The following is a 57,671-nucleotide window of genomic DNA, read 5'->3' as shown; positions in this document are numbered from 1 at the left end:
GCCTTGGTCTTGGCGCGGGAGGGGGCAGCTTTGGCAGGGGCAGCCGACGCGGGCGCCGGTCCGGTGGTGGTCAGCTCACCGGAGGTCTTCGCGGGCTTCGGCTCCTTGGGTGCCTTCGGGGTCCGGGAGCGCGCCACGCCGGAGACGACGTACAGCACCACCGAGACACCGAACAGCGCGACGCCGGCCCAGACGGTCGGCGAGAAGATCAGGTGCGTGACCCAGCTCACCGCCGACCGGACGACGTCCCAGACCAGCTCGAGCAGTCCGGTCAGGTAGAGGGAGACCGGCAGCAGCGACCAGGCGACTCCGCGCACGCCGGCCGCGGCACCGCGCCGCCGCCAGGCAGCCCAGGAGCCGATCAGGCCGAGCAGCGTGAGGCCCACGCAGAACGGCAGCAGCGTCAAATCGTTGAAGTCAGGCACATACCCAGGCTCGCACAGTCAGCCCGCGATCCAAGGGGGGAACAGCCCTGACGCCACCCTGAAACCCGGCTCCGGGGACAATGGGCCGGTGCAACCAGGAGAGCGGCGTTTGGCATTCACCGGGTTCGACGACGATGACGGTACGGCGGACGCCGGGCTGGCGGCTGCCCTGGCGGCCGGGGACCAGGGAGCGATGCTGGCCGCGCTGACGCGAGCGCGGTTGCTGGTGCCGGTCGTCGCGATGCTCGGCGAGGTCGAGTACGACGAGAACGGGCTGGCGCACGACAAGACGTCGGACATGGCGGTCGCGCTGTTGCAGGGTCAGGACGGCCGAAACGCCCTGCTGGCGTTCACCGGTACCGAAAGCCTCGCCCGCTGGAGCGCCGACGCCCGCCCGATGCCGTCGCTCACCCAGTTGGTGGCCACCGCCGCGATCCAGGAGGGGGCCGCCGCGATCGTCCTCGACATCGCGGGCCCCGCCCCCGGCGTCATCGAGGAGGACGACGTACGCCGCCTGGCCGCCGGCCTCCAGGTGGTGCGCCTGGAAGACGGCGGCTACGGCTGGATCGAACCCGCCCCCACCGACGCCTGACCCGCCCACCCTCATTTCGCTGGCTAGGCACTCGCGTTGGGGGTTCCGCACCCTGGTTATGGGTACCGAACCCCCCATTTGCCTGGCTGGCCAGGCAAATGGGGTTCAGCTGGCGAGGGCGTCCATTGGCTTGGGGCGCATGGCGATTCGGCCGGTGATGGCGGTGGTGGGGAGGACGAGCAGGAGGACCACGCCGACCCAGGCGAGCAGGATCCAGGCCGGTCCGGAGGGGAGTGGCCAGCCGCGGCTCGCCACCGCGATCGGCAGCACGGTGAACGCCGCCGCGACCAGCCCGATCACGAGCCCGAGCGCCGCGATCACCAGGCCTTCCAGCGTGAGCATCCGCGACACCTGCTTCCGGGTCGCCCCGGTCAGCCGCTGCAGCCCGAACTCCCGCCGCCGATCCAGTACGGCGACCGCGATCGTGTTGACCGAGGCAATCGCGGTGTACGCGACCGCGATCCCGGCCAGCAGGTAGGCGATATACGCATCCACTCCGAGGCCTGCGTCGTACCCCTCACTGAGCAGTTCGCGCCCACCGACTGACGCCCCCGGCCACTTGGAGAGGTCGACGTGCTTCTCCGACGTCTTGAGCAGCAGCAGATTCGGCAGGCCGGTCGTGGTGTGCGCGGCCAGCAAGGCGGCCGGGAGCAGCAGCGGCTCGTAGCCGGACGGGCCCTCGACCAGTGCGACCACCTTCACCTTGACCAGCGAGTTGTCACCCAGTCGCACACCGAGCTCCGAACCCACGTCCACCTTGAGCTTCTTCGCCGTACCGGGTGGCAGCGCGATCGTCGAACCCTGCAGCTGATCCAGCGAGCCCTTCGTCACCTTGCCCTCGTACACAGGCCCACTCAGCCCGAGCAGCGGCCAGGCGTCGCTGGTGTGTGAGGAGTCGTACGGCGCCTCGATCCACCCCTTGCTGCGCACCAGCTCAGACACCGCCGTCACCCCCGGCATCGAGCGAACGCTCTCCGTCAAGCCGGCCGGGATTCCTCCACTGGTGCTGGTGATCACGACGTCCGCGGCCAGGTCGCCGATCGCCGCCTCGAGCGCGCCCTTCTGCTGGGTGCTCTGCGAGTAGATGTTGCCGAGGGCAATCGCCGTGGCGATGGTGATCGGGATCAGGATCGCCGCGAACTGCACCGCCCGCACCCGCAGGTTGATCACCGCGAGCACCCCGCTCGTCCCACGCTTCTCGACCAACGCGGTCAGCCGCGGGATCAACGCCCGCTGGATCACGAGCGGCGCCAGGATCGCGACCGCGATCGACCCGGTCAACCCGGCCGGCCCACCGATCGCCGCTGCGTTGGTCGGGCTCATGAAGAGTGTCGAGAGCGCGATCGCCACGGTCACTCCGGCGAAGATCAGCCCGATCAGAATCCGCACGCGGCCCAGGGCAACAGCCGGTACGGCGGCTTCCGCGAGCGCCTGGATCGGCTGGATCCGCGCGGCCCGATCGGCGGCGATCCCCACGGTCACCCGCAGTACGACGTACGTCAGCAGCGCGGCTCCGGCGAACGGCAACGGTCCCTGGTCGAACCGCAGTTGGGCCGGCACGATCCCACCGCTGGTCAGCAACCCGAAGATCCAGTTCCCGGCGAAACGTCCACACAGCAAGCCGAGCACGAGTCCGAGAACCCCGACCACCATCGTCTCGGCGATCACCATCTTCGCCACCTGCCGTGGCGTCGCTCCACTGGCCCGCAGCAAGGCGAGCTCCCGCCGCCGCTGCCGTACCGACAACCCGATGGTCGCCGACACCACCAGCGCCATCACCACAGCCACCATCCCACCGAAGACGCCGGACATGATGATCAACGGGAGGCTCGTCGCGATCCCGCGGTACTCAGCCACCCCACGCTCGTCACCGCTGTACGCCTTCACACCCGCCGGCAGCTCAAGCCCCCGCACCGCAGGCCACACCCCGATCGCATCAGGTGCAGGCGACAGGTGCTGAGCCTCCGAGTCCGTGAAGAAGATCGACGGTACGTCGACAGTCCGCGCCGGCACCGCGATCCCGGCCACCGTGTACTGCCGGGGCTCACCGCGAACAGTCACCGTCACGTGGTCACCAGGCCTGGCGCTCCCCGCCAGCCGCGTGTCCAACACAACCTGACCAGGCCCGGGCGCATGACCCGACCTGAGCGCGTAGGGGGTGAGAGGAGCCGACGCCCACCCGTGTCCGATCAGCACCTCACCACCCGAGCCGCTGGCCGGCCCATTCCCCTGACGCGTGCCCGCACCTGATCCGCCGGCCGGCGCGCCACTCGCGGCCGGTCCACCACCTGGCGTGATCACGGCGGGGAAGGAGCGGTCGGCGATCACCTTCGTCACTCCCGGCGTACTGGCGAGCTTTGCTACCAGCGACGCGTCGACGCGATGGCGCTCGGGGAAGGCGGCCGAGCCGGAGCCGTTCGGCGGGTGATAGGCGGGATCACCGGTGACGACGAGGGGTGCTGCGGCCAGGCGTTGCGGCGGGGCGTTCAGGCGCAGGCCTGTCTCCAGCATGCCACCGGCGGCGGCGAGCAGGGCGCTACCGAGGAAGACGGCAACGAAGATCGCCAGGAACGCGGCGGTCCGGTGGCGCAAGGTGGTGAGCGCAAGGCGAAACATGATCGGTTCTCCGATGGGTCAGGGCGTTGCGGGGGAGAGGCTGAGATGGGCTAGTTCGGCGGCTACCGACTCGGCGGTGGGGCGCTGTGACTCGGAGACGATGTGGCCGTCGACCAGGAAGACCACGCGATCGGCGTACGACGCAGCGACCGGGTCATGAGTGACCATGACGATGGTCTGGCCGAGTGCTCGCGCCTGGTCCCGCAGAAGCGCCAGGACCTCCAGCGCGGTCACGGTGTCCAGCGCACCGGTCGGCTCGTCAGCGAAAGTGATGGCTGCACGCCCAGCCAGCGCGCGGGCGATGGCCACCCGCTGCTGCTGACCACCCGACAGCTCACTCGGACGGTGGCTGACCCGCTCGGCCAGACCGACGCGGGAGATCACCGAGCTCACCCACGCCTCGTCCGGGGACTTCCCAGCCAGAGTGAGCGGCAGTACGACGTTCTGGCGCACGGTCAGCGCGGGCATCAGGTTGAAGGACTGGAAGACGAAGGCGACGTGCTCACGCCGCAGCTCGGTCAGCCGGGTCTCATCGAGCCCCGCCAGCGGCCGTCCGGCCAGGTGGACCGAACCGGAGGACGGTGAGTCCAGACCGGCCGCGCAGTGCAGCAGGGTGCTCTTGCCGGACCCGGACGGCCCCATCACCGCGGTGAAGGAGCCCTCCGCGAATCCGTAGGTGACACCGCCCAGCGCAGTCACCGCGCCGGGGCCGGTGCCGTAGACCTTGCGGACGTCCGTGAGCTGAACCGGCGCGTTCACCGGCTGACCCGGTGGTACGACTCGTGCGTCCACCACAGGATGCCGACGACCATGCCGAGTCCGAGGTCGGACCAGAGCCACCAGGGTCCGTCGAAGTGGCCGAACACGGCCAGGGCCGCCCAGACCACGAACTGCACGACGCAGGCGACCAGCCAGATGCCGGTGAAGGCCCGCAGCGCCACAGTCAGCGCTCGCGGCGGAGTCGCATCCGCCACTCCGGCCAGGACCTGTCGGAGGTCACCGCGGGTCTGGGCGTACAGCAGCAGCGACTGCCGGTCACTGGCCTCGGGCGGGGTCAGGGCGCCACGCCGTACGGCGTTGTCCAATTTGGTGGTGGCCGAGCGGCGGTCGGCCTCGGTGAGGGCGATCTGGTCGGGGAGCAACAGCGGATCGAGAACGGTGTTCATCAGGGGTACCCACGCTTTCCAGGAGGAGGAGTTCGTCTGTGAAACAGCGTATGGATTGAACAGTTCTCGGCCCCAGGGGGCGAGGTTGCCTCTCGGAGGTGGAGCTAGCTCCCCTCTGCCGGTAGCGGAAGTGCGCGAAGATGGGGGCATGAGTGCAGAGCTGCCACCCGGTCTGGCGCTGGCCTGGGGCGTCCAGCCCGTGCAGCGGCGCGGGCCGAAACCGGGGCTGTCGATCGACCAGATCGTCGCGACCGGGATCGAGTTCGGCGACACGGCCGGGTTCGAGGCGGTCTCGCTGCAGAAGATCGCGGCGCAGCTCGGCGTCACCACGAACGCGATGTACCGCTACGTGCGCTCCAAGGACGAGCTGATCGTGCTCGTCCACGACAAGGCGCTCGGCGGCCCGCCGGAGCTACCCGCCGGCTGGCGCAACGCCGCCACCGCCTGGGTGTACGCGCTCGTTGCCCGGTACGCCGACCGCCCGTGGCTGCTCGACGTACCGATCCGTGGCGCGCCCATCACGCCGAACGTGATGCGCTGGGCCGAGGTGATGCTGCAGGCGTTCGCCGAGACGAAGCTGAGTCAGCATGACGCGCTGGGCTGCCTGATGCTGCTCGACGGCTTCGCCCGTAACTACGCCAACCTGGCTCGCCAGCTCGGCGCGAGTGACGACGTACCGGTGCAAGCTGAGCAGGTCGGCGCCTTCCTGGTCCCCAGACTCATCGAAGGCAACTACCCGATGCTGGTCGCCCTCTATACCAACCAGGAGTACGAAGACGGACTCGACGACGACCTGGAGTTCGGCCTGGCCCGCACCCTCGACGGCATCGAGGCCCTGGTCAAGGCAGAGTGATCCGGACCGGTCCCTCAGCCCGTGCGGCGACCCACTGGAGGTGGAAGTCGCTGCCGGGGGCAACTTCCGTACGGCGCTCCGGTGCAGTGCGCAGGTTGACCGGAGCGGTCAGCGTGGTGACAGCGGGCTCAGCCGGTACGCCGTTGGTCCGCACTGACGCGATGACGTCAGCCAGCGCCTGCGCGGCCGGCTTGCGCTCGTGGTCGACAGTGAACAAGCCCAGGTCGTACTCGCGGTCCGGGAAGTCCAGCAGCCGCCGGTCGATGTCATGCGACGACCACCACGTCACGCCGTACAGGGCCGGGTTCGGCAGTACGTGCTCAACCGTCCGCCGGGTGAACTCGGCCTGGAGGTCGACGGGGATATCAGGACCCGGTACGCCGACCTCCTGCAACCACACCGGCCGGGACGGATCCAGCGACGTCGCAGCCGCGAGCTCGACCAGGTAGTCGGCATGGCTGAGCGTCGCCGGACCCATCGGCCCGTCCACTCGCGAGACCCCGTTGAACACCCAGGAGTGGACCGTACTGAGATCGCCGAGATCCACCGCGTCGGTCGGCAGGAACGGATGATCAGACTTGTACCAGGCGTCGTCGAACACCGAATGCAGCGCCAGTACGTCGGGCGCGGCCTTCCGCACGGTGTCGAGCAGCTCGGAGGCCCACGCGGTCGACGCCCCGGGCGTGGTCGGGCTGTCCGGCCAGAGGTTGTTCACCTCGTTCCCGAGCGTGATCGCGAACAGGTTCGGCTTCTCGGCGACCGCCCGCGCCACGGTGTCGACGTACGCCGTCAGGCCGTCCCGGACCGTGGTGTCCTCGAACAGGCTGGCCTTGTGCCAGGTGAGCACCCACGACGGCAGGAAGTCGAAGCTGGACAGATGACCCTGGATGAGGTCGACCGCGACCGACAGTCCGTGTTCCGCGGCGGCATCCACCGTGTCCAGCAGATCCTCGATCGCCCGCTCGCGCAGAATGGCCCGGTTCGGCTGGATCCACGGCCAGACCGGGAAGACCCGGACATGGTCGAGACCCAACCCGGCCAGATCCGCGAAGTCCCGTCGGACGGCGGCACCGTCGTAGTCGAGCCAGCTGTAGAACCAGCCGCTCGAAGGAACGTAGTTCGCGCCGAAGCGGGGATCCGAGGCCATGCCGACGATGCTAAAACGGTTTAGGGACCCCGAGCAACATCAGGCCGGGGGAGCGGTGGACTCGCGGACGGTGAGGACGGGGTCGGCGGTGCGTCGGTTGATCATCGTGTCGGGGTCGGCGATGACCGAGAGCAGCACCTCGGCGGCCTGGCGGCCGAAGTCGAAGGTGTCACGGGACATCGCGGTCAGGGCCGGGTGCATCAGCTGGGTCAGGATCGAGTCGTCGAAGGCCACGATCGACAGGTCGCCGGGGACCGAGACGCCCATCTCCATCGCGACCCCGAGCCCGGCGACCGCCATCACGTCGCTGTCGTAGACGATCGCGGTCGGGCGATCCGCCTGGGCGAGCAGCCGGCGGGTGGTCGCGGCGCCCTCGGCATCGCTGAAGTCGGTGGTCAGCGACGGCGCGTCGATCAGCCCGAGCCGCGGGGCGGCATCACGCACCGCTCGGATTCGTCGCTGCGTGTGCTGGAAGACCGGCGTACCGGCGACGTGGGCGATGCGGCGGTGGCCGAGCGCGGCCAGGTACTCGACGATGGTCAGCATCGCGTCCCGGTCGTCGGCCCAGACGGAGGCGAGCGCGCCCTTGCCGCCGCGGCCGCCGATCACCACGGCCGGCAGCTCGAGCGCCTTCAAGGCGTCGATCCGGGGGTCGCGCACGGTCAGGTCGACCAGGATCACGCCGTCCACGCGGTGTTCGGAGGACCAGCGTTTGTACACCTCGACCTCGGCCTCGGTGTCCTCGACGATCAGCAACTGCAGCGAGATCGATTCCGCGGACAGCCCCGACTGCACCCCGGACAGCAGGTGCGCGAAGAACGGCTCGACGCCGAGCGTGCGCGCCGGGCGGGCGATCACCATCCCGACCGAGTCGACCCGCGACGCCCCCAGCGCCCGCGCGGCACTGTGCGGCCGCCACGCCATCTGCTCGGCGATCCGCAGGATCCGCTCCCGGGTCGCCTCGCTGACGCCGGGCCGCCCGTTCAGCGCGAACGACACCGCACCCTTGGACACGCCCGCTCGCTGCGCGATGTCTGCAATCGTCGGTCTGGCCACGGTCACCTCCTCACTCTTGACAGCGGATTCTACGATGTGAATAGTTCGGGAGCTATACCGGTTTATCAAACCCTGGAGAATCCCCATGCGTAGACGCCGCTCGGCGCTGGTGGCGCTGGTCGCCGCCTCGGCACTCACCCTGGCCGGCTGCGGCCTCGGCTCGTCCGGCGATTCCGGCGACGGCGGCGCCAAGCCGACCGTCGGCGCGGATGCCCAGGTGACCGGCGCGGTCTCCCTGCAGACCTGGGCCCTGAAGCCGAAGTTCACCTCGTACGTCGAAGGGGTGATCAAGGCCTTCGAGGCGAAGTACCCGGGCACCAAGGTGACCTGGCTGGACCAGCCTGGTGACGGTTACGACAAGAAGGTGCTCAGCCAGGCCTCGGCCGGCGACCTGCCCGACGTGGTCAACCTGCCGCCGGACTTCGCGCTGCCGCTGGCCAAGCAGAGCCTGCTGCTCGACGTCGCCGCGGCCGACCCGAAGATCAAGGACGAGTACGTCGAGGGCGGTGTCCAGGCGTACCAGTACCAGGGCCTGAACGGCACGTTCGGCTACCCGTGGTACCTGAACACCGACATCGACTACTGGAACGCGGACAAGTTCGCCGCGGCCGGTCTGGACGTGAAGAACCCGCCGAAGACCTTCGACGAGCTGCTCGCGGCCGCCAAGGTGATGCACGACAAGACCGGTGGCAAGGAATACCTGATGAGCCGGCTGCCCGGCATCGGTGACCTGACCAACGCGGGCGTCAAGATCATCTCCGACGACGGCAAGAAGTTCACCTTCAACACCCCCGAGGCCGCCGCGCTGCTGGACAAGTACCGCGACGCCTACAAGGCCGGCTACCTGCCGCGCGACATCCTGACCCAGGAGTACCTGGGCAACTCCAAGCTCTTCACCCAGGGCAAGGTCGCCTGGACCACCGGTGGCGGCAACGCGATCCAGGACTTCACCAAGGACAACCCGTCGCTGAAGGGCAAGATCGTCCCGTCGCCCGCGCTCGACACCCCGCCGCTGTACGTGCAGGGGCTGTCGGTCTCGGCCAAGACCAAGAACCAGGCGGCCGCGATCGCGCTGGCCCGCTTCGTCACCAACGCCGAGAACCAGGCCGCGTTCGCGAAGATCGTGAACATCTTCCCGTCCACCAAGGCCTCGGCCTCCGACCCGTACTTCTCCAAGAGCGACGGCACGCCGGAGTCCGACGCGAAGGTGCTCGCCTTCGAGTCGCTGGCCAAGGCGAAGTCGCTGACGCCGGCGATCATCAGCGGTGCCACCAACGACTTCATCGGCCAGCAGATCTCACTCGCGATCTCCGGCAAGATCTCCTCGCAGCAGGCCCTCGACGCCGCCGTCGCCAAGGCCAACCAGCTGCTCACCCAGTAATGCGTTATCAGCGATGGTTCACCCCGTGGGTGCTGGTGATTCCAGCACTCACGTGGTTGCTGGTCTTCAACCTCTGGCCCTCGATCAACACGGTGATCCTGTCGTTCACCAACGCCAAGCCGCTCGGCGGTGGCACGTTCGTCGGCCTGAAGAACTTCGAGACCCTGCTGCACGACGAGCAGCTGCGCTGGGCGTTGCTGAACAGCGTCATCTACATGGTGGTCTGCCTGCCGTTCCTGACCATCTTCCCGCTGCTGCTCGCCGTACTGGTGGAGAAGAAGCTGCCCGGGATCACCTTCTTCCGGACGGCGTTCTACACGCCGGTCGTCGCGTCGGCGGTCGTCGTCGCGCTGATCTGGCAGTGGATCCTCGACGATCGCGGTCTGGTCAACGGCCTGGCCGAGAAGCTCGGCGTGATCTCCGGGCCGCTGCCGTTCCTGTCCGACCAGTGGCTGTTGTTGCTCAGTGCCATCAGTCTGACGATCTGGAAGGGGCTCGGGTACTACATGATCATCTACCTGGCCGCCCTCGGGAACGTCGGCCGGGAGCTGCACGAGGCCGCGGCGGTCGACGGCGCCAGCCCGATCCGGCGGTTCATCCACATCACGATCCCCGGCGTCCGCGGCACGATGATCCTGATCTCGATCCTGATCTCGGTCTCGGCACTGCGGGTCTTCTCGGAGCTGTTCATCCTGAGCGGTGGCAAGGGCGGCCCCGGCGGTCGCGACAACTCCGTCGTGATGCTGATCCAGCAGTACAGCCAGGGTTTCGAGGGCAACCTCGGCTACGCCTCGGCCCTGTCGATCGTGCTGTTCTTCGTCACCGTCGTCCCGATGCTGGTCCTGGCCCGTCTCAACCGCCAAGGAGCCGAGGCATGAGCACAGTGACCGACCCGGCGCGGCCGATCGCGCTTCCTGACCAGCCCGGTACGCCGAGCAAGCGCGGGCGGAGCGGGGCTTTCGGGTTCAACACCGTGTCGCCGCGGGAGAAGGTGACCAGGTACATCCTGCTCGTCGTCGTGCTGCTGATCACGATCGGGCCGTTCCTCTGGCAGCTGTCGACCTCGCTCAAGGGTTCCGGCGAGGACATCTACACCCGGATCCCACGGCTGCTGCCGTCCCAACCCACGTTCGATCACTACAAGGCCGTGGCCGACACGATCCCGGTCTGGGACTACGCGCGGAACTCGCTCGTGGTCGCCGTACTGGTGGTCGGCGGCAACATCATCGGCGCGTCCCTGGCCGGGTTCGCGATCTCGCGGTTGCAGTTCAAGGGCCGCAAGCTGGTGCTCGGTCTGTTCCTGGCGACCTTGGTGCTGCCGGGTGAGGTCACGATCATTTCGCAGTACGTGACGGTCCGGGAGTTCGGCCTGGCGAACACGCTCTTCGGTGTCGCCCTGCCCGGCATGATCGGCGCGCTGAACGTCCTGCTGATGTACAACGCGTTCCGGTCCCTGCCGATCGAGGTCGACCAGGCCGCGATCGTCGACGGCGCCAACGCCTGGCAGCGGTTCGTCTTCATCGGACTGCCGTCAGTGCGCGGCACCATCAGCGTCGTCGCGATCTTCGCGTTCATCGGCGCCTGGGACGACTTCCTCTGGCCGCTGATCGTCCTCACCGACCCCGACAAGTACACCCTGACCGTCGGTCTGCAGTACCTGTCCGGCACCTTCAGCAACAACCCGCGCCTGATCGCAGCCGGCACCATGATCGCGTTCATCCCGATCGTGATCGTCTTCGCCGTCTGCCAGCGCTTCTTCTTCAAGGGCGTCGAAGAAGGTGCCGTCAAGGGCTGACCCCGCCGGCGGCGCCTAGCTCGTTGAGCTGGCGCCGCCGAGGGTCGGGTAGAGCTCGCAGGACTTCGCAGCGGCGCCGGAGACCGGTACCTCGACCGCGGTGGAGCCGCCGCCCTTGACGTTGTAGTAGTCCTCCCCGCCCGCGACGATCCTGCCCTTCGCGTCCCGGCAGACCGCCGCCACGTAGGCGTCCTTGACGTCCTGGGTGTAGCGGCTGGCGATCTTCGCGGTCACCGAGGAGTTGACGTCGCCCGGCCGGTAGCGGATGCCGGAGGCAACGAACGCCGATGACGGGTGCTCGTCCTTCTGCTTGTCCAGGATGGTCACCTCGGCGGTGACCTTGGCGACCGTGCCCGACTTGATCTCGATCGGCACGGTGGTCGCGACGGTCGCGTTGGCCCGCGCGATCGGTGCGGAGGTCTCTTGCTGGCCGAGGACTTCGCCGGCCGCGTCGTACGCGGCGAAGCTGACCTGTAGCGACGAGATCTGGTCGGTGCCGTTGTGGATGACCGCGACCGCGGTCACGAATTCACCGGACTTTCCGAACCCGACCTCCTTCACCGCGACCCCATCCGTCGGCTTGGCCGACGCGGTCGCCGTGGGGGTCGCCGTCGGGCTCGATGGCTGCGAGCTGGGCTCAACTGTCGCTGTTCCCTGCCCGGCCTGGACATCTCCGCCCGGAGCGTCGTTGCCGCCTCCGCAAGCCGTCAGCAACAGCCCAGCAGTGACCACTGCCACAACGAATCTTCCCGTCATTTTCTACCCTCTCGTACCGCCCGACTGGTTGTTCGTTGCCGACCTTAGATGTGCAAGAGGGCAACGCCGGGCGTTTCACCTAGCCGTACCGCGTAGCGACGAACTGGCTGAGGCGGTCGGCTATGGCGGCCAGGGCGGCTCGTGCTGGGTGGCGGGAGTCCCAGGCGGTGATGAGGCGGACGGACAGGTCGCCGTCGGTGGTGCGGATCGGTAGGGGGCGCAGGTCGAATTGGGGGTCGTCGGAGACGACGGCGACCCCGCGGCCGGCGGCTGCGAGTGCTTGGGCGACTGTGCCGTCGGCGGCCTCCACGGCGGCGCCGTACGAGAGGCCGTCTCGGCGAAGGGCGGCCTCCAGGGAGATGCGTGAGGTGAAGGCCGGCGGCGGGAGGATCAGCGGTACGTCGGTCAGTTCGGTCAGCTGGATGCGTTTGCGGTGGGCCCATCGGTGGTTGCTGGGCACGCAGGCCCACACCGGGAGCACAGCGAGCGTCTTCGTCTCGTACGGCGCTCTGGCCGGTGTACTGGTCATGGCCAAGTCGGCACCGCGTCCCAGCACCTCGGCGGCGGTCTGACCGTCGGCCTGGAACACCTCGGGCGTTGGGTCGTCGGCGTCCAGAGTCGCGATGAACGGTGCGACCACATCCCGCAGCGTCGTCAGGGGAGCGCCGATGGTGATCCGGTCGAGCCGGCCTTGCGCCTGGTAGGTAGCAGCGACCCGCAGAGCGTCCGCCCGCTCCAGCACCTCGACAGCCAGCGGGAGCAGCGCTTGGCCGGCTCGGGTGGGCGTCAGGCGGCCGCCAGTGCGGTGGAAGAGCTCGACGCCCAGCTCCTGTTCGAGTTGGCGAAGCTGCCGGGACAGTCCGGGCTGGGTGATGTGCAAACGGTCGGCTGCTGCGGTGACCGTGCCGGCGTCGACGGTCTGCACGAAGTACCGCAGCGTACGCAGCTCCATCTAGAACTCCCAGGCATGCAGATCGTGCAGGACAAGTATTGGACAGCATAGAGTCGCCGCCGAAGACTGGAAGGATGACGATCGAACAGCGACGCATTCTGAAGACAGCGATTCCCGGGCCGATCTCGGCCGGGCTGATGGCGCGCAAACAGTCGGCGGTGGCGGCCGGGGTCGGCACCACGCTGCCGGTCTTCGCGGTGGCCGCGGACGGCGGGGTCGTGATCGATGCCGACGGCAACCAGTTGATCGATCTCGGGTCCGGGATCGCGGTCACCACGGTCGGCGGCCGGGCGCCGCGAGTCGTCGAGGCGGTCAAGAACCAGGTCGACGCGTTCACTCATACCTGCTTCATGATCACGCCGTACGAGGGCTATGTCGCCGTCGCCGAGGCGCTCAACCGGCTGACCCCGGGCGACCACGAGAAGCGCACCGCGCTGTTCAACTCCGGTGCCGAGGCCGTCGAGAACGCGGTCAAGATCGCCCGCGCCTACACCGGTCGCCAGGCCGTCGTCGTCTTCGATCACGCCTACCACGGCCGGACCAACCTGACGCTGGCGATGACCGCCAAGAACCAGCCGTACAAGCGCGGCTTCGGCCCGTTCGCGGCCGAGGTCTACCGCGCGCCCGTCTCGTACCCGTACCGCGACGGCGGGCTGGACGGCGCGACCGCCGCGGCCCGGGCGCTCGACATCATCGAGAAGCAGGTCGGCGGGACCGAGGTCGCGGCCGTGGTGATCGAGCCGATCCAGGGTGAGGGCGGCTTCGTCGAGCCGGCGCCCGGGTTCCTCCCGGCGCTGGCTGAGTGGTGCCGGGCCAACGGCGCGGTCTTCGTGGCCGATGAGGTGCAGAGCGGGTTCGCGCGGACCGGCGACTTCTTCGCCAGCAACCACGAGGGCGTCGTACCGGATCTGGTCGCGACCGCGAAGGGGATCGCGGGCGGTCTGCCGTTGTCGGCGGTGACCGGCCGGGCCGAGATCATGGACGCGCCCCAGGTCGGCGGTCTGGGTGGCACGTACGGCGGCAACCCGCTGGCGTGTGCGGCCGCGCTGGCGGCGATCGAGACGATCGAGGCCGACGGACTCGTCGAGCGCGCGCGGCAGATCGAGCAGGTGATCAAGCCGCGGCTCGAGCTGGCCCAGAAGGAGGACGACCGGATCGGCGACCTCCGCGGCCGGGGCGCGATGATCGCGGTCGAGCTGGTTCAGGCCGGTACGACGGAACCGGCCCCGGAGCTGGCGAAAGCGGTCGCGACTGCTTGCCATCAGCAAGGAATCATCGTGCTGACGTGCGGTACCTACGGCAACGTGCTGCGCTTCCTGCCGCCGTTGACGATCAGCGACGAGCTGCTGGTCGAGGCCCTCGAGATCGTCGTCGCGTCGCTGCGGGAGATCTCATGATCAAGGTTCTCAACCCGGCCGACCTGACTGTCGTCGGCGAGGTCCCCGACGGTACGCCGGCTGACGCGACCGCTGCTGTCGACGCGGCCGCGAACGCCTTCCCTGCTTGGCGTCAGACGGCACCGCGGCGCCGTTCTGAGATCTTGCACAAGACCTTCGAGCTGATGCTGCGTGACCGTTCCCGGCTGGCCGAACTCATCAGTCTGGAGAACGGCAAATCCGAGGCGGACGCCCTGGCTGAGGTCGGCTACGCCGCGGAGTTCTTTCGCTGGTACGCCGAGGAGGCGGTCCGCCCAGGTGGTGACTACGGCTCCGCTCCGGCCGGTGGCGTCCGGACGATCGTCACCGCCAAACCGATCGGTGTCGCAGCACTCGTGACGCCGTGGAACTTCCCCGCCGCCATGGCCACCCGCAAGATCGCTCCCGCGTTGGCAGCAGGCTGTACGGCGGTGCTCAAGCCCGCGGCGGAGACCCCGCTGACCGCGCTCGCGATCGCCGACCTGCTGACGGAAGCGGGCGTTCCGGCGGGTGTGCTCAACGTCGTCACGACCACCGATGCGGCCGGTGTGGTGTCCAACTGGCTGGCTGATGCCCGGGTGCGAGTGATCTCGTTCACCGGGTCGACGGCGGTCGGCAAGACGCTGCTGCGGCAGGCGGCCGACCGGGTCGTCGTGACCGCGATGGAGCTCGGCGGCAACGCGCCGTTCGTGGTCACCGAGGACGCCGACCTCGAACAGGCGGTCGCGGGCGCGATGATCGCGAAGTTCCGCAACGGCGGCCAGGCCTGTACGGCGGCCAACCGGTTCTACGTGCACACCGCGGTCGCCGATCGGTTCACCGAACTGTTCGGGCGGGAGGTTGAGAAGCTTGCTGTCGGCCCCTATTTGCAGGGTGCGCAGATCGGTCCGCTGATCTCGGCCGCCGCGGTCCGGCGGGTCACCTCGGTCGTCGACGAAGCCGTCGCGGCCGGTGCCCGCGTGACGCACCAGGCCGCCGTACCGGCTGCTGCTGGTCACTTCTATCCGCCGACGGTCCTGCGGGACGTGCCCGACGACTCGACGTTGTTCACCGAGGAGATCTTCGGGCCGGTGGCCTCCATCGCCACCTGGTCCGACGACGACGAACTCGTTGCCAGGGTCAACGAATCGGAGTACGGACTGGCCGGCTACGTGTACGCCGGTGAGCTCGGCCGGGCGATCCGGATCAGCGAAGCGCTTGATGTCGGGATGGTCGGCGTGAACCGCGGTCTGGTCAGCGATCCGTCCGCGCCGTTCGGCGGCGTCAAGCAGAGCGGGCTGGGCCGCGAAGGCGCTCGCGACGGCCTCCGTGAGTACCAGGAGACGCAGTACCTGAGCATCGATTGGCCGTAAATAGGTTGGCGCTACCCATATTCCACAGCCGGTGGGGGCGTACGTACGGGGCTCGGGAATATGGGTGGTCGCGACCCATGTGGGGGCCGGCCAGAAGCGGTTGACTTCTGGCTATCGGGAAGGCCGACCGGCCTACCGCCCCAAGGAGCCGGAGACGGTTCCTGACCGAAGGAGAAAATCATGGCTGAGGTTCTCGACCTGCAGATCCTGTCCGAGGAGAACACCACCAGCCCGGTGCTGCACACCGACGGCTCGGGCGTCAGCTACAACTGCTGACCTTCGCGATCCAGGGGGCCTGTGCCGAGTCGGCCCAGGCCCCCCTTCGTCTGTCTACCGAAGGGGAGCAGTGCCGATGATCGACTCGTTCCGGGCCTACACGATCAGTGACCCGCAGTACTACGACCGCGTCGAGCGGTCTTCCGAACCGGGCGCATTCCTGGAGCTCCTGCGCGAGCGGGTCGGCGAGAAGGCCGCAGTGCTCGACGGCGTCGGCATCTGGGCCCGCTGCCTGGACCGGCCGCTCACCGAGCTGCCGGAGTACGGCTGGAAGCTGCACCTCTCAGCACGGCCGGACGACCTGGCCACACTCATGCACGCAGTGATCGACGAGTACCTGGTCGACTCGTTCAGCTTCAAGGTCATCCGCTCCCCGGAGCTCGGACTGGCGCAAGTGGCGCGCTGGTGGTCGCGCGGTGGCGCCGGCAAGGCGGTGACGATCTACCCGCTGTCCGAGGAGCACGCCCGCGAGCTGGCCGACCGCCTGAGCGTACGGCTCGGCGACCTCCAAGGCTCACACATTCTGACCGACCGCCGGTACCCGGGCAGCGACGTGGTGCAGTACCGCTACGGCACCTTCCGCAAGCCCCCGGGCGTCGACGACGACGGCTACCCGATCAGCGTGGTCACCGGCCCGGACGGTAAGCCGTGGAACGACTCACGCACCCCCACGTTCACCCTGCCGTCCTGGGTCGCCGACGACCCGTTCGCCGTACCGGCTGAGGCAGAAGACGCTGACCCGACCGGTCTGCTCAAGCGCTACAAGATCAAGTCGGTACTGCGGCACTCACCGGCTGGCGGGGTCTACCTGGCGACCGGTCCGGACGGGGCGGAGTACGTGCTCAAGGAGGCGCGTCCGCACACCGCCTTCGCGCCAGACGGATCAGACGCGCCGGACCGGTTGTGGCGGGAGTACGACTACCTCAAGCAACTGGCCGGCACCGGTATCGCGCCTGACGGCGTAGAGCTGGTGACGGTGTGGGAGCACACCTTCCTGGTGCAGTCCAAGGTGCCCGGAATCACCATGCAGGTCTGGCTGTCCCGCAATCACCCGTTTGCTGTTGGCAAGCCGGACCCGACCTACCCGGCACGTGCACAGGCGATTCTGGAGCAGATCCGGACCGCACTGGCCACCTGTCTGGAGCGCGGCATCGTCTACTCCGACGTGTCGCTCACGAACATCATGATCGACGATGACGACGTCGTACGGCTGGTCGACTTCGAGGCCTGCCGCCCGGTCGGATCGGACCCTGCGCAGTACCCACGCACCAGTGGGTTCGCCCCCGAGCCGGGAACCGCCGCCTGGGGGAGTGACGCGGCGTACGTCGCGTACGGCGTCGACGCGATCGAAGCTGCCACGGTGATGCCCCGCAACGCCCTGCTCGCCTTCCGCCCTGAGGTGTTCAGCCGGGCCCTTGCGGTCACCGCCCGTCAGCTCGACGTACCGCTCAACGGCCTCCAAGACCGCCTCGACCTCCCCGTAGCGTCCGAAAACACGCTGACCACGCCCTCCGCTTCTTCGGACGTTGGCGTTTTGGCGGAGGTGGTTCGGGGGTTGCGGAACGCGGCGACTCCGGAGCGGCGGGACAGGTTGTTCCCGGGGCACCCGGAGCAGTTCCAGAGCAACACGCTCTCGCTCGCGTACGGCGCGGCCGGCGTACTGCGCGCACTGCACCTGCTGGATGAATCAGTGGACGCAGCGTGCACGGACTGGCTGTTGGCGCGGCTCGACGAGAACCGCCCGCTACCGATGGGCCTGTACGTCGGTCGCGCGGGGATCGGACTCGCACTGCTGGAGCTGGGTCTCGACGACCGCGGTCTGCTCGCCGGTGCGACAACCGAGGCGCTGAGCGGTGACAAGCGAGGCGGTCTGGCGACGGGGCTCGCAGGTGTCGGTGTGGCGCAACTGTACGCGCACCGGCTCACGGGGGATCAGCGTCACCTCGACCACGCCCGGGCGATCGCGGACCGGCTGATTGACCGTGCATCTGATGACGGCACCGGCTTGTGGTGGCAGCAGGCGGATCCGCATCCGCTCGGACTCCTCCATGGTTCGGCGGGTGTGGCGACGTACCTGACTGAACTGGGAGTCGCTACGGACGACTCGTTCCTGGTGAAGATGGGACGGCGTGCGCTGGGCTTCGACCTCGCACAGGGACGGCCGCGGTTCAACGGTGGCATCGGCTTCGGCGCCTACACCGGCAGCTCACCCTTCGAGCCGTACGTCGTTCGTGGGGGCTCGGGCGTCGGTCTCGCCGTGGCGCATCACCTGCGACTGACGGGAGACGAGACGCTGGTCGATCCGCTCTGGTCGATCGTGCGGGGTGTGGGGATGCCGTTCACGGTGAACCCCGGGTACTTCGCCGGCATGAGCGGGCTGATCGAGTTCCTGCTCGAGGCCAAGGCGGCGTTGCCGGATGATGCGGCCGCTCTGGACGTGACGATCGGCCGACTGGTCGAGCAGATCACCGCACTGCGCTGTGAGGACGAGTCGGGGACCGGCTTCCCTGGTGACGGCCTGATGCGGCAGAGCTGCGACGTTGCCTCCGGTAGTGCCGGTGTCGCGATGACGCTGCACCGGTTGCAGAACGGCGGGGACACCCTCGACGTACGGTTTGCACGGCCGGCGGGGGTGTTGAGCCATGCCGGGTGATCGTCTGGCCGTCGTGTGCACCGGTGCGAGTGCTGCACTGGACCTGCCCTCACACCTGGCGCACTGGCGTCGTGAGGTGAGCGGACCGCTGTCGGTGATGCTCACGCACTCGTCACTGACGTTCGTGCAGCCGTCGGCGGTCGCGCTGATCGCCGACGAGGTGATCGAGCCGCACGGACCTGTGGTCAACCCGGTCGCTTTCGCCAACCGGGCAAGGCTTTTCGTGGTGGCTCCGTGCTCTGCGAACTTCCTGGTCTCAGCTGCACTCGGACTGGCGTCGTCGCCCGCACTGACCGCGATGCTGGCCACTCCGGCGCCACGCATCATGTTCCCCCATATGAACCCGCGGATGTGGCAGGCGCGCACCACGCAGCAGGCAGTCCGCTCACTCCGCGAGCAGGACGTCGTCGTGGTGTCGCCGGAAGACACCGAAGTACTGACGCTGTGGAGTGGTGAATTCGAGCCCAGCAAGGCGATGCCGGCTCCGGTGCGAACCGCCGCAGTCATCGCTGCGCAGTGGCGGAATCTGGTCGCGGCATGACTTCGCGGACCGAGTTGCTGCGTGACAACCGGGACTTCAGCCGGTTCTGGTGGGGACAGGCGCTGACTGCGCTGGGTGCGCGCGTCAGTGACGTGTGCATCCCGCTGTTGGTGCTCGACCTGACCGGGTCGGCCTTGTGGGCCGGTGCGTTGCTCACGGTCCGGCTGATCGTGCTGAACGTGGCCCGGCTCCCAGCCGGTGCCTTGGCCGACCGCTGGGACCGGCGGCGAGTGATGATCCTGGTCGACCTCATCCGCGCTGTCCTGTGGGCGGTGCTGGCGGTAGCGGTCTTTGTCGGCGTCGGTTCGGTCTGGCCGCTCGTGATCGTCGGAGTGGTCGACGGACTGGTCAGCTCGATCTACAACCCGTCGCTGGCCGCCGCACTAAGGCATCTGGTCCGGCCGGACGACATCACCAAAGCCGTGTCCCTCAACGAATCTCGCTCGTACGCCGCCAGTCTGCTGGGCCCCGCGGTCGGGGGCGGACTGTACGCCGTCGCGCACTGGATCCCCTTTGCGATCAACGCGGTCACGTTCGTGCTGTGCACCTATCTGGTGTTCAAGATCTCCGCTGGTCTCGGCGGTCGCCATGCGTCCCAGGAACGGCTCACCACGGACATGTGGTCCGGTCTGCGGTACGTGTTCACCCAGCCCTTCCTGCGGACGCTCACGATCTGGTCCGCCGTACTGAACTTCGCCACCGCCGCAGCGTTCTTCGGCATGGTGCCGATGCTGGTCAGCCTCAAGACGCCGGCCCAGGTGATCGGTGCGATGTCCGCAGTCGTTGCTGCGGGCGCTCTGCTCGGATCACTCATCGCACCGAAGCTCGTGGCGACAGGTGCGTTCCGGGCCGTGGTGGTTGGCGGTCTGGTGGTGGCCGGGGCCGTCACGGCAGTGGCCGTCGTACCGTCGATGCCTGTCGTGGTTGGCGCTTTGGCGCTGCTGGGCGCGACCGCACCGGTGCTGATCATCGCGATGACCGCCCAGGTCTACGACGTCATCGACGACTCGATGATGGCGCGGGCTCAGAGCACCATGACGCTCGTCGGCTCACTGTTCTACCCGGTCAGCACCCTCGTCATGGGCTGGCTCATGCAGTACCACGGCCCAGGACCGGCGTACGGCGTGATGGCCGCACTGCTGGCAGGTGCCGTCCTGTTCACTCTGGCCCGGCCGGTCCGGGTCCAACTGTCACCTCAACCGGTGGCATCCCGTCCGCTCGTGGTGTGAGGAGACCTGTCATGCGTACTGAAGCCCTGTCCAGCCTGATTCCGGATGCGGTCGACTTCCTGGACCACCCGCCGACCGAGGCGGTCGCCTGGCGCGGTACCTCGACGCTGGACTTCGGCCTCGACGCAGTGGGTGAACTGATCGACCACGGCTCGCTGCAGCGCCAGATGGTGAGCATGGTCAAGGACGGTCAGCGGGTCGCACCCGCGGCGTACACGTGGGCCGGCCAGCCGATCCAGCCCGGCTTCGCGGACGTGGTGCGGACGACGAAGGTATCGGCGTATATCGGCGCTGGTGCGACCACAGTGCTGGAGTCACTGCACCGCACGTGGAAGCCGATCGGCGATCTGTGCCGTCGGCTCAGCCACGAGACCGGACTGCCGATCAGCGCGAACGCGTACCTCACGCCGTCCGGTAGCCAGGGTTTCGCGCACCACTACGACACCCACTCCGTGCTGATCGTGCAGACGGCCGGCAGCAAGACCTGGCAGCTGCATGCGCCGGTCTACAACGACCCACTGGAGCACCAGCCTTGGGACGGCTCCAAGGTGACCGAGGCCGAGTGGGACCGCCTCCGCACCGGTACGCCGTACCTGGAGGTCACTCTGCAGCCCGGTGACAGCCTGTGGATTCCGCGCGGCTGGATCCACAACGGGTTTGCCACTGACGACCACTCGCTGCACGTCAGCTTCTCGTTTCCCACGCTGACGCCGTACTGGCTTGCTGGTGAACTCATCCGGGCGCTCGGCTCGGAGCGTGCCTTCCGGGCGGAGCTCCCTTGGGGCTTCGGCCGCTCTGCCGAGCTGCGCGCCGAGGCACTGGCGACGACCACCAAGCTGCTGGCCGAGTACTTCAGCGCGCTGTCCGAGCAGCCGGCCGACAACTCCGAGCTGGCTGACACCTACCGGCGGTTCTCACTGGAGTCCGCCCGGCACCCGATGGACAACTTCCTGCCTGCGCCGACTCTGGATACGCAGGTCCGTACGGTCGCCGAATCGGCCGCCGGCGTGGACTGGACGGCCGCCGGCCGGCTCCGGGTCCACCTCGGCGACTCCATGGTCGAGTTCGAGGACGCCCCCGCCCGAGTAGTCGCCGATCTCCTCGCCGCCGACTCCTCAAACCCCTGGACGGGACAGTCCCTCGAACTCGCTGAGACCGAAGCGCTGGAGCTCGTCAGTCTCCTGCTGCGCACCGGTCTCGCCATCCGCGTCTGAGTCAGCAGACAGCTCGCGTCAGCGGGCAGCGGAGGGGTAAACGGCCCCGGTGTACTTCTCGCCGGGGCCGGCCCCGGGCTCGTCGGGGATGCTGGAGGCTTCCTTGAAGGCGAGCTGCAGGGACCGGAGACCGTCGCGGAGCGGAGCGGCGTGGTGGTGACCCAGGGACGGAGCGGCGGCGTCGAGCAGGCCGGCCAGGGCGTCGATCAGCGAGCGGGCCTCGTCGAGGTCCTTGTGCTCGGGCAGGTCCTCGGCCAGGCCGAGGTTGACGGCGGCGGCGCTCAGCAGGTGCAGGGCGGCCGTCGAGATAATCTCCACGCTGGGGACCTCCGCGATGTCGCGGGAGGCGGTTGCAGGCTGCGGAGTGGAGATGTCGTCGGTCATGGTGTTACTGTTACACGGCGACCGATCCGGTCCGTTGGTGCCCCCTGGGTGGAATACCCGAGGAGCGCCGATGGTTGGATCCTAAGCGGAGGGCCACCTCCCACCCAGTCGATGCACAGTCGGCGGGTCCCGGTCACGCCGAGACTCCGGTCTCGGCGATCGTACGGCGTACCAGCAGTAGTTGTGGTTGGTGAGTTGTTGATCAGGGAATTGGGCCTTCGTGTGTTAGTCGCACGGAGGCCTTCGTCGTTTCTCGAGGAGACCTCGAGCGGCGAAGAGGTGGTACCGGAATCAGAACAACCCAGGAGGACCCATCACCATTGAACTGCGCGTCAACGAGCGCATCCGCGTTCCCGAGGTGCGACTGGTCGGACCGAACGGTGAGCAGGTAGGCATCGTCCGGATCGAAGACGCACTGCGGTTGGCACAGGAAGCCGATCTCGACCTGGTCGAGGTTGCGGCCACGGCACGCCCGCCGGTCTGCAAGCTGATGGATTTCGGCAAGTACAAGTACGAGACCGCGCAGAAGGCGCGCGAGTCCCGCCGGAACCAGACCAACACCGTCATCAAAGAGATGAAGCTGCGGCCGAAGATCGACCCGCACGACTACGAGACCAAGAAGGGTCACGTCGTCCGGTTCCTGCGTGCCGGTGACAAGGTGAAGATCACCATCATGTTCCGTGGTCGCGAGCAGTCGCGCCCGGAGCTCGGCTTCCGGCTCCTGCAGCGGCTGGCCGAGGACGTCAGCGAGCTCGGCTTCGTGGAGTCGAACGCCCGCCAGGACGGCCGGAACATGATCATGGTGCTCGGACCGCACAAGAAGAAGTCCGAGGCGCGCGTGGACGTGGACGCCGAGAAGGCCAAGAAGGTCGCCGAGCGTGAGGCCGAGGTCGAGGCCGAGCGGATCGAGCGCGCCGAGCAGGTCGCGGCGCACGAGGCCGAGATCGCCGCCGGCGCCACGAAGAAGCCGAAGGGTCCGGCAGACAACCTCGACCCGGAGTGACGGATCGCTCCGGCCGCGGTGCGCTGCCGGAGCACCACTCACCGAGTTCGAGTCAACGAAAGAACAATTCAGGAGTTCATTAGCCATGCCGAAGATGAAGACCCACTCGGGGATGAAGAAGCGCGTCCGCGTCACGGGCTCGGGCAAGCTGCGCCGCGAGCAGACCGGTGTCCGCCACCTCGCCGAGGCGAAGTCGTCGAAGCGCAAGCGCCGGCTGAGCGGCACGGTCGAGGTCGCGCCGTCGTTCGCCAAGAAGGCCAAGAAGCTGCTCGGCATCTGAGGCTCCCGCCTCGCGGGGCCTCGTGGCCCTTCCCCCCGAACATCCGCCGTACCGGCCAGCACGGTCGCGGCGCAGAACCAAGGAGTAACACCTCATGGCACGCGTGAAGCGGGCAGTCAACGCCCACAAGAAGCGCCGGGTCGTACTCGAGCAGGCCAGCGGTTACCGCGGCCAGCGCTCGCGGCTGTACCGCAAGGCCAAGGAGCAGGTCACCCACTCGCTCGTCTACGCCTACCGTGACCGCAAGGCGCGCAAGGGCGACTTCCGCAAGCTGTGGATCCAGCGCATCAACGCTGCGGTCCGCGCCGAGGACCTGACGTACAACCGTTTCATCCAGGGTCTGCGCCTGGCCGAGGTCGAGGTGGACCGCAAGATCCTCGCCGACCTCGCCGTGCACGACCCGGCCGCGTTCTCCGCGCTGGTGCAGGTGGCCAAGGCCGCCCTGCCGGCCGACGTCAACGCGCCGGCCGTCTCGGCCTGAGCATCACCGTCTCCAGCCGTAGCACTCGAGTGGCGAGCCCTGGTCTGCTGACCGCGCAATCCGTGCGGATCAAGCAGGCCCGGCGGCTCGCCACTCGCGCGTTCCGTCGCAAGACCGGCCGCTTCCTGGCCGAAGGCCCGCAGGCGGTCCGCGAAGCCCTCGAGCATCGCGAGCTCGTCCTCGAGGTGTACGCCGAACCCACCGTCGCCACCCGCCATCGCGATCTCCGCGACCTGGCCGCCGCGGCCGACGTGCCCTGGTACGACGTCGACCGGGCCGGCGTCGAAGCACTGAGCGAAACCGTCACCTCCCAAGGTGTCGTCGCGGTCTGCTCACTCGTCGACGTCTCGCTGGAGCAGGCGGTCCTCCCGACCGCCCGCCTGGTGGCTGCGGGCTTCCAAGTCAGGGACCCCGGCAACGTCGGCACCCTCATCCGTACGGCGGACGCCGCCGGCGCGGATGCCGTCGTACTGTCGACAGAGTCCGTCGACCCGCACAACCCGAAGGCCGTCCGGGCCAGCGTCGGCAGCATCTTCCACCTGCCGATCACCGTCGACGCCGACCTCCCCGCCGCCGCCACCGCCTGGCGCGCCCAAGGCCTCCAGGTCCTCGCCGCCGACGGCTACGGCACCACCGACCTCGACACCTGCATCGATGACGGAACCCTCGCCAAGCCCACCGTCTGGCTGTTCGGCAACGAGGCCCACGGCCTCCCCGACGGCTTCGACGCCTTCGTCGACCACTCCGTCAAGGTCCCCATCTACGGCCGCGCCGAGTCCCTCAACCTCGCCACCGCCGCCGCCGTCTGCCTCTACGCCTCAGCCCGCGCCCAGCGTCGCTGACCGCATAGTTCGGCTGCTGTCCACTGAGCTGGCCAAGGCCCCCTGGTTCGGCCTCACCCGCTAGCCAAGCCCGGCGCCGGTGGATGCCGGCGCCGGACTCCGCAGGTCAGGCGATCACGGTGCAGGTGTTGCCGACATCGCTCCACTGGCCGCCGTTGTTCTTCCAGGCGATGCCCTGGACGCAGCTGCCGCGGGGGAGTACGCGATTGAAGTACACCCGCTGGGTCTGGATCGGGTTGGTGTCCGCGCCGTTGACACCGGCCGTCTGGAAGTGCCCGGGGAACGCGCCGCAGATGTTGCGTGACTCGGCCCAGTACACGTACTTGCTGCCGTCGCCCTGCGTCACGTACTCCACGAACACCGAGATACAACGGTTGCTGCTCGAGTTGCTGGCCCAGGCCTGGGTGGCGGCAACCCCGGCCCCGGTGACTCCCAGTGCGAGTGCGGCGGCGATGCTACCCCAGCGTTTGATCGTCATGGTCGCTCCTTCGCGTCGGATGACAGTCCGCACAGGATGCCGACCACAACAGGTCACCACTGGTGACTTTCTGTCGTCATTGAAGAGGTTGACGAAGTGATTACTCCGTGTGATGGGGGGTGCGGGTGGCGATGCCTTCCAGGACGATCTCGAGGCCGTAGGTGAAGGAGTCGTGGAACATGGCGTCGATGTCGCCGGTGGCGCGGCGGCGGGCGGACTCCTGCATGGTCGGATCGGCGATGGCCTCGGTGTAGTCGAGGACCTGGGTGGCGAGCTGGTCGACCGACTGGCTGGCGCGGCGGGCCATCTCGCGGGTGGCGACCTCTCCTCCGGCGTTGCCGAAGACGAACGACATCACGGTGCCGAGGGCGAAGTCGGCGTTGCGGCCGGTGATGCCGGCCGCGCCGATCAGAGCCAGGCCGCGGGTACCCATCCGCATCGCGTTCGGGCCCATGCTCGGCCGGGTGTACATCACCTCGGACAGCCAGGGGTGCCGCAGCAGCGTCGCGCGCAGGCTGTGCGCGTAGAGCAGGAGACCGGAGCGCCAGCCGGCCAACCCGGGGTCGGGGATGTCGATCTCGCCCCAGACCTGGTCGATGAGCAGGTCGATCAGGTCGTCCTTGGTCGGGACGTGCCAGTAGAGACTGGTCGCGCCGGCGTCGAGCTTGGCCGCCAGCTTGCGCATGCTCAGACCGGCGAGCCCTTCGGCGTCGAGGGTCTCCATCGCCGTCCGGACGATCTGCTCCCGGGTGAGCGTCTCGCGTGCCGGGCCGGCCTTCTGCTGCCGCGTCCAGATCGATTCCTTCACGAGGAACATTCTACTGGAACACTGTGCGAGTTGTGTCGTACAGTGTGCGAGTGACTAGTACACCGTTCGAGTCAACCGCCGCAGAGACCGCCGGGCATCCCCGCCGCTGGTGGATCCTGCTGATCCTGTGCCTGAGCCTGATGGTGCTTGTCGTCGACAACACCGTGCTCAACCTGGCCATCCCGTCGCTGATGCGCGATCTGGGGGCCACGCCCGCCGACATCCAATGGGTGATCGACGCCTACATCCTGGCCTTCGCCGGCCTCCTGCTGACCGCGGGCAGTCTGTCCGACCGCTTCGGTCGCCGGAAGATGCTGCTGCTCGGCCTGGTCCTGTTCGGTGCCGCGTCGCTGCTGGCCACGCTCGCCGAGACGCCGTGGCAGCTGATCCTCTGCCGCGGGCTGATGGGCGTCGGCGGCTCGCTGCTGATGCCGAGCACGCTGTCGCTGCTCTTCACGGTCTTCCCACCGGAGGAGCAGCGCAAGGCGATGGCCGGCTGGTCCATGGTCGCGATGGTCGGCGTGATCGCCGGCCCGACCGTCGGTGGCGTCCTGCTGAACCACTTCTGGTGGGGCTCGATCTTCCTGCTCAACGTCCCGATCGCCGTCGTGGCGATCATCGGCGCGCTCGCCCTGATCCCGGAATCCCGCGGCCCGGCCAGAACCGTCGACCCGATCGGCGCCGTACTGACCGTCATCGGAATGGGGTCGGTGGTCTGGGCGATCATCGCCATCCCCACCAACGGATTCGGTTCGCCCGAGGTGCTCGGCGGGCTGGCGGTCGGTGTGGTCGCGCTGACGGCCTTCGCCTGGTGGGAAAGGCGTAGCGCGCACCCGATGGTTCCGCTCGCGCTGTTCAAGGACCGCCGGTTCAGCGGGACCAGCTTCTCGATCGTGCTGCTGTCCTTCACCGCAGGCGGTCTGATGCTCGCGCTCACGCAGTACCTGCAGTTCGTCCTCGGCTACAGCCCACTGAAGGCCGGCCTGGCCCTCATCCCGTACGCCGTCGCTGCGACCGTCTTCAACGTCCTCGGCGCGACATTGGGCAAGAAGCTCACCGACCGCACTCTGATCGCCATCGGCCTCGCCGTTATCGCCGGTGCGTTCGCGATCCTGTCCCAGGTCTCCGGTACGACGGGCTACGGCCTACTGATCGCGGGTCTAATGGTGATGGGCATCGGCGGAGGCCTCGCCGGCCCAGCGGCGTACACACTCCTGATGCAAGCCGTCCCAGCCGAGCACCGCGGCGTCGGCTCCGCGATGAACGACACCGTCCAGCAAACCGGCGGCGCCCTGTCGGTCGCCGTACTGGGCAGTGTCCTGGCCGCCGCCTACTCCGCCAACCTCCCGGACGCGATCCCCGACGCCGCCCGCGACTCCATCGCCAACACCCTCGCCCTAGGCCCGGAGTTCGCCGCAGCGGCCCGTACGGCGTTCACCGACGCCATGACCATCGCCATGACCGTAGGCCTCATCGGCGCCCTAGCCGGCGCAGTAGTCGCCCTCGCCGTCCTCCCCGGCCGAACCGCCGCGACGCCCGAACCCGCCCTCACCCCCTCCGAGTCCACTCCCGACTCCTGATCCCAGCCCGCTCCGCCGCCCGACCACTTGAACGGATCTCCCCTCAAGTTGTCCCTTCTCCCCTCGAAATTCGGGCAGAGAACCAGCACATTGAGCGGATATCCGTTCAAATGCGCGTCGGTACGGCGGGGTGGGTACGGCGGGTGGGTGCGACGGTGATGGGACGGGTCGTGGGGGACGGGGCGACGGGTTGTGGACAGCCGATTCACGGTCTGGGGGTCGGGGTTCCTAGACTGCAATCCGCAGAAAGTTCCGAACCGAGAGCGAGCCATGTCCGGTCCCAACACGCAGTACGACCCGGTCGAAGTGACGCCGTTGCATGCCGAGGCGCTGGAGCGGAGCCGTGACGAGGCGCTGACGGCGTTCAGCGAGGCGGCCGATCTCGCTGCCCTGCAGGAGGCGAAGGCAGCGCATCTGGGCGAGAAGTCGCCGATCGCGCTGGCGAACCGGGAGATCGGCGCGTTGCCGCCGCAGGGGCGCAAGGAGGCGGGGCAGCGGATCGGGTCGGCGCGCAAGGCGATCACCGAGGCGTTCGCGGCGCGGCTCGCGGTGCTGGAGGCTGAGCACGAGGAGCGGATGCTCGCCACCGAGCGGGTCGACGTGACACTGCCCTGGCACACGCCGGAACTGGGTGCGCGGCACCCGTTGTCGCTGATCTCCGAGCAGGTCGCGGATGTGTTCACCGCGCTCGGGTGGGATGTCGCCGAGGGGCCGGAGATCGAGGCCGAGTGGCTGAACTTCGACGCGCTGAACTTCCAGCCCGATCACCCGGCGCGGCAGATGCAGGACACCTTCTTCGTCGAGCCGGCCGGCTCCGGCAAGGTCCTGCGCACGCACACGTCGCCGGTGCAGGCGCGCTCGATGCTGACCCGCAAGCCCCCGATCTACGTGATCTGCCCGGGCCGGGTGTTCCGCACGGACGAACTGGACGCGACCCACACGCCGGTCTTCTACCAGGTCGAGGGCCTGGTCGTGGACGAGGGCATCACGCTCGCGCACCTCAAGGGCACGCTCGACCACTTCGTCGTGTCGATGTTCGGTGCGGGGCTCGAGGCCCGGCTGCGGCCGAACTTCTTCCCGTTCACCGAGCCGTCGGCCGAGGTCGACCTGAAGTGCTTCGTCTGCCGCGGCGCTTCTGTCGGCAACCCGGACCGGCCCTGCCGCACCTGTGGCAGCGAGGGCTGGATCGAGTGGGGCGGCTGTGGCGTGGTCAACCCGCGCGTCCTGCGGGCCTGTGGCATCGACACCGACCGGTACTCCGGTTTCGCGTTCGGGATGGGTCTGGAGCGGACGCTGATGTTCCGCAACGGCGTCGAGGACATGCGGGACATGGTCGAGGGTGATGTGCGGTTCAGCCGCCAGTTCGGGATGGAGATCTGATGCGGGTCCCACTGTCGTGGCTTCGTGAGTACGTCGAGCTTCCGGCCGGGGTGACCGGGCGGCAGCTCGGGGAGCAGCTGGTCCGGGCCGGTCTCGAGGTGGAGACCGTCGAGGAGTCCGACCTGACCGGCCCGCTGGTGGTCGGCAAGGTGCTGACGTACGAGAACGAGCCGCAGAAGAACGGCAAGACCATCCGCTGGTGCTCGCTCGACATCGGCAAGGACGAGCCGCAGTGGGTCGTCTGCGGTGCGCACAACTTCGAGGTCGGCGACCTGGTCGTGGTCGTGCTCCCGGGTGCGGTGCTGCCGGGCGGGTTCGCGATCTCCGCGCGCAAGACCTACGGGCACGTCTCGAACGGCATGATCTGTTCCAGCACGGAGCTCGGCCTGGGCGACGACGGTACCGACGGCATCGTCGTACTGGAGCCTGGTGAGGGCACGCCTGGTGACGATGCGATCGAGCTGCTGTCGCTGACCGATGACGTCCTCGACATCGCCGTCACCCCGGACCGTGGGTACTGCCTGTCCATCCGTGGTGTCGCCCGCGAGGCGGCCACGGCGTACGGGCTTCCCCTGAAGGACCCGGCGGCTGTGGAGCTGACCGGTTCCGGCGACGGTGGTTACCCGGTCCGCGTCGACGACAACCAGGCCTGTACGGCGTTTGTGACCCGCACCGTGACCGGGATCGACGCGAAGGCGTTGTCCCCGCGCTGGCTGCAGAAGCGGCTGCTCGCGGCCGGGATGCGCCCGATCTCGATCGGTGTCGACGTCACGAACTACGTGATGCTCGAGCTCGGTCAGCCGATCCACGGGTACGACAAGAACCGGCTGAGCGGCGAGATCGTGGTCCGGCGGGCGACCTCCGGCGAGAAGCTGGTCACGCTCGACGACCAGACCCGTGAGCTGGACGCCGAGGACCTGCTGATCACCGACGACTCCGGCCCGATCGGTATCGCCGGCGTGATGGGTGGCGCGTCCACCGAGATCTCCGACGCCACCACCGACGTGGTGATCGAGGCCGCGCACTTCGACCCGATCGTGATCGCGCGCTCGTCGCGCCGGCACAAGCTGTCGTCGGAGGCGTCGCGCCGGTTCGAGCGCGAGGTCGACCCGCAGCTGCCGCGGTACGCCGCCCAGCGGGTCGCCGATCTGCTGGCCGAGCTGGCCGGCGGCACGATCCTCCCCGACGAGACCGTCGTCGACACGCACCCGCTGCCGCAGCCGGTCGTCATCCGTGGCGATCACCCGGCCCGCGTCTCGGGTGCCCCGATCGCCGTCGAGGACGGGCTGGACTTCCTGCGCGCCGTCGGTTGTGAGACCGAGCTGGCCGCCGAAGGCGCGACGCCCACGCCTCTCGCGGTGGGGGTCAACGCCAGCTCCCTCGACTACGGGATCGCGGGCGAAGACATCGACAACGCGACCTGCATGCGGTTCGACGGCGACAGCCTGTGGACCGTCACACCGCCGTCGTGGCGGCCGGACCTGCGGGACCCCAACGACTTCGCCGAAGAGGTCATCCGGCTGTTCGGGTTCGACAACGTGCCGTCGGTGCTGCCGTCGGCACCGGGTGGTCAGGGTCTGACGGTGTCGCAGCGACGCCGCCGCCGGGTCGCGACCGCGCTCGTCGGCGCCGGCCTGACCGAGGTCGTCTCGTACCCGTTCACCGGTGACGCCGACTTCGACGCGATGGGCCTGCCGGCCGGCGACTCCCGCCGTACGACGGTGAAGCTGGTCAATCCGATCTCCGACGAAGAGCCGTCGATGCAGACGACTCTGCTCGCGACCCTGCTCCGGGTGGCCGAGCGCAACGTCGGCCGCGGTCAGACCGACCTGGCGATCTTCCAGACCGGCCTGGTCTTCAAGCCCAAGGCCGAGACGAAGGCCGCGCCGCTGCTGTCGGTCGAGGCTCGACCGAGCGACGCCGAGGTCCAGTCCCTGTACGACGCCCTGCCCGAGCAGCCGCTGCATGTCGGTGTGGTGCTGACCGGCGCGCTGACCCCGACGGGTTGGTGGGGCAAGGGCCGTCCGGCCGGCTGGGCCGACGCCGTACAGATCGCTCGGCTGATCGCGTCCGCGGTCGGTGTCGAGCCGACGGTGAAGAACGTCGAGCTCGCGCCCTGGCACCCGGGTCGCTGCGCGGAGTTCTCCGTCGACGGCACGGTGGTCGGTCACGCCGGCGAGCTGCACCCGAAGGTGTGTCAGGCGTTCGGCCTGCCGACCCGGTCGAGTGCGGTCGAGCTGGACCTGGAGGCGTTGATCGCGGCCGGTCCGGAGTCCGTGACCGCGGTGCCGTTCTCGTCGTACCCGGTGGCCAAGGAGGACGTGGCACTGATCGTCGCGGCCGACGTGGCCGCGGCCGACGTACAGGCCGCGCTGAGCGAGGGCGCGGGCGAGCTGCTGGAGTCCGTGCGGCTGTTCGACCTGTACACCGGTGAGCAGATCGGCGAAGGCAAGAAGTCGCTCGCGTTCGCGCTGCGCTTCCGTGCCGCGGACCGGACGCTGAAGGACACCGAGGTGGCCGAGGCTCGCCAGGCCGCGGTGCAGGTCGCTGTCGAACGCTTCGGCGCAGTCCAGCGAGTGGGCTGACCTGCGATGAGCGGGGGGCACCCGCGGGTGGCGGTGGCAGCTCCGAACGCTGCTGCCGCCGAGGCCGGCGTCCGCGTTGCTGCTGAGGGTGGCAACGCGGTGGACGCCGCGATCGCCGCCACGCTCGTCACGATGGTGAACGAGATCGGCGTCGTCTCGCCGGCCTCGGGTGGTTTCGTCACCCTGCAGGTCGCCGGGTCCGAGGCGGTCACGATCGACGGCTGGGTGGAGATGCCCGGCCGCGGTCTGCCGCCGGAGTCGTTCGGTCGCGGCGTCTGGGACATCACGACCGACTACGGCGGCGGTACGACGACCACCGTGGGGCACGGTTCCGTCGCCACCCCAGGTGGTCTCAAGGCGCTCGACCTGGCGCACCGGCGGTCCGGCAAGGCGCCCTGGCACGAGGTGGTGCAGCCCGCGATCGAGGTGGCCCGCGACGGCTTCCCGCTCAGCCGCACCTCCGGGTACTACCTGGGGTTCACCCACGAGATCATCTTCGGCTGGCACCAGCCGAGCCACCGGGTCGTGCATGACGACGACGGCTCGGTGATCAAGGCCGGCAGCACGGTGATCATCCCGGAGCTGGCGGAGGCGTTGCAGCTGATCGCTCGCGATGGCGCCGAGACGCTCTACACCGGTGAGCTCGCGCAGCTGCTGATCCGCGACATGGCCGAGAACGAAGGCATCCTCAACGCCGACGACCTGGCCGCCTACGAGGCGATCATTCGCCCGGCGCTGATGGTTCGGCAGAACGGCTGGCGGCTCGCCACCAACCCGCCGCCGGCAGTCGGGGGAGTCGCGGTCGCCGCGATGCTCGCGCTGCTGGACGGCGTACCGGCCAACGGCAGCTGGAACCCGGCCGAGCTCGAGCGACTGGTCGACGTACAGCATGCGGTGCTTGGGCGGCGGCTTGCGGAGCTGGATGCGGAAGACGTTCGGCAGCTCGAAGGGCAGAAGGTGCTGGAGCTGGCGTCGGCCGGCGACCTGCGTGCGCTGACCTCGCCCAGTACGGCGACAGTGTCGGTGGTGGACGACGAGGGCGACGCCTGCGCGATCACGGTCTCGTCTGGCTACGGCTCCGGCGTACTGACTCCGGGGACTGGCATCTGGCTGAACAACGCGCTCGGCGAGCAGGAGCTGCTGCACGGCGGTCCGCACAGCCTCGAGCCCGGGACGCGTCTGACGTCGAACATGGCGCCGAGCGTGGCGCGCCGGGACAGCGACGGCGCAGTGCTGGCCATCAGCTCGCCTGGTTCGGACCGGATCCCGACTGCGCTGGCGCAGGTCTACGCGCTCTACACGCACGGCGGGCTGCCGCTGGCGGAGGCGGTCGAGCACCCGCGGCTGCACGTGCGGGTCCGCGACGACATCGTGGTCGACTACGAGGACGATCTGCCGCTGGCGGGCGCGACCAACCTCCCGTCCCGGCCGATGCCGCCGCACTCGATGTACTTCGGCGGGGTCGCGGCCGCGTTCTGGGACCCGGCGGAAGGCCTCATCGCAGTCGGCGACCCACGCCGTACCGGTGCAGTAGCCATCTCGCCGCACTAACAGAAGGCGCTCACGCTCGTTACACAGACGTGGACATCGACCCCGAGCTCTCCGTCGTGGTGCCGATGTACGACGAAGAGGCCGTGCTGCCGATGTTCTTCGCACGGATGCATCCGCTGCTGGACAGCATCGGCCTGCCGTACGAGCTGCTCGTCGTCGACGACGGCAGCCGGGACAACACGGCCGCGCTGCTCCTCGAGGCGGCCAAGGACTGGCCGCAGCTCCGCGTCATCCGGCTGCTGCGCAACAGCGGTCACCAGGCCGCGCAGTCGGCCGGCTTCCGCAGCGCCCGCGGTCAGTACGTCGTCACGATCGACGCCGACCTGCAGGACCCGCCGGAGACGATCGCCGAGTTCCTGCACGTGATGCGTGAGCGCGACCTCGACGTCGTGTACGGCGTTCGCTGCGACCGCTCGAGTGATTCCTGGCCGAAGCGAACCACGGCACGGCTGTACTACCGGCTGATGTGCCGCCTGGTCGGCAAGCAGATCCCGTTCGACGCGGGTGACTTCCGGATGGTGTCGCGCCGAGTGGTGGACGCGGTGAACGCGCTCCCCGAAGACGGCCGGGTGTTCCGCCTGGTCATCCCGTGGCTGGGCTTCCCGAGTGCCGAGGTGACCTACGTTCGCTCCGAGCGCGCGGCCGGGTCGACGAAGTACAACCTGACCAAGATGACGCGGCTGGCGTTCGACAGCGTGACCGCGTTCTCGGCCGCGCCGCTGCGGCTGGCGACCTGGCTCGGCCTGCTCGGTGGCGTCATGTCCGCGCTGTTCGTGGTCGGTGCGCTGGTGATCAAGCTGACCGGTCGCGGCGTCCCCGGCTGGACGTCAACCGTGCTCGCGATCAGCGTGATCGGTGCGATCCAGTTGCTGTGCCTCGGGCTGCTCGGGGAGTACGTGGCTCGGCTGTTCCAGTCGAGTCAGCGCCGGCCGCAGTTCCTGGTCGGCTACGACAGTCTCGAAGACCAGAAGCGTGCGGAACCGGTCCACCACCGGTGAAACGGGCGCTGCCCTGGCTTGTCCCGTTCCTGACCGTCGTCATCGGTCTGCACACGCTGGACGTTCTCCGGTACGCCGCTTACTTCGCGCTGGCGATCGCTTTGCCAGGAACCCTGCTGATGCGGGCGGTCTGGCGCAGCCTCGGCAACTGGGCTGAGGATCTCGGCCTCGGCTCGATCGTCGGTGCCGCGTGGATGCTCGTCGGGTGGGCGCTGTTCACTGCGGTTGGCTGGCAGCGCTGGCTGATCGTCTGGCCGCTGCTGACGCTCGCTGTGTTCGCGCTGCCTCGGCTGCGCTCTTGCTGGCGCATTGCTCAGCTTTCGCTCTTGCCACTGCGTTGGACGTGGGGGCTGGCGATTGCCTCGGCTCTGATGCTGGCAGCCACCATACGCGGCGTCATGGGGTATCACGTGCTGCCGCCGGACGGTACGTCGTACTACCAGGACCTGCTGTACCACCTGTCGATGGTGAGTGAGCTGACCCGCGCTGTGCCGCCGGAACTGCCACAGGCCGTGGGGGAGCGGCTGGAGTACCACTGGTTCGCGAACGCGGACATGGCGTCGGCTGTCGACATCACTCGGCTCAGCCCGATCCTGGTGCTGTTTCGGCTGTGGGTGTTGCCATGGCTCGTGGTTGCGCTGCTGGTGTGTGCCACGCTCGCACGGATCGTCAGCCGGACGTGGTGGACCGGAGTGCTCGCGGCCGCGGCTCTGACCGCGCCGCAGCTCTACCTGCTCGTGGACACCAGCCTGAACCTCAACCCGCCGGTCAGCTTCCTCAGCCCGTCGCAGACCTTCGGCATGATCGCCTGTGTCGCAGTGGGGATCTTCCTGATCGAACTGCTCTTCCGCGACGGCCCTCGCTCGCTGTGGGTGCTCGTCGTCGCGTTGGCGGTGGTCGGTGGTGGTTCGAAGCCGACCGTGATCCCGGTGCTCGTCGGTGCGGTCGGACTGGCAGCTCTCTACAAGCGCCTGCAGCTAAGGCTGATCGTGGCCGGCGTGCTGCTGGTTGCCGTCGGCGCACTCACGCTGCTGACGGTTGCTGGGAGCACCAGTGGTTCGCACATCCAGTTCTTAGCGATCCTGAAGACCAACCCCGGCTACGAACACCTCACCGGCGACCACACTCCTGCTGGTGTTGGTGGACTGGTTGTCCCGTCGTTGGTGCACGGCGCGGTCCTTGGCACGGTGGCCATGGTCCTGAGCATGCTGCTCATCCAGGCCGCGTCGCTCGCTGGCTTCTTGGTTGTACGGCGTGATCCGGTTGCATGGTTCCTGATCGGCGCCATGGTGGTCGGTTGGCTCGGCTACCTCTTCCTCGATCATCCGGGTGTGAGCGAGGCCTACTTCCTCTACACCGCTACTCCGTTCAGCCTGGCTGCGGCCGGTTGGGTGGCAGCCACTGCGCGCAGACGCCTGGCCGTCGTCGTACTGGTTCTGGTGTTCGTTTCGCCGATCGAGGGCTTCGTGCAGAACGCCATCGTCGGTGACACCGAGGCCGGGCCGGTCTTCCGGTCCGCGGCGCAGTGGGTCTATCCGGATGAGCAAGAGACGCTCGCCTGGTTGGCCGCGAACAGTGCGCCGACAGATGTCGTTGCCACCAACACCTGGTGCCGGCCGGTAGATGCGAAGGCACCCGGCTGCGACGCCCGTGGCTACCTGGTGAGCGGGCTGGCCGGCCGTCGTACGGTGATCGAGGGCTGGGCCTACACGAACGAGGCCATGGCCGCGCAAGGCGTTGACGGTCGTCGCTACACCGAACAGCCGTCACCCTGGCCCGACCGCGTCGCCCTCGTCACGCAGACCTTCGCGCACCCCACACCGGCGCTGCTGAAACGACTCCACGACCAGTACGACGTCCGCTGGCTGTACGTCGATGCCCGCGCCGGCACCGTCTCCCCGAAACTCGCCGAACTGGCGCCATTGCGACACAGCAACGGCAAGGTCGCGATCTACGACCTCGGAGGGTAGCGAACCCGTAACATGGAGTCCGCGTGGGCCGTTAGGTCTGCGCAGGCCCGCCCGCCCCGGCGCCGATGCATGCGGAAACGTGATTGCTCGGGAGGGCACCATGCGGGCGACACGACCGGCGGCGGTGGGTTTGCTGACGGCGGTGCTGCTGGCGACGACAGGTGTGGAGACGTCCGCCTATCAGGTGCCGGTGGAGCCGTTCAGCCAAGGTGATTCGGCTACTGCGACGATGCCGGGCTCCGGACTGCGGCAGACGATCACTGTGACCGGCAAGACCGAGCTGCTCGACGAGAGCACCGCAGGGATCCGGGGGACCGGCCCGACGACGTACAGCCCGCCGATCGCGCGGACCACGCCAGCGCAGGACCTGCTCGTCAACACCGGCGACTGCGCGGCGATCGGGAGTTGTGGTGACCGCGGGACGGTGACGATCGCCTTCAGCCGGCCGGTGCGCAACCCGGTGCTCCACCTGGCCGGCCTGGGTGGTGCGGTTACCGAGACCGTCAACGGCAAGCCGACAGCGCAGGCCGAGCTGCACTCCGTGCTCCGACTGACCACCGCGGGCGTCAGTCTGAGCAAGGCGGGTCAGGGCAACAACCTGACGGTCACCAGCGACACCATCACCGCGACGAACCACGACGCCGGTCCGAACTGCATCAACAACAAGACCGGGACCGGTCCAGACGCCGGTGCGACTGCGGCCTGCGGTTCGGTGCGCGTGAACGGCGTCGTGACCACCATCCGCTTCGGTGTGACGGCGTACTTCACCAAGCACACCACGCTGCCCGCCTTCAACACCACCTCCTCGGGTGACGCGTTCTCGGTGCTGGCCTCGGCAGGTGAGGACTTCGGTGACGCACCGGCGACGTACGGCGCGGCCTGGTCGGTGCTGAGCGACGTACGGCTCGGCAAGGACGCGACTGAGGACAACAGCACTGTTGCGAACGCGACGACCGGTCCGACAACACCTGATGCGGCTGACGACGGCGTGATGTTCCCACCGCTGCGGACGAACGCCACGTCGTACAGCATCGACGCCAAGCTGACCGGCGCGTCCAAGCCGGGCAAGGTGTGCGCGTGGATCGATCTGGATCGTGACGGTGCGTTCGACGCCACTGAGCGAGCATGCGGTGACTTCGCTGTCGGGCAGGCGAGTGTGAAGCTCACCTGGCCCAAGGTCAGCAAGCTGTCGGCTGGGACTACCTATGCGCGTCTCCGGATCGGGTACGACGATGTGAAGCCGACTGGTGCTTCCGACGCCGGTGAGGTCGAGGACTACGCGCTGCAGATCACCCCGCCGCCTCCTCCGGTCCTGCACGACGACACTGCGACCACCGCGTTCAACACCAATGCGACCGTCAAGGTGCTCAGCAACGACCAGCCCGGTGACCCGGCCGCACCGCTTGAGCCGAGCTCGCTCTGTCTGTTGGGCGACGACAAGTGCGGCGTACTGCTCAGCGTGGTCGGACAGGCCAAGTACGTCGCCAAGTCCGACGGCACCGTCGCAGTTGAGCCAGTGCCCGGTTTCGTCGGGGTCGGCAAGCCAGTCAGCTACCGCGTGGCTGACAGCAACGGCATCACCGCCACAGCCAAGCTCACACTCACCGTTGCCCTTCCGGACGCACCAGTCGCGACACCCGACACCGCGAAGACCCCGCAGAACGTCAGCATCGCGCTCCGGCCGCTGGCCAACGACAAGGCGGCCGATGGGGTGACGCTGGTACCGGGGTCGGTCGTGCTGCGTGACCCGGCCGACGCTGCGTTCAAGAAGACCGTGGTGATCCCGGGCGAGGGTCAGTACACCGCGAAACCGACCGGTGCGGTCGACTTCGTACCGGTCCGGCAATTCACCGGGGTCGGCACGTCTCTCGGGTACCGCGTCACCGATACGACCGCTCAGACCGCTGAATCGACTCTGACGGTCACAGTGACCGCGGTGCAGCCGGTGGCCAACGGGGACTCGGTGTCCACCGCGTTCGACACCGACACCGTCGTACCGGTGCTGGACAACGACCTGCCTGGTTCGCCGGATGCACCTCTCGACCCAGAGACCCTGAAGCTGGTCGATCCGGTCAAGCACACGCTCGTCGACACGGTGAAGATCGCCAACCAGGGCACGTACCTGGTGGCCGGCGGCAAGGTCGCGTTCCAGCCGGTGCACGGCTTCCACGGAGTCGGTACGGCGCTCACCTACCAGGTGCTCGACAAGAACGGCACTGCAGCGCGAGCCGAGTTCACGGTGGCAGTCGACGCACCCGGGCCGCCCGTGGCGAACCCCGACACGATCACTTCACTCCAGGGGAGTTCAGTGATCGTCGCAGTCCTCGACAACGACAAGCCCGGCCCCACAGGCGCCGTACTGCGGCCGGAGACGCTCCGGCTCGTCCCACCGACCCGCGGTGAGCCGGTGACCACACTGGTCGTGCCCGGTCAGGGCAAGTACACGGCGCGGCCGGACGGCAAGGTGCTGTTCGAACCGGTCCCCTCTTTCAGCGGTACGGCGACCCCGGTCAGCTACCAGGTTGCCGATGCCAACGGTGCGATCGGCCGAGCGGATCTGACCATGCGCGTGACCAAGGTCCAGCCTGACGCATCGGATGACACCGCAGCAACGCCGTACGACACGATCGCTACGGTCCGGGTCCTGTCGAACGACGCCGCTGGTGACCCGGCGGTCCCGCTGGTACCCAGCAGCGTGCGGGTGCTCGACCCGAAGACGCAGGAGCCGAAGACCACAGTGGTCGTCGACGGTGAGGCGACGTACACGGTGACGCCGACCGGCGAGATCACGGTCGACCCGCTGCCGTCGTACGTGGGAGTGACCGCACCACTCAGCTACCGCGTCGCAGACGTCAACGGTACGACGGCCACCGCGCAGCTGACCGTGACTGTGGCCAAGCCGCCTCTGCCGACAGCGAAGCCGGACACTGCGACGAGCAAGCAGAACGTTCCGTTCGTCGTGAACCCGCTCGCGAATGACACGGCGGGGCAGGGGACCGGGCTCGATCCGCTCAGTCTCGCGGTGCTCGATCCGGCGGACGGGTCGATGAAGAAACTCGTCAAGGTGCCGGGGCAGGCGTCGTACCAGGTGAATCCGGACGGCACGATCACGGTTGATCCGTTGCCCGGGTTCACCGGTGCGGCGACCGCGCTGACCTATCGGGTGCTGGACTGGTTCGACCAGGTGACGCGCTCGACGATCGCGGTGACGGTCACGCCGATCACCCCGGTCGCGGCCGATGACATCGCGCGGACGCCGTTCGGCAAACCGATCACGGTCAAGGTGCTCGCGAACGACAAGCCGGGTGATCCGAGTGCGCCGCTGCTGCCGACGAGTCTGCTGCTCACCGATCCGGCCGATGGGTTGCTCAAGGCAACGGTCAGCATCGGGAACGAGGGCGTGTACACGGCGGCCGGGGGAGCGGTCCGGTTCGATCCGGGCGCGACGTTCCGCGGGCCGGGGACGCCGTTGATCTATCAGGTCGGCGACAACAACGGCACGCTGACGACGGCCAAGCTGACGATCACGGTCGGCCTCCCGCCGGTTGCCGTGGCGGACCGCGCCTCGACGCTGCAGGACGTCACGGTCACCGTCAACGTGCTGTCCAACGACAGCCCCGGCACTGATGCGAAGCTCGACCCGTCAACCGTTGAGCTGCTGGGTCCGGACTCCCGGGTGAAGGGTCTCTCCGATTACGGGAAGACCGTCACCGTTGCCAAGCAGGGCACCTACACCGTGCAGCCGACCGGGTTCGTGGTCTTCGATCCGCTACCGACCTTCCATGGTCCGGCCACCGCGATCACCTATCGCGTCGCCGACTCCAACGGCACGTTCGGTACGTCGACGCTGACGATGACGGTCACTCCGATCTGGCCGGTCGCGCTGGACGATTCCGCGATCACTCCGTTCAACCAGCCGATCACGGTCGACGTACTGGCCAACGACAAGCCAGGTGATCTTTCCGCGCCGCTGGTTCCGGCTTCGGTGTTGTTGAAGACAGCGGACGGGTTCGGGAAGACGTTCACGCAGGCGGGCGAAGGCACGTATGCGGTGACGGCCGACGGGTCGATCACGTTCACGCCGGTGAAGAACTTCCAGGGGGTGACCACGCCGGCGACGTACCGGATCGCTGACGACAACGGGACCACCGTCGAGGGTCTGCTGTTCCTGACGGTCGGCAAGGGGCCGGAGGCGGTCGCGGATGTGGCGACGACGAAGCAGAACGTCACGCTTGCCGTGGAGCCGCTCGACAACGACAAGCCGGGGACCGGCGCCGAGCTCGAGAAGGGCTCGGTCGAGGTGTACTCGGTGACGACGCGCAGTTGGGTGCGCATCGCGGCCCTGCCTGGTCAGGGCATCGTGACGGTCAACCAGACGACCGGACGGGTCGTGGTGGATCCGGTCCCGGCGTTCCGCGGGGTGCTGTCGATCGCGTATCGGGTCAAGGACTCGAGCGGGAACCTCGCGACCTCGACGATGACCATCACGGTGACCCCGGTGGTGCCGGTCGTGGCCGATGACGAGGCCACGACGCCGTACGACTTTGTGCTGACCGTGCCCGTCCTGGCGAACGACAAGCCAGGCGACCCGTCGGCGCCGCTGGGCGCGGTGCAGCTGATCGATCCGGCCTCTGGTGAGGTGGTTGCGGGGTTGGAGGTTGAGGGGCAGGGGCTGTTCACCGTGCAGCCGTCGGGTGGAGTGCGGTTCGCTCCGTCTGGTGGCTTTGTCGGTACGACGGTGCCGGTCGGCTACCAGGTGGCCGATAGCAACGGCACTCTCGGTACGGCGACACTGTCCGTCTCGGTCCAGGCCCGTCCGGTGGCGAACCCGGATCAGGCCCGCACGAAGCAGCACCTTCCAGTGGTGATCGATCCGATCGCGAACGACGTACCGGGGCCGGGCGCGACCCTCGACCCGGACACGCTGCTGCTCATCGGTCCGGACGCAGCACTGGTCAAACAGGTCACCGTGGTCGGGCAGGGCGAGTACGTCGTTGCTGACGGCAAGGTGACCTTCACTCCGGAGCCGCGCTTCACCGGGAGCACGCGGCCGGTCGCGTACGAGGTGAAGGACAGCAACCAGAACCGGGCCCGCGCCACGCTTGCTGTGACCGTCACGCCGGTCCTGCCGGTGGTGCATGACGACAGCGCCCGGACAGCCTTCGGTACGGCGGTCCGCGTCGACGTGCTGAGCAACGACCGGCCCGGTGACTCGTCAGCGCCGCTGAACCCGGCGAGCGTCGTACTGCGTGATCCGGGCGATGGGAAGGACAAGAAGACCGTCACCGTGACAGACGAGGGCGTGTTCGCTGTCGGCGCGGACGGGGTGATCACGTTCACCTCGGTCAAGGACTTCATCGGCTCAACCAGGTCACTGGCCTACCGCGTCACCGACGCGAACGGTACGACGGGTAGTGCGCTGCTGGACGTCACCGTCGACGCACCCCGCCCAGCCCAAGCCACTGCGGACAGCGCAACCGGCTCACCTGGGGGAGCGGTCGCCGTCAACCCATCCCTGAACGACAGCGGCACCGCAACGCCCATCTGCCTCCGCGTAGACGCAGCCACCTGCACCCGTACGGCGACCACCCCCGCCGGCACGTGGACCGTCACCCCCAACGGCACCATCCGCCTCACCCCAGCCCACGGCTTCACCGGCACCGCCAAACTCACCTACGAACGCCCAGCCGCCGCCGGCGCACCCCCGGTAGCAGCCCCCGTCCGCTTCACCATCGCCGCCGCCACAACCCCCACCACCCGATCCGTCGACACCACCCAACTCCCCGAAACCGGCGGCCCCCCACCCATCGTCCTAACCCTCGGCTCCCTCCTCACCGCCCTAGGCGCCACCCTCGTAGCCCTAGCCCGCTCCCGCCGCTAACCACCCGAGCCGGCCACCCGCGCCCCGCCGCTAACCACCTGAGCCCGCGCCCCGCGCTCCCGCCGCTAACCACCTGAGCCGGCGAACCGCGCCCCGCCGCTAACCAACTGAGCCGGCGACCCGCGCTCCCGCCGCTAACCACCTGAGCCGGCGAACCGCGCTCCCGCCGCTAACCAACTGAGCCGGCGACCCGCGCTCCCGCCGCTAACCACCTGAGCCGGCGAACCGCGCTCCCGCCGCTAACCACCTGAGCCGGCGAACCGCGCTCCCGCCGCTAATCACCTGAGCCGGCGAACGCCGCCGGCCAGCCGCCCCGGCGAACCGCATTCCCGCGGCCGGCCAGACGTACCGACGAACGGGTAGTACTCGCCCGACCGACCACCCGCCCCGCCTGCCAATCCGCCCCAACGCCGAATCCCGACACCCACTACCCGTCCTCAGGTACACACCCCACCCAACCCGCCGTCCCGACCCGGGCATCACCCCAAAGGCGGCCTGACTCCCCAAACCGGTTTGGGGAGCGCGTGTCGGTCCCCGCAGCGATGTGGGGAGGATCCACCCCCCGAATGGGTCCGGGATCCGCCCCAGTCCTGGTCGCCGCCGGGGGGCATCCTCCCCAAACCGGTTTGGGGAGTGCGTGGCGGTCCCCGCAGCGATGTGGGGCGGATTCACCCCCCGAATGGGTCCGGGATCCGCCCCAGTCCTGCTCGCCGCGGGCGCGCATCCTCCCCAAACCGGTTTGGGGAGTGCGCCTTCGTGGGGGAGGGGATCAGCGGAGGTCTGCTGCGTTGAGCGGCAGTGGATTACCGCAAACCGGCGCCGATCGCGGTCGGTGCTGTTGACGTCTGGAAGACGACCTCACAGGTCGCGGACGAGCATGACCTCGTCGCGGTAGTCGTCCGGGGTGATGCGGATGGCGCGGGGGTGGCGGCCGACGATGCGGTAGCCGAGGGGTTCGTAGAAGCGCTCCAGGCCTTGGCCGTCACGAATGGTGAGTTGGAGCTGCTCCAGGCCCAGGTCAGTGGCTGAGCCGCGGAGTCCCTCCATGAGGATGCGGCCAGCACCTGTGCCCTGGTGACTCGGGTGGACGATCACACGCATGACGGTGCGCCAGTGGTGATGCAGCGCGCCGCTGTTGTCCACGAGCAGCCCCATGCCGACGTACCGGGCACCGTCGTGCAGTACGCCGAGCAGGTCGGTACCGGCGGCGACCCGGCCGAGCGCTGTGTCGAGCGTCTGCGCGACCAGCTCCACCGGAGCGGGTGGAGTGAACCCGACCGCACCACCCGCATCGGTCGCCGCGACCCACGTGTCCAGCAGATCAGCCCGCAACCCCGGATCGAGCGTTTCGTCCGGCTCCACCACCACGTACTTCACGACACCTCCAAGTGCGACACGGTTGCACTTAGTCTAAGGCGTGCCGCGCCGGGACCGTGGTGAGCTTGTCGGGGTTGCGGATCAGGTAGAGCTCGGTGATCAGGTCGCCGGAGGTCTGGATGAACGCGACCGTGTCCGGTTCGTCGCCGAAGTACGCGACGAACGCGATCTCGCCGTTCAGTGCGGCAGGCAACACCTCGAAGCCCGGGTTGGAGCTCATCACCCCGAACAGCCAGCGAGCGATCTTCTCCGGACCGTGGATCGGCCGCAGCGCCGCTGTCTTCTTCCCGCCGCCATCACTGATCAGCACGGCGTCCGGTGCCAGCAGCGCGACCACCTGAGCGAAGTCGCCGGTACCCGCCGCCTCCATGAACTGCACGGTCAGCTCGGTGTGCCGCGCCCTGTCGACCTGGTGCCGCGGCTGCCGCGCGTGCACGTGCTCACGCGCGCGATGCGCGAGCTGCCGAACCGCCGCCTCGGACCGGCCCAGCGTTTCGGCAATCTCGTCGTACGGCAGGTCGAAGACCTCGCGCAGTACGAACGTGGCGCGCTCAAGCGGCGAGAGCGTCTCCAGTACGACGAGCATCGCCATACTGACCGAATCCGCCAGCTCCACCGCAGCGGCCGGGTCGTCGGTCGTCAGCGGCACGATCGGCTCCGGCAACCACGGCCCGACGTACTGCTCCCGCCGCGCCTTCTGCTGCCGCAACCGGTTCAGTGCGAGCCGCGTGGTGATCCGGATCAGGTACGCGCGCACATCACGCACCTCCTCGTGCTCCACCCCGGCCCACCGGATCCACGCCTCCTGCACGACGTCCTCCGCGTCGCTGACGCTCCCCACCACCCGGTACGCCGCCCCCACCAGCACCGCCCGGTGTTCATCGAACTCCCGCGCCAGCCGCTCGTCAGTCATTCCACCCACCTCGCACAGTCCGTCGTACCCACTCCGACACGACAGCTCCGCGAATTGTGACATCGGGTCAGAAGAAGATCTTCTGCTGGAGGATGGCCAGTCCGGCGGTGGCGATGATGGCGCCGCCGTAGGCGAGGGTGCCGGCGAGGGCTGGATGGAGGTGGTGGAAGAGGGCGGTCAGGCCCAGGCCGGCGAGCCAGCCGAGCAGGATGCTGGGGAAGAAGATGAACCCGATGAACACCACCGGGTTGCCGAACTTCTCGTTCGGGTCCGGGCGCAGATGCTCGTGCACCCCGAGCGCGATCACCGCGAGCACGCCGAGCGCGGTCCAGCCGAGGTACACCAGATAGCTGTTCTTCATGACACTCAGCCTCCGGTCCGCGACCCCGGTCGCGCCTGAGTGCTTCTACCCGAAGCTCGTGAGTAATCCTTGGATATTTTTCCAGTACATGGCATACTCATTCACATGAGCGTGAAGGTGGCGGTGGCCGGGGCCAGTGGCTACGCGGGGGGCGAGCTGCTGCGGCTGCTGAGTACGCATCCCGCGGTGAAGATCGGCGCACTCACCGCCGGCGGGAACGCCGGTACGGCGCTCGGCGCGCACCACCCGCATCTCGTGCCGCTGGCCGGGCGCATCCTGGTCGAGACCACGGCGGAACAACTCGCCGGTCACGACGTGGTGTTCCTGGCGTTGCCGCACGGACAGTCCGCCGGACTCGCCGAACAACTCGGCGAGGACGTCACCGTGATCGACTGCGGCGCGGACTTCCGGCTGACCGAGGCCGAGGCGTGGGTCGAGTTCTACGGCGGTGAGTATGCAGGCTCGTGGCCGTACGGACTCCCGGAGCTGCCGGGTCAGCGGGACAAGCTCCGCGGTTCGCACCGAGTCGCCGTACCGGGTTGCTACCCGACCGTCTCCAGCCTCGCGCTACTGCCCGCCGTCCAGCGTGGGCTCGTCGACACGGCACAGCTCAACGTGGTCGCCGTCAGTGGCACGTCCGGCGCCGGCAAGGCACCGAAGGCCCACCTGCTCGGTGCAGAGGTGATGGGCTCGGCTTCCGCGTACGGCGTCGGCGGAACGCACCGCCACACCCCGGAGATCGAGCAGAACCTCACCCCGTACGCCGACGGCCCGGTGAACGTCTCCTTCACCCCCGTCCTGGTGCCGATGTCGCGGGGGATCCTCGCGACCTGCAGTGCACCGGTTGCCGAAGGCACTGACCTGGCCACGCTCCGGCAGGCCTACGAGGACGCGTACGGCGACGAGCCGTTCGTGCACCTGCTGCCCGAAGGACAGTGGCCGCAGACACAAGCCACGCTCGGCGCGAACACCGTGCAGTTGCAGGTCACTCTCGACCAGCGTGTCGGCCGCGTGGTTGTGGTCGCCGCGATGGACAACCTCACCAAGGGCACTGCCGGCGGCGCCGTGCAGTGCATGAACCTGGCCCTCGGTCTCGACGAGACCACGGCCCTGCCTCTCGTAGGAGTAGCGCCATGACAACTCCAGCGACCGCTGCCGCTGCGCCTACCGCCACCCAAGTCGATCGGAGCGCCGGAGTGACCGCGCCGGCCGGCTTCCGCGCGGCCGGGGTGATCGCCGGGATCAAGCCCGCCGGAAAGCCTGACCTGACGGTCGTCGTCAACGAGGGACCGTACGACGTCGCCGCCGGTGTCTTCACCACCAACAAGGTGAAGGCCGCACCGGTGCTCTGGTCGCAGCAGGTGCTCAGTGCAGGCAAGCTCAAGGCAGTAGTGCTCAACTCCGGCGGCGCTAACGCGTGTACTGGCCCGGAGGGCTTCCAGGACACGCACAAGACCGCAGAGAAGCTGGCTGAGGTTCTGAGCGTCGGCGCGGCCGAGATCGGCGTCTGCTCGACCGGTCTGATCGGTGAGCGGCTTCCGATGGAGAAGGTGCTCTCCGGTATTGACCAGGCTGTTGCTGCGCTGGCCTACGGGCCGGATGCCGGCCTCGATGCCGCTACGGCTGTCATGACGACCGACAACGTGCCGAAGCAGGCTGCACTGACTCACGCGGGCGGCTGGAGCATCGGCGGGTTCGCCAAGGGCGCCGGGATGTGCGCGCCCAACATGGCCACCATGCTCAGCGTCATCACGACAGACGCCGTACTGGACCAGCCGCACCTCGACCACGCGCTGCGGAACGCGGTCGGCAAGACTTTCAACCGCCTTGACGTCGACGGCGGTACGTCGACCAACGACACTGTCCTGCTGCTCAGCTCGGGTGCCTCCGGCGTGACGGTCAGCCCGGACGAGTTCGAGGCCGCCCTGACCGTGCTCGCGGCAGACCTGGTCAAGCAGTTGCAGGCCGACGCCGAGGGCGTCACCAAGCACGTGAGCATCACCGTGCAGAACGCAGCCACCGAGGCCGAGGCGCTTGCCGCGGCCAAGATCGTGGCCGAGGACAACCTCTGCAAGACCGCCTTCTTCGCCTCCGACCCGAACTGGGGCCGGATCGCGATGGCCGTCGGCAACGCACCCACCGCCTTCGACCCGGCGCTGCTCGACATCACCCTGAACGGCGCCGCGATCTGCATCGCCGGTGGCAAGGGCGTCGACCGCTCCGAGGCCGACATCAGCGGCCTCGAGATCGACGTGGTGATCGACCTGCACGCCGGCCCGGCCTCCGCGACGGTCCTCACCACCGACCTCTCGCACGCCTACGTCGAAGAGAATTCGGCCTACTCCTCATGACTCTGCCTATGCCACGCTCCGCGCGGCCGTCATTCGGCTCAAACTCCAGCTCTTCCCTCGTCACTCCAGTCGCTTCGCTCCCTCCGCTCCTCAGTCCAGATCTGGAGGCCTCATGACGATGACTACACACGCAGCCGCGGTCGAGAAGGCCGCCGTACTGACCGAGGCGTTGCCGTGGCTGAAGGAGTTCCACGGCAAGACGATCGTCGTGAAGTACGGCGGGAACGCGATGGTCGACGACGAGCTGAAGCAGGCGTTCGCCTCCGACATCGTGTTCCTGCGGCACTGCGGTGTCCGGGTCGTCGTGGTCCACGGCGGTGGCCCGCAGATCAGCGACATGCTGAAGCGGCTCGGCATCGACAGCGAGTTCCGCGGCGGTCTACGGGTGACCACGCCCGAGACGATGGACGTGGTCGGCATGGTCCTGGTGGGCAAGGTCGGCCGTGAACTCGTCGGCCTGCTGAACGCGCACGGCCCGTTCGCCGTCGGCATGTCCGGCGAGGACGCGGGTCTGTTCACCGCCGAGCGGCGCGGCGCGATGATCGACGGTGAATCGGTCGACATCGGTCTGGTCGGCGATGTCGTCGACGTTCGCCCGGAGGCCGTGATCGACCTGATCGACGCGGGCCGGATCCCGGTCGTCTCCACGATCGCTCCGGACGAGGACGGCCAGGCGCACAACGTGAACGCCGACACCGCGGCATCCGCTCTGGCGGTCGCACTCGGTGCCTCGAAGCTCGTCGTACTGACTGATGTGGCCGGCCTCTACCGCAACTGGCCGGAGAGCGAGGAGATCATCACCCAGATCGACGCGACCGAGCTCGCTGAGCTGCTGCCGTCGCTCGCCTCCGGGATGGTCCCCAAGATGGAGGCCTGCCTGCGAGCGGTGCAGTCCGGGGTCTCCCGGGCGACCGTGATCGACGGCCGCGTCCCGCACTCGCTGCTGCTGGAAATCTTCACCGACGCCGGAAGTGGAACCCAGGTGATCCCCGCATGACCGAATTGTTGACCGTCGACGGCACCCAGGCCGCGCTGACCGATCGCTACACCGGTGCGTTGATGAACACCTTCGGTGCGCCGAAGCGGGTGCTGATCCGCGGCGAGGGCGCCTACCTGTGGGATGCCGACGGCAAGAAGTACCTCGACCTGCTCGGCGGCCTCGCGGTGAACTGCCTCGGGCACGCGCACCCGTTCGTGGTCTCGGCCGTCACCTCGCAGCTCGCCACCCTCGGCCACGTCTCGAACTTCTTCGCCTCCGCGCCGCAGATCGCGCTGGCCGAGAAACTGCTGGGTCTCTTCGATGCCCCGGGCAAGGTGTTCTTCACGAACTCCGGCACCGAGGCGAACGAGGCCGCGTTCAAGATCACCCGGCGGACCGGCCGGACCAAGATCGTCTCCACGATCGGCGCCTTCCACGGCCGCACCATGGGCGCCCTCGCGGTGACCTGGAAACCGGCGTACCGGGAGGCCTTCGCGCCGCTGCCGGGTGACGTCACCTTCGTCCCGTACGGCGACGCTGACGCGCTGGCGGCCGCGGTGGACGACGAGACGGCGGCGGTCGTGCTCGAACCCATCCAGGGCGAGAACGGCATCGTCGTACCGCCGGATGGTTATCTGCAAGCCGCGCGGCGGATCACGTCCGAGCACGGTGCACTGCTGTGGCTCGACGAGATCCAGACCGGTGTCGGCCGGACGGGCACGTGGTTCGCGTACCAGACCGAGGGCATCACGCCGGACATCGTCACGCTGGCCAAGGGCCTCGGCGCGGGGATCCCGATCGGTGCTTGCGTCGGACTCGGCGCGGCCGCGGAGCTGCTGCAGCCGGGCAACCACGGCAGCACCTTCGGCGGGAACCCGGTCGCGGCGATCGCCGGACTCGCCGTACTGACCGTGATCGAGCGGGACGGACTGCTCGCCCACGTCAATGCCGTCGGCAACCATCTCGCGTCGTCGCTGATCGCGCTCGACCATCCGTTGATCGCAGGGGTCCGCGGTCGGGGGCTGCTGCTCGCGATCGAACTGACCCAGCCGGTGTCGGACCAGGTCGCGGCGCTGGCGCTGGACGCCGGCTTCGTGATCAACAACCCGATTCCGGACGCGCTGCGGCTGGCGCCGCCGTACATCCTGAGCAAGGCTGATGCCGACAGCTTCGTCGCCGCCCTACCGGGGCTGCTGGACCAGGTGGAGGTTCCCTGATGGTGCGGCACTTTCTCCGCGACGACGACCTGTCGCCGGTCGAGCAGGACGAGGTCCTGACACTGGCGCAGCAGCTGACCACGGATCGGTACGGGCACCAGCCGCTGGCCGGGCCGAAGACGGTCGCGGTGATCTTCGACAAGACCTCGACCCGGACGCGGATCTCGTTCGCGGTCGGGATCGCGGAGCTCGGCGGCGCGTCGCTGATCATCGACGCGCAGACCTCGCAGATGGGCCGTGGCGAGCCGATCGCGGACACCGCGCGCATCCTCGACCGGCAGGTCGCCGCGATCGTCTGGCGGACCGCCGGGCAGGAGCGGATCGACGAGATGGCCGGGGCCTCGCAGGTTCCGGTGGTCAACGCGCTGACCGACGAGTTCCACCCTTGCCAGATCCTCGCCGACCTGCTCACCATCCGGCAGCACAAGGGAGCGACCGCCGGCCTGAAGCTGGTGTACCTCGGTGACGGCGCCAACAACATGGCCCACTCGTACCTGCTCGGTGGCGCGACCGCCGGCATGCACGTGGTCATCGCCTCACCCGCGGACTACCAGCCGGACGCGGCGATCCTGGCGCGTGCCGTTGAGATCGCTGGGGAGACCGGTGGCTCGGTCGCGTGGACAGACGACCCGTACGCCGCTATCGACGGGGCCGATGTGATCGCCACCGACACCTGGGTGTCGATGGGGCAGGAGGCCGAGGCCGGGCTGCGCGAAGCGCCGTTCGTACCGTTCGCGGTGACCGAGCAACTGGTGTCGAAGGCCAAGGACGACGCGATCGTGCTGCACTGCCTCCCGGCGTACCGGGGTAAAGAGATCGAGGCCGCGGTCCTCGACGGGCCACAATCGGTGGTGTGGGACGAGGCAGAGAACCGGCTGCACGCGCAGAAGGCGCTGCTGTCGTGGCTGCTGGCTAGGAGCTTCAACGCATGACCATCGCCGTACCGACCACCAAGGCCGCGCGTCAGCAGCGGATCGTCGACCTGCTCGGCCGCCAGCCGGTGCGCTCGCAGACCGAGCTGGCCGACCTGCTGTCCGCCTCCGGGCTGGTGGTCGGCCAGGCCACGCTGTCCCGCGACCTGGTCGAGATCGGAGCGGTCAAGGTCCGCGACTCGTCCGGTCAGCAGGTGTACGCCGTACCGGGTGAAGGCGGTGACCGCACACCGCGAGCTGGTGAGGCGGCGGCCTTCGAGGCGCGGCTGGCGCGCGTCGCGTCCGAGCTGCTGGTCTCGGCCGAGGGCAGCGCCAACCTGGTCATCCTGCGAACCCCGCCGGGAGCGGCTCAGTACCTCGCGTCGGCGATCGACCACGTGGGACTGGACGACGTTCTCGGCACCATCGCCGGCGACGACACCGTCATGATCGTCAGCCGCAACCCCACCGGCGGCCAGGCCCTGGCCGACCGGCTGCTCTCCCTCGCCGCCCGCGAGCCCAGGTAACGCGAACGCTCCCGCCGGTTCGTGCCAACTAAGAGGCGACGGTAGACCGGCGAAGGGGGACACGGGATGGACGACTGGTTCGCAGCACAGGTGGAACGGCACGGACCGGACATCCACGCCTACCTGACCCGCCGTACGGCGGACGGGGTGGCGGACGATCTCCTGGGGGACGTGTGGGTTGCTGCGTACGGCGGCCGGTCCGGCTTCGACCCTGATCTCGGGACGCCGCGGGCGTGGCTTTTCGGCGTCGCCCGGCACGTGCTGCACGGCTACTACCGCAAGCACCGTCTCCGCAGCACCATGGCTCGCGTCATCGGTATCGACCGCCCGGTCGACGAGACAGCTGCCGTAGACGCCCGCCTGGACGCTGCAGCCCTCGCACCGCAGCTCCGCGCCGGGCTGCGCGAACTACCAGCAGCCGAACGCGAACTACTCCTCCTGGTCGCCTGGGAGAACCTGTCCCCGACCGAAGCCGCCCAGGTGCTCGACATCCCGGCAGGAACCGCCCGCTCGCGGCTATACCGCGCCAGACAACGCATGGACGAACGCCTCTCCGGTTCGCCCCAAGTACCGGACGAACCCACCCGACAGGAGGCCGACCGATGAACGACACCAAGCACTGGGACGCCCTGCGCGCCGCTGGCGACGTCCCACCCCCCACCCCCGAAACCCTCACCCAAGCCACCGCCCACCTAGAGCGCGCCGCAGCCCGCGGCACCGGCCGCCGTACCGTGAGGCGTGTTCTCGCACCAGCTCTCGGAGCTGTCGCCACCGCCGCCGCGATAGGCGTCGTAGCGCTGCAGCAGTCCGGCCCGCCCACCGCCGTACCGGTGCTCCCGGCCAGCACGCCGTCCGTCTCCACCACCACCTACCCGCCGAGCAAGCCATTGGGCGACCCGAACAGGTCTGCCTCCTGCGCCTACGCGCTCACGCCGGAACGGTTCGCGAAAGTGCCGGTCGCCTTCGACGGCACCGTCCTCTCCGCCGTGCAGGTGCCCCGGACCCAGCACGCCTGGAACGTGACCTTCCAGGTGAACGAATGGTTCCGGCCGGGCAGCGGTCAGCAGCAGTTCGTCGTGCAGATGTTCATCGGGCCCGGCCATCTCGTGCAGGCGAGCGAGACGCGGGGCTACGAGATCGGCGATCGGCTCCTGATCTCGGCGAGGCCGAGGACCGGGGGCGATGACCCGATGGACCGGCCGTTCGCGGGGACCTGCGACTTCAGCCGGACGTACGACGTACCGACCGCTGCGACCTGGCGGAAGGTTTTCAGTAAGTGACTGAGAGGATGTTGGTGTGAGTTCAGGTGAGAGTGCGGCCCTGTGGGGCGGACGGTTCGCGGGTGGGCCGGCCGACGCGTTGGCGGCGTTGAGCAAGTCGACCCATTTCGACTGGCGACTGGCGCCGTACGACATCGCTGGGTCCAAGGCCCACGCCAAGGTGCTGCACCGAGCGGGGCTGCTGACCGACGCGGACCTGGACGCGATGCTGGCCGGACTGGACGGTCTGCTGGCCGATGTCCTCAGCGGCGCGTTCCTGCCGGCTGAGGACGACGAGGACGTGCACACCGCGCTGGAGCGTGGGCTGCTGGAGCGCCTCGGTGCTGAGCTGGGCGGACGGCTGCGCGCCGGCCGCTCCCGCAACGACCAGGTCGCCACGCTGTTCAAGAGCTACCTGCGCGAGCACGGCCGCATCATCGCCCGCCTGGTCCTGGACCAGGTGAACACGCTGGCCGACCAGGCCGAGAAGCACCTCGGCGTGGCAATGCCCGGCCGCACGCACCTGCAGCACGCTCAGCCGGTCCTGCTCTCGCATCACCTGCTGGCTCACGCCTGGCCGCTCATCCGCGACCTGGACCGGCTCGCCGACTGGGACGCCCGCGTCGCGGCCGACTCGCCGTACGGGTCTGGTGCTCTGGCCGGCAGCTCACTCGGGCTCGACCCGCAGTACGTCGCGACCGAGCTCGGCTTCACCAACTCGTCGGCCAACTCGATCGACGGTACGGCGTCCCGGGACTTCGTCGCGGAGTTCGCGTTCGTCACCGCCCAGATCGGGATCGACCTGTCCCGGCAGGCCGAGGAGGTGATCATCTGGGCGACGAAGGAGTTCGGTTTCGTCGAGCTGGACGACGCGTTCTCGACCGGGTCGAGCATCATGCCGCAGAAGAAGAACCCGGACATCGCCGAGCTCGCCCGGGGCAAGGCAGGCCGGCTGATCGGCAACCTCAGCGGTCTGCTCGCGACACTGAAGGCGCAGCCGCTGGCGTACAACCGCGACCTGCAGGAGGACAAGGAGCCGGTCTTCGACTCCATCGACACCCTCGAGGTGCTGCTGCCTGCGTTCACCGGCATGATCCACACGCTGCGCTTCAACACCGAGCGCCTGGAAGAGCTGGCCCCGCAGGGCTTCTCGCTCGCCACCGACATCGCCGAGTGGCTGGTCCGCCAGCAGGTCCCGTTCCGGGTAGCTCACGAGCTGGCCGGCGCCTGCGTCCAGGCCTGCGAGAAGCGCGGCATCGAGCTGTGGGACCTCACTGACGAGGACCTGGCCGCCATCTCGCCGCTGCTCACTCCGGACGTCCGCACAGTGCTGACCGTCGAAGGCTCGCTCGCCTCCCGCAACACCCGCGGCGGTACGTCGGTCGACCAGGTCACGCACCAGTTGGCCGAGCTGCACGCCCGCGCGGCCCAGTACACCGCCCGCCTCGCCTGATGCATCGCAAGCAGTTGGCGGGGCCTGTCCTCGACGTGGCCCCGCAACTGCTCGGCGCAGTCATCCGGCACACCACGGATGACGGCACGGTCGCGGTCCGCATCACCGAGGTCGAGGCCTACGACGGCCCCAACGACCCCGGCTCACACTCCTACCGCGGCGAGACTCCGCGCAACGCCGTCATGTTCGGCCCGCCCGGCTTCCTCTACGTCTACTTCACCTACGGCATGCACTTCTGCATGAACGTCGTCACCGGCCCAGCCGGCACCCCCTCGGCCGTCCTGCTGCGCGCCGGTGAGGTGATCGAGGGCGTGGACCTGGCTCGCACTCGTCGAGGTGTCAGCAAGGACCGTGACCTCGCACGCGGACCTGCCCGCCTGTGTGTTGCTCTCGGCATCAACCGGGAACAGAACGCGGTCGACCTATTGGCCAAGGACTCTCCGGTCCGTCTCCTCGACGGCCCGGGTTTCGACGGTACGCCGTCGACCGGGCCGCGCGTCGGTCTCCGCGAGGCACCTGATTGGCCGTGGCGGTTCTGGGTCCCCGATGACCCCACAGTTTCGCCGTACCGGCCGCACGTGCCCAAGCGACGTACTAGCGGTTAGCCAGCTCCACCACGTACTCCAGCTGCGGCAGACCGTGCTCCACCTCCGGGTCCGGGAACAGGCCGATGTGGTGCACCCCGGCCGCCTCCAGCGTTGCGATGTGCGCGGCAGCGTCCTCGAGTGTCCCGATGGCGCCGATCGCCGTCCACCAATCGGTCGGCATGCCGACCAGGCCCGCCTCGCCTGATTCGTCGTACAGCTTCTGCAGGTCGTCGTAGAACGGCAGGGTGGTCAGCCCCGGGTTCTTGTCGTTGAGCTGCCATCCCAGCCAGGGCGCGGTCCACTCGTACGCCGTCTTGCGGTCCGCACGGATGCACATCGCCGCGAAGGCAGCGACCACGAAGCCGTCAGGTGATCCGGCGTACTCCAGCGATTGACGCACGTACGGTGCGGTCGCGGGCTCGGCGAGCACGACGCCGCCACCGACCCGGCCGGCGAGGGCCATCGACTTGGGACCGCGGACGCCGAGCAGGATCGGCGGCGGCGTCACCGGGGGAGCGTCAAGCTTCACGTCCTGCAGCTGCACCGTCTTGCCCGCGAAGGTGACGTCCTCCCCAGCCAGGAGCCGAGTGACATTGGTCGTCACCTCGTCAAGCGCAGTCAGCGGCGACTTGGGGCGCACCCCCATCTGCCCCATCCACTCCTGCACGCCGTGCCCGATCCCTGGCAGGAAACGCCCCGGGGCCAACGCCTCCAGAGTGGCGAACTCCATCGCCGTCACCGCTGCGGTCCGCGCCACGGCGGGCACAATCCCGAGCCCGACAGTCAGGCGCTCAGTGGAGGCCAGCGCGGCGGCCACGAGCGACGGGCCGGAGGTATAGAAGCAGTCCTCGATGATCCACAGCTCGTCGGCTCCACCTGCCTCGAGCCGGCGGGCCACATCGGTCACAAGAGCGGCGGGGAACGTCCGGGGGAAGCACATCCCGACAGCAGCAGCGGTCTGAGTCATGCATCGACGGTAGAGGTCCGCACCGACAGTTCGATAAAGGTCTGTCCAGAGGCCAGTTGGGGTGCGCGTAGCGGCCCCGCCTACGGGTAGGTTTCAGGTATGGCCCGTCCGCACTATGCGTCCCGTCTCGAGGACTGGTTCAACATCGGGGTGCAGGCGGTTCTCCGGCGCCGGGGCTGGCGCGAGCGGATCATCCCGCAGGTCGGTTACGGCACCACGGAGTTCGTCCGGGTGCTGGCCCGCGTCGTACTGGGCCGGGACCCGCGCAACCAGCCGCGGTTCGACGAGGACCAGGTGGTGCGCGGTTGGCGAGTCTTCGTGACCGCACCGGCCGTCAAGGTGCCGGTCACCGTGACGGTCAACGGAGAGACGTTCGACGCCGTCACCGATCGCGGTGGCTTCGTCGACCTCACTGTGCCGGTGGTGCTGCCACCTGGCTGGCACGAGATCAACCTGGGCGTGCACGGTGAGCGGCAGGCCAGGGCGAGCATCTTCGTCCCCGATCCGGACGCGACCTTCGGACTGCTCAGCGATATCGACGACACCGTCATCCTGACGATGCTGCCGCGGCCGCTGATCGCCGCCTGGAACACCTTCGTCCGGGAGGAGCAGGCACGGCGCGTGGTTCCCGGGATGGCGGAGATGTACCAGGAGCTGCTGGCCGACCACCCGGGCGCGCCGATCTTCTACCTCTCCACCGGCGCCTGGAACACGGCACCCACGCTGACCCGCTTCCTCGCCCGGCACGGCTACCCGGTCGGCCCGCTCCTGATGACGGACTGGGGACCGACCAACACCGGCTGGTTCCGCAGCGGCCAGGAGCACAAGCGGACCGCACTGCGCCGGCTGGCCCGTGAATTCCCGCATGTGCGCTGGGTGCTCGTCGGCGACGACGGACAGCACGACCCCCAGCTGTACGGCGATTTCGCGCAGACGCACCCGGATCACGTGCGAGCCATCGGCATCCGCCAGCTGACCCCTGCCGAGCAGGTGCTGTCCCACGGTCTGCCGGTGCCGAACCAGGACCCCGGTGCGCACGATCCGCAGCGTCCGACGGCGGCAACGGTGCAGGGGCCTGACGGCCATGCGCTCCGGCCGCAGCTGCGCGACATCCTCACCCGGCAAGAACCCAGTTAGCCCCGACTCCTCGTCGTACAGGACACTTGGGGTGTACCGACGTACTCGAGGAGAACAAGTGACCGACAGCGGGACCGAACGCCGTACCCAGGTGCTTGACGACCTGGAGAGCCGCGGCCTGATCGCGCACTCCACCGATCCGGACGCGCTGCGCAGCGCCATGGCGGAGGGACCGATCACCTCGTATGTCGGCTTCGACCCCACGGCGCCCAGCCTGCACATGGGCAACCTGCTGCAGTTGCTGACGCTGCGCCGGCTCCAGTTGGCCGGTCACAACCCGATCGGTCTGGTCGGCGGCGCCACCGGTCTGATCGGTGACCCCAAAGAGACGTCCGAGCGGGTGCTGAACCCGAAGGACATCGTGGCCCAGTGGGTCGAGAAGGTCCGCGGTCAGGTGGAGAAGTTCATCGACTTCGACGAGTCGCTGCCGAACCCGGCCCGGATGGTCAACAACTACGACTGGACCAAGGACCTCAACACCCTCGACTTCCTGCGTGACATCGGGAAGCACTTCCCGGTGAACCGGATGCTCGGGCGCGAGGTGGTGAAGGCGCGCCTGGAGCAGGGGATCAGCTACACGGAGTTCAGCTACGTGTTGCTGCAGTCGCTGGACTACCTGGAGCTGTACCGCCGCCACGGCTGCACGTTGCAGACCGGTGGCAGTGACCAGTGGGGCAACCTCACCGCCGGCGTGGAACTCATCCGCCGGTCCGATGGCGGCAAGGCGCATGCACTGGCCACGCCACTGGTGACCAAGGCCGACGGAACGAAGTTCGGCAAGACCGAGGGCGGGTCCGTCTGGCTGGACCGTGAGCTCACCTCGCCGTACGCGTTCTACCAGTTCTGGTTCAACAGCGACGACCGTGACGTCATGCAGCTCGTGCGGTACTACACCTTCCGTACGGCGGAGGAGATCGCGGAGCTCGAGTTGGCGACCGCAGAGCGACCGCATGCGCGAGAGGCGCAGCGCGTACTCGCAGAGGACGTCACGACGCTGGTGCACGGTGAGGGGGAGACCCGCGCTGTGCAGGAGGCGTCGAAGGCGCTCTTCGGCCAGGGGGAGCTAGCCGCGTTGGACGGCGAGACCCTGCGCGCAGCTCTGCGTGAAGCACCGCATGTCGAACTAGGCGCCGGCGAACCGATGCCGACGTACGGCGATCTGCTCGTGAAGTCAGGTCTGGTGGCCAGCAAGTCGGCCGCGCGACGGACCGTCGCCGAAGGTGGCGGGTACCTGAACAACGAGAAGGTGAAGGACGCCGAGTACGTCCCTGGCGCGGAGGATCTGCTGCCTGGTGGCGTGCTGGTGCTGCGCCGTGGGAAGCGTTCGTTCGCAGGCGTGCTGCACTCCCACAACTAGGTTGCTGGAGGCAAATTACAGCCGTGTGATTCAGGGCACCGGAAACCGATTTGACCGGCCACCTGCGAGCCACGTAATGTTCTTCTTGTTGGGAGCGAGTGCAGGACGCTGAAGCGGCCGGACCTCCTAACCCCCCAAAGCTAGCGCAGCTGGAACGCGTCTTCGGACTCGGGTCAGCGGCCTCCACGCGGGGAGTGAGTCGGAAAAATCAAGACTTGACTTGGTCGATCCGCTCCGGTAAGGTACTGCAGGTTGCCCCGGAAGCCCTGAACTGCAAGGTTCGGCTGCGGTGTGCGTCCGATTCTTGAGAACTCAACAGCGTGCCGAAAGTCAATGCCGAAATTAAAGCATTAACCCCGTTCACTGGCATTGGACATTCTTCAGGCCCGGTCCATTCGGATTTGGGTGTGGGTTGTCTATGTTCGGTGACGGATTCCTTTGAATGTAATTTCTGGATTCAGTCAGTTTGATTGTCTCTGATGTTCAAAGGATCAACCGATGTTGTTGACTATCCGGTGCCTCACTTGTGGGGTTCTGGTTTGTCTATATTTTTCAACGGAGAGTTTGATCCTGGCTCAGGACGAACGCTGGCGGCGTGCTTAACACATGCAAGTCGAGCGGTAAGGCCCCTTCGG

General features: G+C 68.4%; 49 protein-coding genes and 1 rRNA gene (1 of these 50 running past the window's edge). 35 read left to right on the top strand and 15 right to left on the bottom strand.

The annotated features are described in order from the left end of the window. A protein-coding gene (locus ACIA49_RS15910) for a hypothetical protein (protein WP_396377897.1) crosses the window boundary here: on the bottom strand, positions 1 to 425 show its 5' portion. 73 nt of this gene lie to the left of the window's left edge; only the first 425 of its 498 coding nucleotides appear in the window; it begins with the start codon at positions 423 to 425; the stop codon falls past the left edge of the window. 109 nt (positions 426 to 534) lie between these two features. On the opposite strand from ACIA49_RS15910, the gene ACIA49_RS15905 reads away from it, so the two are divergent. Then, positions 535 to 1,017, top strand: coding sequence for an SseB family protein (locus tag ACIA49_RS15905; RefSeq protein ID WP_396377896.1), 483 nt, complete (start codon positions 535 to 537; stop codon positions 1,015 to 1,017). Positions 1,018 to 1,122: 105 nt separating this feature from the next. On the opposite strand, the gene ACIA49_RS15900 is transcribed toward ACIA49_RS15905, so the two are convergent. The 3 genes from ACIA49_RS15900 to ACIA49_RS15890 are packed head-to-tail and all read right to left on the bottom strand — an operon-like array spanning position 1,123 to position 4,799. Continuing rightward, on the bottom strand, positions 1,123 to 3,633 hold the full coding sequence (locus tag ACIA49_RS15900) for an FtsX-like permease family protein (RefSeq protein WP_396377895.1): 2,511 nt from the start codon (positions 3,631 to 3,633) through the stop codon (positions 1,123 to 1,125). Between the two features lie 18 nt (positions 3,634 to 3,651). Beyond that, positions 3,652 to 4,392, bottom strand: a complete 741-nt coding sequence (locus ACIA49_RS15895) for an ABC transporter ATP-binding protein (protein WP_396377894.1) — start codon at positions 4,390 to 4,392, stop codon at positions 3,652 to 3,654. Next, entirely contained in the window at positions 4,389 to 4,799 is a 411-nt protein-coding gene (locus ACIA49_RS15890; RefSeq protein ID WP_396377893.1) for a DUF1707 domain-containing protein, read from the bottom strand. The genes ACIA49_RS15895 and ACIA49_RS15890 overlap by 4 nt, the downstream gene beginning before the upstream one ends. A gap of 148 nt (positions 4,800 to 4,947) precedes the next feature. Here ACIA49_RS15890 and ACIA49_RS15885 point away from each other — a divergent pair, with 148 nt between their 5' ends. Further along, on the top strand, positions 4,948 to 5,652 hold the full coding sequence (locus ACIA49_RS15885; RefSeq protein WP_396377892.1) for a TetR/AcrR family transcriptional regulator: 705 nt from the start codon (positions 4,948 to 4,950) through the stop codon (positions 5,650 to 5,652). Here ACIA49_RS15885 and ACIA49_RS15880 read toward each other — a convergent pair. Further along, a complete protein-coding gene (locus tag ACIA49_RS15880) occupies positions 5,639 to 6,799 on the bottom strand; it encodes a glycosyl hydrolase (RefSeq protein WP_396377891.1) in 1,161 nt (386 codons plus the stop codon). The genes ACIA49_RS15885 and ACIA49_RS15880 overlap by 14 nt on opposite strands. Positions 6,800 to 6,838: 39 nt before the next feature. After that, positions 6,839 to 7,855: a LacI family DNA-binding transcriptional regulator gene (locus ACIA49_RS15875; protein WP_396377890.1), complete on the bottom strand. Its 1,017-nt coding sequence runs from the start codon at positions 7,853 to 7,855 to the stop codon at positions 6,839 to 6,841. Positions 7,856 to 7,940: 85 nt separating this feature from the next. Between ACIA49_RS15875 and ACIA49_RS15870 the strand changes: the two genes are divergently transcribed. The 3 genes from ACIA49_RS15870 to ACIA49_RS15860 are packed head-to-tail and all read left to right on the top strand — an operon-like array spanning position 7,941 to position 11,031. Then, a complete protein-coding gene (locus tag ACIA49_RS15870; RefSeq protein WP_396377889.1) occupies positions 7,941 to 9,236 on the top strand; it encodes an ABC transporter substrate-binding protein in 1,296 nt (431 codons plus the stop codon). After that, entirely contained in the window at positions 9,236 to 10,114 is an 879-nt protein-coding gene (locus tag ACIA49_RS15865) for a carbohydrate ABC transporter permease (RefSeq protein ID WP_391547111.1), read from the top strand. Before ACIA49_RS15870 ends, ACIA49_RS15865 begins: the two co-directional genes overlap by 1 nt. Beyond that, a complete protein-coding gene (locus ACIA49_RS15860) occupies positions 10,111 to 11,031 on the top strand; it encodes a carbohydrate ABC transporter permease (protein WP_396377888.1) in 921 nt (306 codons plus the stop codon). Before ACIA49_RS15865 ends, ACIA49_RS15860 begins: the two co-directional genes overlap by 4 nt. A gap of 15 nt (positions 11,032 to 11,046) precedes the next feature. On the opposite strand, the gene ACIA49_RS15855 is transcribed toward ACIA49_RS15860, so the two are convergent. Then, a complete protein-coding gene (locus ACIA49_RS15855) occupies positions 11,047 to 11,787 on the bottom strand; it encodes a hypothetical protein (protein ID WP_396377887.1) in 741 nt (246 codons plus the stop codon). A gap of 79 nt (positions 11,788 to 11,866) precedes the next feature. Further along, complete coding sequence (locus tag ACIA49_RS15850; protein WP_396377886.1) at positions 11,867 to 12,739, bottom strand: LysR family transcriptional regulator; 873 nt, start codon at positions 12,737 to 12,739, stop codon at positions 11,867 to 11,869. A gap of 74 nt (positions 12,740 to 12,813) precedes the next feature. On the opposite strand from ACIA49_RS15850, the gene gabT reads away from it, so the two are divergent. From gabT to ACIA49_RS15820, 6 genes are all read left to right on the top strand, one after another. After that, positions 12,814 to 14,136 carry a 4-aminobutyrate--2-oxoglutarate transaminase gene (gabT, locus tag ACIA49_RS15845; protein WP_396377885.1) on the top strand — a complete coding sequence of 441 codons (1,323 nt, stop codon included), beginning with the start codon at positions 12,814 to 12,816 and terminating at the stop codon, positions 14,134 to 14,136. Continuing rightward, positions 14,133 to 15,506 (top strand): NAD-dependent succinate-semialdehyde dehydrogenase, encoded by a 1,374-nt coding sequence (locus tag ACIA49_RS15840; protein WP_396377884.1) that lies wholly within the window; start codon positions 14,133 to 14,135, stop codon positions 15,504 to 15,506. The genes gabT and ACIA49_RS15840 overlap by 4 nt, the downstream gene beginning before the upstream one ends. A gap of 352 nt (positions 15,507 to 15,858) precedes the next feature. Continuing rightward, positions 15,859 to 18,435, top strand: a complete 2,577-nt coding sequence (gene lanKC / locus ACIA49_RS15835) for a class III lanthionine synthetase LanKC (protein WP_396377883.1) — start codon at positions 15,859 to 15,861, stop codon at positions 18,433 to 18,435. After that, entirely contained in the window at positions 18,425 to 18,976 is a 552-nt protein-coding gene (locus tag ACIA49_RS15830) for a flavoprotein (RefSeq protein WP_396377882.1), read from the top strand. Before lanKC ends, ACIA49_RS15830 begins: the two co-directional genes overlap by 11 nt. After that, positions 18,973 to 20,205 carry an MFS transporter gene (locus ACIA49_RS15825; RefSeq protein ID WP_396377881.1) on the top strand — a complete coding sequence of 411 codons (1,233 nt, stop codon included), beginning with the start codon at positions 18,973 to 18,975 and terminating at the stop codon, positions 20,203 to 20,205. The genes ACIA49_RS15830 and ACIA49_RS15825 overlap by 4 nt, the downstream gene beginning before the upstream one ends. 11 nt (positions 20,206 to 20,216) lie before the next feature. Beyond that, on the top strand, positions 20,217 to 21,419 hold the full coding sequence (locus ACIA49_RS15820) for a JmjC domain-containing protein (protein WP_396377880.1): 1,203 nt from the start codon (positions 20,217 to 20,219) through the stop codon (positions 21,417 to 21,419). Positions 21,420 to 21,437: 18 nt separating this feature from the next. Here the strand turns inward: ACIA49_RS15820 and ACIA49_RS15815 are convergent, their stop codons facing one another. Then, positions 21,438 to 21,803 (bottom strand): DUF1844 domain-containing protein, encoded by a 366-nt coding sequence (locus ACIA49_RS15815; RefSeq protein WP_396377879.1) that lies wholly within the window; start codon positions 21,801 to 21,803, stop codon positions 21,438 to 21,440. Between the two features lie 358 nt (positions 21,804 to 22,161). Here ACIA49_RS15815 and infC point away from each other — a divergent pair, with 358 nt between their 5' ends. The 4 genes from infC (at position 22,162) to ACIA49_RS15795 (ending at position 24,409) form a co-directional block, all read left to right on the top strand. Beyond that, positions 22,162 to 22,806: a translation initiation factor IF-3 gene (gene infC / locus ACIA49_RS15810; RefSeq protein WP_396377878.1), complete on the top strand. Its 645-nt coding sequence runs from the start codon at positions 22,162 to 22,164 to the stop codon at positions 22,804 to 22,806. 85 nt (positions 22,807 to 22,891) lie between these two features. Next, positions 22,892 to 23,086 carry a 50S ribosomal protein L35 gene (rpmI, locus tag ACIA49_RS15805; RefSeq protein ID WP_132169842.1) on the top strand — a complete coding sequence of 65 codons (195 nt, stop codon included), beginning with the start codon at positions 22,892 to 22,894 and terminating at the stop codon, positions 23,084 to 23,086. Positions 23,087 to 23,180: 94 nt separating this feature from the next. Continuing rightward, the gene (gene rplT / locus ACIA49_RS15800; RefSeq protein WP_396377877.1) at positions 23,181 to 23,567 is read left to right on the top strand and encodes a 50S ribosomal protein L20; all 387 of its coding nucleotides are present in this window, start codon (positions 23,181 to 23,183) and stop codon (positions 23,565 to 23,567) included. 29 nt (positions 23,568 to 23,596) lie between these two features. After that, on the top strand, positions 23,597 to 24,409 hold the full coding sequence (locus tag ACIA49_RS15795; RefSeq protein ID WP_396377876.1) for a TrmH family RNA methyltransferase: 813 nt from the start codon (positions 23,597 to 23,599) through the stop codon (positions 24,407 to 24,409). A 106-nt stretch (positions 24,410 to 24,515) separates the two neighbouring features. Here ACIA49_RS15795 and ACIA49_RS15790 read toward each other — a convergent pair whose 3' ends face one another. Together ACIA49_RS15790 and ACIA49_RS15785 are read right to left on the bottom strand one after the other, a co-directional pair. Continuing rightward, on the bottom strand, positions 24,516 to 24,887 hold the full coding sequence (locus ACIA49_RS15790; protein ID WP_396377875.1) for a hypothetical protein: 372 nt from the start codon (positions 24,885 to 24,887) through the stop codon (positions 24,516 to 24,518). 100 nt (positions 24,888 to 24,987) lie between these two features. Continuing rightward, entirely contained in the window at positions 24,988 to 25,695 is a 708-nt protein-coding gene (locus ACIA49_RS15785) for a TetR/AcrR family transcriptional regulator (RefSeq protein WP_396377874.1), read from the bottom strand. A 50-nt stretch (positions 25,696 to 25,745) separates the two neighbouring features. On the opposite strand from ACIA49_RS15785, the gene ACIA49_RS15780 reads away from it, so the two are divergent. The 7 genes from ACIA49_RS15780 (at position 25,746) to ACIA49_RS15750 (ending at position 41,640) form a co-directional block, all read left to right on the top strand. Continuing rightward, complete coding sequence (locus ACIA49_RS15780) at positions 25,746 to 27,275, top strand: MFS transporter (protein ID WP_396377873.1); 1,530 nt, start codon at positions 25,746 to 25,748, stop codon at positions 27,273 to 27,275. Positions 27,276 to 27,545: 270 nt separating this feature from the next. Then, on the top strand, positions 27,546 to 28,655 hold the full coding sequence (gene pheS, locus ACIA49_RS15775) for a phenylalanine--tRNA ligase subunit alpha (protein ID WP_396377872.1): 1,110 nt from the start codon (positions 27,546 to 27,548) through the stop codon (positions 28,653 to 28,655). Further along, positions 28,655 to 31,240, top strand: a complete 2,586-nt coding sequence (pheT, locus tag ACIA49_RS15770; protein WP_396377871.1) for a phenylalanine--tRNA ligase subunit beta — start codon at positions 28,655 to 28,657, stop codon at positions 31,238 to 31,240. The genes pheS and pheT overlap by 1 nt, the downstream gene beginning before the upstream one ends. A 6-nt stretch (positions 31,241 to 31,246) precedes the next feature. Beyond that, positions 31,247 to 32,791, top strand: coding sequence for a gamma-glutamyltransferase (locus ACIA49_RS15765; protein WP_396377870.1), 1,545 nt, complete (start codon positions 31,247 to 31,249; stop codon positions 32,789 to 32,791). Positions 32,792 to 32,820: 29 nt separating this feature from the next. After that, positions 32,821 to 33,789, top strand: coding sequence for a glycosyltransferase family 2 protein (locus ACIA49_RS15760; RefSeq protein WP_396377869.1), 969 nt, complete (start codon positions 32,821 to 32,823; stop codon positions 33,787 to 33,789). Then, positions 33,786 to 35,759: a hypothetical protein gene (locus ACIA49_RS15755; protein WP_396377868.1), complete on the top strand. Its 1,974-nt coding sequence runs from the start codon at positions 33,786 to 33,788 to the stop codon at positions 35,757 to 35,759. Before ACIA49_RS15760 ends, ACIA49_RS15755 begins: the two co-directional genes overlap by 4 nt. Before the next feature lie 100 nt (positions 35,760 to 35,859). Beyond that, the gene (locus tag ACIA49_RS15750; RefSeq protein ID WP_396377867.1) at positions 35,860 to 41,640 is read left to right on the top strand and encodes an Ig-like domain-containing protein; all 5,781 of its coding nucleotides are present in this window, start codon (positions 35,860 to 35,862) and stop codon (positions 41,638 to 41,640) included. 858 nt (positions 41,641 to 42,498) lie between these two features. On the opposite strand, the gene ACIA49_RS15745 is transcribed toward ACIA49_RS15750, so the two are convergent. The 3 genes from ACIA49_RS15745 to ACIA49_RS15735 form a co-directional block, all read right to left on the bottom strand. Further along, positions 42,499 to 43,017: a GNAT family N-acetyltransferase gene (locus tag ACIA49_RS15745; RefSeq protein WP_396377866.1), complete on the bottom strand. Its 519-nt coding sequence runs from the start codon at positions 43,015 to 43,017 to the stop codon at positions 42,499 to 42,501. A 28-nt stretch (positions 43,018 to 43,045) separates the two neighbouring features. Continuing rightward, positions 43,046 to 43,930, bottom strand: coding sequence for an RNA polymerase sigma-70 factor (locus tag ACIA49_RS15740; protein WP_396377865.1), 885 nt, complete (start codon positions 43,928 to 43,930; stop codon positions 43,046 to 43,048). 67 nt (positions 43,931 to 43,997) lie between these two features. Beyond that, positions 43,998 to 44,291 (bottom strand): hypothetical protein, encoded by a 294-nt coding sequence (locus tag ACIA49_RS15735; RefSeq protein WP_396377864.1) that lies wholly within the window; start codon positions 44,289 to 44,291, stop codon positions 43,998 to 44,000. A gap of 105 nt (positions 44,292 to 44,396) precedes the next feature. Here ACIA49_RS15735 and argC point away from each other — a divergent pair, with 105 nt between their 5' ends. The 10 genes from argC (at position 44,397) to ACIA49_RS15685 (ending at position 53,593) form a co-directional block, all read left to right on the top strand. Further along, the gene (gene argC, locus ACIA49_RS15730; RefSeq protein WP_396377863.1) at positions 44,397 to 45,428 is read left to right on the top strand and encodes an N-acetyl-gamma-glutamyl-phosphate reductase; all 1,032 of its coding nucleotides are present in this window, start codon (positions 44,397 to 44,399) and stop codon (positions 45,426 to 45,428) included. Continuing rightward, complete coding sequence (argJ, locus tag ACIA49_RS15725; protein ID WP_396377862.1) at positions 45,425 to 46,642, top strand: bifunctional glutamate N-acetyltransferase/amino-acid acetyltransferase ArgJ; 1,218 nt, start codon at positions 45,425 to 45,427, stop codon at positions 46,640 to 46,642. Before argC ends, argJ begins: the two co-directional genes overlap by 4 nt. A 118-nt stretch (positions 46,643 to 46,760) precedes the next feature. Continuing rightward, complete coding sequence (argB, locus tag ACIA49_RS15720; protein ID WP_396378550.1) at positions 46,761 to 47,639, top strand: acetylglutamate kinase; 879 nt, start codon at positions 46,761 to 46,763, stop codon at positions 47,637 to 47,639. Further along, complete coding sequence (locus ACIA49_RS15715; protein ID WP_396377861.1) at positions 47,636 to 48,838, top strand: acetylornithine transaminase; 1,203 nt, start codon at positions 47,636 to 47,638, stop codon at positions 48,836 to 48,838. The genes argB and ACIA49_RS15715 overlap by 4 nt, the downstream gene beginning before the upstream one ends. Continuing rightward, a complete protein-coding gene (gene argF / locus ACIA49_RS15710) occupies positions 48,838 to 49,770 on the top strand; it encodes an ornithine carbamoyltransferase (RefSeq protein ID WP_396377860.1) in 933 nt (310 codons plus the stop codon). Before ACIA49_RS15715 ends, argF begins: the two co-directional genes overlap by 1 nt. Beyond that, on the top strand, positions 49,767 to 50,276 hold the full coding sequence (locus tag ACIA49_RS15705; RefSeq protein WP_391547078.1) for an arginine repressor: 510 nt from the start codon (positions 49,767 to 49,769) through the stop codon (positions 50,274 to 50,276). Before argF ends, ACIA49_RS15705 begins: the two co-directional genes overlap by 4 nt. 66 nt (positions 50,277 to 50,342) lie before the next feature. Further along, complete coding sequence (locus ACIA49_RS15700) at positions 50,343 to 50,882, top strand: RNA polymerase sigma factor (RefSeq protein WP_396377859.1); 540 nt, start codon at positions 50,343 to 50,345, stop codon at positions 50,880 to 50,882. Next, positions 50,879 to 51,556, top strand: a complete 678-nt coding sequence (locus tag ACIA49_RS15695; RefSeq protein WP_396377858.1) for a hypothetical protein — start codon at positions 50,879 to 50,881, stop codon at positions 51,554 to 51,556. The genes ACIA49_RS15700 and ACIA49_RS15695 overlap by 4 nt, the downstream gene beginning before the upstream one ends. A 16-nt stretch (positions 51,557 to 51,572) precedes the next feature. After that, positions 51,573 to 52,988, top strand: a complete 1,416-nt coding sequence (gene argH, locus ACIA49_RS15690; protein WP_396377857.1) for an argininosuccinate lyase — start codon at positions 51,573 to 51,575, stop codon at positions 52,986 to 52,988. Next, on the top strand, positions 52,988 to 53,593 hold the full coding sequence (locus tag ACIA49_RS15685; RefSeq protein ID WP_396377856.1) for a DNA-3-methyladenine glycosylase: 606 nt from the start codon (positions 52,988 to 52,990) through the stop codon (positions 53,591 to 53,593). The genes argH and ACIA49_RS15685 overlap by 1 nt, the downstream gene beginning before the upstream one ends. Here the strand turns inward: ACIA49_RS15685 and ACIA49_RS15680 are convergent. Next, the gene (locus tag ACIA49_RS15680; protein WP_396377855.1) at positions 53,583 to 54,542 is read right to left on the bottom strand and encodes an LLM class flavin-dependent oxidoreductase; all 960 of its coding nucleotides are present in this window, start codon (positions 54,540 to 54,542) and stop codon (positions 53,583 to 53,585) included. The two genes, ACIA49_RS15685 and ACIA49_RS15680, sit on opposite strands and share 11 nt — an antisense overlap. Positions 54,543 to 54,641: 99 nt before the next feature. Between ACIA49_RS15680 and ACIA49_RS15675 the strand changes: the two genes are divergently transcribed. From ACIA49_RS15675 to ACIA49_RS15665, 3 genes are all read left to right on the top strand, one after another. After that, the gene (locus tag ACIA49_RS15675) at positions 54,642 to 55,679 is read left to right on the top strand and encodes an App1 family protein (protein ID WP_396377854.1); all 1,038 of its coding nucleotides are present in this window, start codon (positions 54,642 to 54,644) and stop codon (positions 55,677 to 55,679) included. A 58-nt stretch (positions 55,680 to 55,737) separates the two neighbouring features. Further along, positions 55,738 to 57,036: a tyrosine--tRNA ligase gene (gene tyrS, locus ACIA49_RS15670; protein ID WP_396377853.1), complete on the top strand. Its 1,299-nt coding sequence runs from the start codon at positions 55,738 to 55,740 to the stop codon at positions 57,034 to 57,036. Between the two features lie 552 nt (positions 57,037 to 57,588). Beyond that, a 16S ribosomal RNA gene (locus tag ACIA49_RS15665) occupies positions 57,589 to 57,671 on the top strand; the annotation flags it as partial.

The sequence above is a fragment of the Kribbella sp. NPDC051587 genome (assembly GCF_044453945.1).
Lineage (GTDB): Bacteria > Actinomycetota > Actinomycetes > Propionibacteriales > Kribbellaceae > Kribbella.
The sequence above is the reverse complement of the archived record's forward strand: the minus strand, read 5'-3'. Positions and strand labels throughout refer to the sequence as shown.

Excerpts from the sequence above, each read along its gene's own strand:
- ACIA49_RS15900 (WP_396377895.1), bottom strand. The coding sequence starts at position 3,633 with ATGTTTCGCCTTGCGCTCACCACCTTGCGCCACCGGACCGCCGCGTTC.
- ACIA49_RS15890 (WP_396377893.1), bottom strand. The coding sequence starts at position 4,799 with ATGAACACCGTTCTCGATCCGCTGTTGCTCCCCGACCAGATCGCCCTC.
- ACIA49_RS15885 (WP_396377892.1), top strand. The coding sequence starts at position 4,948 with ATGAGTGCAGAGCTGCCACCCGGTCTGGCGCTGGCCTGGGGCGTCCAG.
- ACIA49_RS15880 (WP_396377891.1), bottom strand. The coding sequence starts at position 6,799 with ATGGCCTCGGATCCCCGCTTCGGCGCGAACTACGTTCCTTCGAGCGGC.
- ACIA49_RS15870 (WP_396377889.1), top strand. The coding sequence starts at position 7,941 with ATGCGTAGACGCCGCTCGGCGCTGGTGGCGCTGGTCGCCGCCTCGGCA.
- ACIA49_RS15865 (WP_391547111.1), top strand. The coding sequence starts at position 9,236 with ATGCGTTATCAGCGATGGTTCACCCCGTGGGTGCTGGTGATTCCAGCA.
- ACIA49_RS15860 (WP_396377888.1), top strand. The coding sequence starts at position 10,111 with ATGAGCACAGTGACCGACCCGGCGCGGCCGATCGCGCTTCCTGACCAG.
- ACIA49_RS15855 (WP_396377887.1), bottom strand. The coding sequence starts at position 11,787 with ATGACGGGAAGATTCGTTGTGGCAGTGGTCACTGCTGGGCTGTTGCTG.
- ACIA49_RS15850 (WP_396377886.1), bottom strand. The coding sequence starts at position 12,739 with ATGGAGCTGCGTACGCTGCGGTACTTCGTGCAGACCGTCGACGCCGGC.
- gabT (WP_396377885.1), top strand. The coding sequence starts at position 12,814 with ATGACGATCGAACAGCGACGCATTCTGAAGACAGCGATTCCCGGGCCG.
- ACIA49_RS15840 (WP_396377884.1), top strand. The coding sequence starts at position 14,133 with ATGATCAAGGTTCTCAACCCGGCCGACCTGACTGTCGTCGGCGAGGTC.
- lanKC (WP_396377883.1), top strand. The coding sequence starts at position 15,859 with ATGATCGACTCGTTCCGGGCCTACACGATCAGTGACCCGCAGTACTAC.
- ACIA49_RS15830 (WP_396377882.1), top strand. The coding sequence starts at position 18,425 with ATGCCGGGTGATCGTCTGGCCGTCGTGTGCACCGGTGCGAGTGCTGCA.
- ACIA49_RS15825 (WP_396377881.1), top strand. The coding sequence starts at position 18,973 with ATGACTTCGCGGACCGAGTTGCTGCGTGACAACCGGGACTTCAGCCGG.
- ACIA49_RS15820 (WP_396377880.1), top strand. The coding sequence starts at position 20,217 with ATGCGTACTGAAGCCCTGTCCAGCCTGATTCCGGATGCGGTCGACTTC.
- ACIA49_RS15815 (WP_396377879.1), bottom strand. The coding sequence starts at position 21,803 with ATGACCGACGACATCTCCACTCCGCAGCCTGCAACCGCCTCCCGCGAC.
- rpmI (WP_132169842.1), top strand. The coding sequence starts at position 22,892 with ATGCCGAAGATGAAGACCCACTCGGGGATGAAGAAGCGCGTCCGCGTC.
- rplT (WP_396377877.1), top strand. The coding sequence starts at position 23,181 with ATGGCACGCGTGAAGCGGGCAGTCAACGCCCACAAGAAGCGCCGGGTC.
- ACIA49_RS15790 (WP_396377875.1), bottom strand. The coding sequence starts at position 24,887 with ATGACGATCAAACGCTGGGGTAGCATCGCCGCCGCACTCGCACTGGGA.
- pheS (WP_396377872.1), top strand. The coding sequence starts at position 27,546 with ATGTCCGGTCCCAACACGCAGTACGACCCGGTCGAAGTGACGCCGTTG.
- pheT (WP_396377871.1), top strand. The coding sequence starts at position 28,655 with ATGCGGGTCCCACTGTCGTGGCTTCGTGAGTACGTCGAGCTTCCGGCC.
- ACIA49_RS15765 (WP_396377870.1), top strand. The coding sequence starts at position 31,247 with ATGAGCGGGGGGCACCCGCGGGTGGCGGTGGCAGCTCCGAACGCTGCT.
- ACIA49_RS15750 (WP_396377867.1), top strand. The coding sequence starts at position 35,860 with ATGCGGGCGACACGACCGGCGGCGGTGGGTTTGCTGACGGCGGTGCTG.
- ACIA49_RS15740 (WP_396377865.1), bottom strand. The coding sequence starts at position 43,930 with ATGACTGACGAGCGGCTGGCGCGGGAGTTCGATGAACACCGGGCGGTG.
- ACIA49_RS15735 (WP_396377864.1), bottom strand. The coding sequence starts at position 44,291 with ATGAAGAACAGCTATCTGGTGTACCTCGGCTGGACCGCGCTCGGCGTG.
- argC (WP_396377863.1), top strand. The coding sequence starts at position 44,397 with ATGAGCGTGAAGGTGGCGGTGGCCGGGGCCAGTGGCTACGCGGGGGGC.
- argJ (WP_396377862.1), top strand. The coding sequence starts at position 45,425 with ATGACAACTCCAGCGACCGCTGCCGCTGCGCCTACCGCCACCCAAGTC.
- argB (WP_396378550.1), top strand. The coding sequence starts at position 46,761 with ATGACTACACACGCAGCCGCGGTCGAGAAGGCCGCCGTACTGACCGAG.
- ACIA49_RS15715 (WP_396377861.1), top strand. The coding sequence starts at position 47,636 with ATGACCGAATTGTTGACCGTCGACGGCACCCAGGCCGCGCTGACCGAT.
- argF (WP_396377860.1), top strand. The coding sequence starts at position 48,838 with ATGGTGCGGCACTTTCTCCGCGACGACGACCTGTCGCCGGTCGAGCAG.
- ACIA49_RS15705 (WP_391547078.1), top strand. The coding sequence starts at position 49,767 with ATGACCATCGCCGTACCGACCACCAAGGCCGCGCGTCAGCAGCGGATC.
- ACIA49_RS15700 (WP_396377859.1), top strand. The coding sequence starts at position 50,343 with ATGGACGACTGGTTCGCAGCACAGGTGGAACGGCACGGACCGGACATC.
- ACIA49_RS15695 (WP_396377858.1), top strand. The coding sequence starts at position 50,879 with ATGAACGACACCAAGCACTGGGACGCCCTGCGCGCCGCTGGCGACGTC.
- ACIA49_RS15685 (WP_396377856.1), top strand. The coding sequence starts at position 52,988 with ATGCATCGCAAGCAGTTGGCGGGGCCTGTCCTCGACGTGGCCCCGCAA.
- ACIA49_RS15680 (WP_396377855.1), bottom strand. The coding sequence starts at position 54,542 with ATGACTCAGACCGCTGCTGCTGTCGGGATGTGCTTCCCCCGGACGTTC.
- ACIA49_RS15675 (WP_396377854.1), top strand. The coding sequence starts at position 54,642 with ATGGCCCGTCCGCACTATGCGTCCCGTCTCGAGGACTGGTTCAACATC.